General features: G+C 60.1%; 51 protein-coding genes (1 of these 51 running past the window's edge). 26 read left to right on the forward strand and 25 right to left on the reverse strand.

What is annotated here, in order from left to right; all coding sequences use genetic code 11:
- The 3 genes from ACIOUG_RS09130 to ACIOUG_RS09140 all read left to right on the forward strand — a co-directional run.
- Window positions 1-334: the 3' portion of a Gfo/Idh/MocA family protein gene (locus tag ACIOUG_RS09130; protein WP_401064552.1), read on the forward strand. 728 nt of this gene lie to the left of the window's left edge; only the last 334 of its 1,062 coding nucleotides appear in the window; the start codon falls outside the window, past its left edge; it ends in the stop codon at window positions 332-334.
- Window positions 335-336: 2 nt separating this feature from the next.
- On the forward strand, window positions 337-1,152 hold the full coding sequence (locus ACIOUG_RS09135) for a sugar phosphate isomerase/epimerase family protein (RefSeq protein WP_401064555.1): 816 nt from the start codon (window positions 337-339) through the stop codon (window positions 1,150-1,152).
- A gap of 116 nt (window positions 1,153-1,268) precedes the next feature.
- On the forward strand, window positions 1,269-2,147 hold the full coding sequence (locus ACIOUG_RS09140; protein ID WP_401064557.1) for a DMT family transporter: 879 nt from the start codon (window positions 1,269-1,271) through the stop codon (window positions 2,145-2,147).
- A 130-nt stretch (window positions 2,148-2,277) separates the two neighbouring features.
- On the opposite strand, the gene ACIOUG_RS09145 is transcribed toward ACIOUG_RS09140, so the two are convergent.
- Entirely contained in the window at window positions 2,278-3,615 is a 1,338-nt protein-coding gene (locus ACIOUG_RS09145; protein ID WP_401064559.1) for an MFS transporter, read from the reverse strand.
- A gap of 353 nt (window positions 3,616-3,968) precedes the next feature.
- Here ACIOUG_RS09145 and quiC point away from each other — a divergent pair, with 353 nt between their 5' ends.
- Both quiC and ACIOUG_RS09155 read left to right on the forward strand, forming a co-directional pair.
- Window positions 3,969-5,870, forward strand: a complete 1,902-nt coding sequence (gene quiC, locus ACIOUG_RS09150) for a 3-dehydroshikimate dehydratase QuiC (protein ID WP_401064562.1) — start codon at window positions 3,969-3,971, stop codon at window positions 5,868-5,870.
- Between the two features lie 102 nt (window positions 5,871-5,972).
- On the forward strand, window positions 5,973-6,650 hold the full coding sequence (locus tag ACIOUG_RS09155) for a TetR family transcriptional regulator (RefSeq protein WP_401064563.1): 678 nt from the start codon (window positions 5,973-5,975) through the stop codon (window positions 6,648-6,650).
- A gap of 79 nt (window positions 6,651-6,729) precedes the next feature.
- Here the strand turns inward: ACIOUG_RS09155 and ACIOUG_RS09160 are convergent, their stop codons facing one another.
- Window positions 6,730-7,584, reverse strand: a complete 855-nt coding sequence (locus ACIOUG_RS09160) for a shikimate dehydrogenase (protein WP_401064566.1) — start codon at window positions 7,582-7,584, stop codon at window positions 6,730-6,732.
- Complete coding sequence (aroQ, locus tag ACIOUG_RS09165) at window positions 7,581-8,030, reverse strand: type II 3-dehydroquinate dehydratase (protein ID WP_025108744.1); 450 nt, start codon at window positions 8,028-8,030, stop codon at window positions 7,581-7,583. Before aroQ ends, ACIOUG_RS09160 begins: the two co-directional genes overlap by 4 nt.
- A 328-nt stretch (window positions 8,031-8,358) precedes the next feature.
- On the opposite strand from aroQ, the gene ACIOUG_RS09170 reads away from it, so the two are divergent.
- Window positions 8,359-8,787 carry a DUF4160 domain-containing protein gene (locus ACIOUG_RS09170; protein WP_401064568.1) on the forward strand — a complete coding sequence of 143 codons (429 nt, stop codon included), beginning with the start codon at window positions 8,359-8,361 and terminating at the stop codon, window positions 8,785-8,787.
- The gene (locus tag ACIOUG_RS09175) at window positions 8,784-9,230 is read left to right on the forward strand and encodes a DUF2442 domain-containing protein (RefSeq protein WP_401064570.1); all 447 of its coding nucleotides are present in this window, start codon (window positions 8,784-8,786) and stop codon (window positions 9,228-9,230) included. Before ACIOUG_RS09170 ends, ACIOUG_RS09175 begins: the two co-directional genes overlap by 4 nt.
- A 55-nt stretch (window positions 9,231-9,285) precedes the next feature.
- On the opposite strand, the gene trmA is transcribed toward ACIOUG_RS09175, so the two are convergent.
- Together trmA and ACIOUG_RS09185 are read right to left on the reverse strand one after the other, a co-directional pair.
- Window positions 9,286-10,365 (reverse strand): tRNA (uridine(54)-C5)-methyltransferase TrmA, encoded by a 1,080-nt coding sequence (gene trmA, locus ACIOUG_RS09180; RefSeq protein WP_401064573.1) that lies wholly within the window; start codon window positions 10,363-10,365, stop codon window positions 9,286-9,288.
- A complete protein-coding gene (locus tag ACIOUG_RS09185) occupies window positions 10,362-11,657 on the reverse strand; it encodes an NCS2 family permease (RefSeq protein ID WP_401064575.1) in 1,296 nt (431 codons plus the stop codon). Before ACIOUG_RS09185 ends, trmA begins: the two co-directional genes overlap by 4 nt.
- Window positions 11,658-11,880: 223 nt before the next feature.
- Here ACIOUG_RS09185 and ACIOUG_RS09190 point away from each other — a divergent pair, with 223 nt between their 5' ends.
- Both ACIOUG_RS09190 and ACIOUG_RS09195 read left to right on the forward strand, forming a co-directional pair.
- Complete coding sequence (locus ACIOUG_RS09190) at window positions 11,881-12,330, forward strand: DUF4879 domain-containing protein (RefSeq protein ID WP_401064578.1); 450 nt, start codon at window positions 11,881-11,883, stop codon at window positions 12,328-12,330.
- Window positions 12,331-12,397: 67 nt separating this feature from the next.
- Window positions 12,398-12,949 carry a DJ-1 family glyoxalase III gene (locus ACIOUG_RS09195; RefSeq protein WP_401064581.1) on the forward strand — a complete coding sequence of 184 codons (552 nt, stop codon included), beginning with the start codon at window positions 12,398-12,400 and terminating at the stop codon, window positions 12,947-12,949.
- 6 nt (window positions 12,950-12,955) lie between these two features.
- Here the strand turns inward: ACIOUG_RS09195 and ACIOUG_RS09200 are convergent, their stop codons facing one another.
- Window positions 12,956-14,194: an MFS transporter gene (locus ACIOUG_RS09200; protein ID WP_401064583.1), complete on the reverse strand. Its 1,239-nt coding sequence runs from the start codon at window positions 14,192-14,194 to the stop codon at window positions 12,956-12,958.
- A gap of 543 nt (window positions 14,195-14,737) precedes the next feature.
- On the opposite strand from ACIOUG_RS09200, the gene ACIOUG_RS09205 reads away from it, so the two are divergent.
- The 3 genes from ACIOUG_RS09205 (at window position 14,738) to ACIOUG_RS09215 (ending at window position 17,487) form a co-directional block, all read left to right on the forward strand.
- Window positions 14,738-16,180 carry a cytochrome ubiquinol oxidase subunit I gene (locus ACIOUG_RS09205; RefSeq protein WP_401064586.1) on the forward strand — a complete coding sequence of 481 codons (1,443 nt, stop codon included), beginning with the start codon at window positions 14,738-14,740 and terminating at the stop codon, window positions 16,178-16,180.
- 3 nt (window positions 16,181-16,183) lie between these two features.
- Complete coding sequence (gene cydB, locus ACIOUG_RS09210) at window positions 16,184-17,191, forward strand: cytochrome d ubiquinol oxidase subunit II (RefSeq protein WP_401064588.1); 1,008 nt, start codon at window positions 16,184-16,186, stop codon at window positions 17,189-17,191.
- 128 nt (window positions 17,192-17,319) lie between these two features.
- Window positions 17,320-17,487, forward strand: coding sequence for a DUF2474 domain-containing protein (locus tag ACIOUG_RS09215; protein WP_080963309.1), 168 nt, complete (start codon window positions 17,320-17,322; stop codon window positions 17,485-17,487).
- Window positions 17,488-17,558: 71 nt separating this feature from the next.
- Here ACIOUG_RS09215 and ACIOUG_RS09220 read toward each other — a convergent pair whose 3' ends face one another.
- Complete coding sequence (locus ACIOUG_RS09220) at window positions 17,559-18,683, reverse strand: methyltransferase (RefSeq protein ID WP_401064591.1); 1,125 nt, start codon at window positions 18,681-18,683, stop codon at window positions 17,559-17,561.
- A gap of 158 nt (window positions 18,684-18,841) precedes the next feature.
- Window positions 18,842-19,564 carry an autoinducer binding domain-containing protein gene (locus ACIOUG_RS09225; RefSeq protein ID WP_401064593.1) on the reverse strand — a complete coding sequence of 241 codons (723 nt, stop codon included), beginning with the start codon at window positions 19,562-19,564 and terminating at the stop codon, window positions 18,842-18,844.
- Window positions 19,565-19,866: 302 nt separating this feature from the next.
- Here ACIOUG_RS09225 and ACIOUG_RS09230 point away from each other — a divergent pair, with 302 nt between their 5' ends.
- The gene (locus tag ACIOUG_RS09230) at window positions 19,867-20,643 is read left to right on the forward strand and encodes a ferredoxin--NADP reductase (protein WP_401064595.1); all 777 of its coding nucleotides are present in this window, start codon (window positions 19,867-19,869) and stop codon (window positions 20,641-20,643) included.
- A gap of 41 nt (window positions 20,644-20,684) precedes the next feature.
- Here the strand turns inward: ACIOUG_RS09230 and mscL are convergent, their stop codons facing one another.
- Window positions 20,685-21,098, reverse strand: a complete 414-nt coding sequence (gene mscL, locus ACIOUG_RS09235; RefSeq protein ID WP_003228412.1) for a large-conductance mechanosensitive channel protein MscL — start codon at window positions 21,096-21,098, stop codon at window positions 20,685-20,687.
- Between the two features lie 286 nt (window positions 21,099-21,384).
- Between mscL and katB the strand changes: the two genes are divergently transcribed.
- From katB to radA, 3 genes are read left to right on the forward strand one after another with little or no spacing between them, the layout of a single operon-like run.
- Window positions 21,385-22,926, forward strand: a complete 1,542-nt coding sequence (katB, locus tag ACIOUG_RS09240) for a catalase KatB (RefSeq protein WP_401064598.1) — start codon at window positions 21,385-21,387, stop codon at window positions 22,924-22,926.
- A gap of 60 nt (window positions 22,927-22,986) precedes the next feature.
- Entirely contained in the window at window positions 22,987-23,523 is a 537-nt protein-coding gene (locus ACIOUG_RS09245) for an ankyrin repeat domain-containing protein (protein WP_401064601.1), read from the forward strand.
- A gap of 43 nt (window positions 23,524-23,566) precedes the next feature.
- The gene (gene radA, locus ACIOUG_RS09250) at window positions 23,567-24,934 is read left to right on the forward strand and encodes a DNA repair protein RadA (protein ID WP_007963764.1); all 1,368 of its coding nucleotides are present in this window, start codon (window positions 23,567-23,569) and stop codon (window positions 24,932-24,934) included.
- 151 nt (window positions 24,935-25,085) lie between these two features.
- On the opposite strand, the gene ACIOUG_RS09255 is transcribed toward radA, so the two are convergent.
- On the reverse strand, window positions 25,086-25,454 hold the full coding sequence (locus tag ACIOUG_RS09255; protein ID WP_401064604.1) for a PilZ domain-containing protein: 369 nt from the start codon (window positions 25,452-25,454) through the stop codon (window positions 25,086-25,088).
- Between the two features lie 160 nt (window positions 25,455-25,614).
- On the opposite strand from ACIOUG_RS09255, the gene ACIOUG_RS09260 reads away from it, so the two are divergent.
- The 3 genes from ACIOUG_RS09260 to yjiA all read left to right on the forward strand — a co-directional run bounded on the left by ACIOUG_RS09260 (window position 25,615) and on the right by yjiA (window position 29,020).
- Window positions 25,615-27,681 carry a carbon starvation CstA family protein gene (locus ACIOUG_RS09260; RefSeq protein WP_401064606.1) on the forward strand — a complete coding sequence of 689 codons (2,067 nt, stop codon included), beginning with the start codon at window positions 25,615-25,617 and terminating at the stop codon, window positions 27,679-27,681.
- Between the two features lie 15 nt (window positions 27,682-27,696).
- Window positions 27,697-27,894: a YbdD/YjiX family protein gene (locus tag ACIOUG_RS09265; RefSeq protein ID WP_003228401.1), complete on the forward strand. Its 198-nt coding sequence runs from the start codon at window positions 27,697-27,699 to the stop codon at window positions 27,892-27,894.
- Window positions 27,895-28,048: 154 nt separating this feature from the next.
- Window positions 28,049-29,020 carry a GTPase gene (gene yjiA, locus ACIOUG_RS09270; RefSeq protein WP_401064609.1) on the forward strand — a complete coding sequence of 324 codons (972 nt, stop codon included), beginning with the start codon at window positions 28,049-28,051 and terminating at the stop codon, window positions 29,018-29,020.
- A 116-nt stretch (window positions 29,021-29,136) separates the two neighbouring features.
- Here yjiA and ACIOUG_RS09275 read toward each other — a convergent pair whose 3' ends face one another.
- The 7 genes from ACIOUG_RS09275 to morA all read right to left on the reverse strand — a co-directional run bounded on the left by ACIOUG_RS09275 (window position 29,137) and on the right by morA (window position 39,085).
- A complete protein-coding gene (locus tag ACIOUG_RS09275; RefSeq protein ID WP_401064611.1) occupies window positions 29,137-29,847 on the reverse strand; it encodes a GntR family transcriptional regulator in 711 nt (236 codons plus the stop codon).
- Between the two features lie 24 nt (window positions 29,848-29,871).
- The gene (locus ACIOUG_RS09280) at window positions 29,872-30,576 is read right to left on the reverse strand and encodes a FadR/GntR family transcriptional regulator (RefSeq protein ID WP_401064614.1); all 705 of its coding nucleotides are present in this window, start codon (window positions 30,574-30,576) and stop codon (window positions 29,872-29,874) included.
- A gap of 84 nt (window positions 30,577-30,660) precedes the next feature.
- Complete coding sequence (locus ACIOUG_RS09285; protein ID WP_007963773.1) at window positions 30,661-31,974, reverse strand: C4-dicarboxylate transporter DctA; 1,314 nt, start codon at window positions 31,972-31,974, stop codon at window positions 30,661-30,663.
- Window positions 31,975-32,259: 285 nt separating this feature from the next.
- A complete protein-coding gene (locus ACIOUG_RS09290) occupies window positions 32,260-32,814 on the reverse strand; it encodes a hypothetical protein (protein ID WP_401064617.1) in 555 nt (184 codons plus the stop codon).
- A 79-nt stretch (window positions 32,815-32,893) separates the two neighbouring features.
- Window positions 32,894-33,466, reverse strand: a complete 573-nt coding sequence (locus tag ACIOUG_RS09295) for a hypothetical protein (protein WP_401064619.1) — start codon at window positions 33,464-33,466, stop codon at window positions 32,894-32,896.
- A gap of 280 nt (window positions 33,467-33,746) precedes the next feature.
- Window positions 33,747-35,000 carry a serine hydroxymethyltransferase gene (gene glyA, locus ACIOUG_RS09300; RefSeq protein ID WP_007963781.1) on the reverse strand — a complete coding sequence of 418 codons (1,254 nt, stop codon included), beginning with the start codon at window positions 34,998-35,000 and terminating at the stop codon, window positions 33,747-33,749.
- A gap of 236 nt (window positions 35,001-35,236) precedes the next feature.
- Entirely contained in the window at window positions 35,237-39,085 is a 3,849-nt protein-coding gene (gene morA, locus ACIOUG_RS09305; RefSeq protein WP_401064621.1) for a cyclic di-GMP receptor MorA, read from the reverse strand.
- A 294-nt stretch (window positions 39,086-39,379) separates the two neighbouring features.
- Between morA and ettA the strand changes: the two genes are divergently transcribed.
- The gene (gene ettA / locus ACIOUG_RS09310; protein ID WP_003228391.1) at window positions 39,380-41,044 is read left to right on the forward strand and encodes an energy-dependent translational throttle protein EttA; all 1,665 of its coding nucleotides are present in this window, start codon (window positions 39,380-39,382) and stop codon (window positions 41,042-41,044) included.
- A gap of 346 nt (window positions 41,045-41,390) precedes the next feature.
- The gene (gdhA, locus tag ACIOUG_RS09315) at window positions 41,391-42,728 is read left to right on the forward strand and encodes an NADP-specific glutamate dehydrogenase (protein WP_401064625.1); all 1,338 of its coding nucleotides are present in this window, start codon (window positions 41,391-41,393) and stop codon (window positions 42,726-42,728) included.
- On the opposite strand, the gene ACIOUG_RS09320 is transcribed toward gdhA, so the two are convergent.
- From ACIOUG_RS09320 to ACIOUG_RS09335, 4 genes are all read right to left on the reverse strand, one after another.
- Window positions 42,725-43,219: a GreA/GreB family elongation factor gene (locus ACIOUG_RS09320; RefSeq protein WP_401064628.1), complete on the reverse strand. Its 495-nt coding sequence runs from the start codon at window positions 43,217-43,219 to the stop codon at window positions 42,725-42,727. The two genes, gdhA and ACIOUG_RS09320, sit on opposite strands and share 4 nt — an antisense overlap.
- A gap of 70 nt (window positions 43,220-43,289) precedes the next feature.
- Window positions 43,290-43,646 carry a hypothetical protein gene (locus ACIOUG_RS09325; protein WP_401064630.1) on the reverse strand — a complete coding sequence of 119 codons (357 nt, stop codon included), beginning with the start codon at window positions 43,644-43,646 and terminating at the stop codon, window positions 43,290-43,292.
- A gap of 154 nt (window positions 43,647-43,800) precedes the next feature.
- Window positions 43,801-45,654 carry a DUF4105 domain-containing protein gene (locus tag ACIOUG_RS09330; protein WP_401064633.1) on the reverse strand — a complete coding sequence of 618 codons (1,854 nt, stop codon included), beginning with the start codon at window positions 45,652-45,654 and terminating at the stop codon, window positions 43,801-43,803.
- Window positions 45,655-45,918: 264 nt separating this feature from the next.
- Window positions 45,919-46,407, reverse strand: a complete 489-nt coding sequence (locus ACIOUG_RS09335) for a DUF3015 domain-containing protein (protein WP_007909797.1) — start codon at window positions 46,405-46,407, stop codon at window positions 45,919-45,921.
- Window positions 46,408-46,707: 300 nt separating this feature from the next.
- Between ACIOUG_RS09335 and ACIOUG_RS09340 the strand changes: the two genes are divergently transcribed.
- Both ACIOUG_RS09340 and ACIOUG_RS09345 read left to right on the forward strand, forming a co-directional pair.
- The gene (locus tag ACIOUG_RS09340) at window positions 46,708-49,146 is read left to right on the forward strand and encodes a Lon protease family protein (protein WP_401064636.1); all 2,439 of its coding nucleotides are present in this window, start codon (window positions 46,708-46,710) and stop codon (window positions 49,144-49,146) included.
- 324 nt (window positions 49,147-49,470) lie between these two features.
- Complete coding sequence (locus ACIOUG_RS09345) at window positions 49,471-49,800, forward strand: hypothetical protein (RefSeq protein ID WP_007963794.1); 330 nt, start codon at window positions 49,471-49,473, stop codon at window positions 49,798-49,800.
- A 6-nt stretch (window positions 49,801-49,806) separates the two neighbouring features.
- On the opposite strand, the gene ACIOUG_RS09350 is transcribed toward ACIOUG_RS09345, so the two are convergent.
- Window positions 49,807-51,639 carry a hypothetical protein gene (locus ACIOUG_RS09350; RefSeq protein ID WP_401064639.1) on the reverse strand — a complete coding sequence of 611 codons (1,833 nt, stop codon included), beginning with the start codon at window positions 51,637-51,639 and terminating at the stop codon, window positions 49,807-49,809.
- Between the two features lie 174 nt (window positions 51,640-51,813).
- On the opposite strand from ACIOUG_RS09350, the gene ACIOUG_RS09355 reads away from it, so the two are divergent.
- The 3 genes from ACIOUG_RS09355 to ACIOUG_RS09365 all read left to right on the forward strand — a co-directional run bounded on the left by ACIOUG_RS09355 (window position 51,814) and on the right by ACIOUG_RS09365 (window position 53,483).
- On the forward strand, window positions 51,814-52,302 hold the full coding sequence (locus ACIOUG_RS09355) for a TIGR00645 family protein (protein ID WP_007963798.1): 489 nt from the start codon (window positions 51,814-51,816) through the stop codon (window positions 52,300-52,302).
- A 135-nt stretch (window positions 52,303-52,437) separates the two neighbouring features.
- Window positions 52,438-52,743: a DUF6482 family protein gene (locus ACIOUG_RS09360; protein ID WP_401064641.1), complete on the forward strand. Its 306-nt coding sequence runs from the start codon at window positions 52,438-52,440 to the stop codon at window positions 52,741-52,743.
- A gap of 122 nt (window positions 52,744-52,865) precedes the next feature.
- Window positions 52,866-53,483, forward strand: coding sequence for an FKBP-type peptidyl-prolyl cis-trans isomerase (locus ACIOUG_RS09365; RefSeq protein ID WP_003228367.1), 618 nt, complete (start codon window positions 52,866-52,868; stop codon window positions 53,481-53,483).
- 137 nt (window positions 53,484-53,620) lie between these two features.
- Here the strand turns inward: ACIOUG_RS09365 and ACIOUG_RS09370 are convergent, their stop codons facing one another.
- The 3 genes from ACIOUG_RS09370 to ACIOUG_RS09380 all read right to left on the reverse strand — a co-directional run.
- The gene (locus ACIOUG_RS09370; protein ID WP_003228365.1) at window positions 53,621-53,878 is read right to left on the reverse strand and encodes a hypothetical protein; all 258 of its coding nucleotides are present in this window, start codon (window positions 53,876-53,878) and stop codon (window positions 53,621-53,623) included.
- 207 nt (window positions 53,879-54,085) lie between these two features.
- Window positions 54,086-54,427: a zinc ribbon domain-containing protein YjdM gene (locus ACIOUG_RS09375; protein ID WP_003228364.1), complete on the reverse strand. Its 342-nt coding sequence runs from the start codon at window positions 54,425-54,427 to the stop codon at window positions 54,086-54,088.
- A 159-nt stretch (window positions 54,428-54,586) separates the two neighbouring features.
- Window positions 54,587-55,368, reverse strand: a 782-nt coding sequence (locus tag ACIOUG_RS09380; RefSeq protein ID WP_401064645.1) for a polyprenyl synthetase family protein, incomplete at its 5' end; no start/stop codon positions are given.

The raw sequence follows: 55,368 nt of genomic DNA on the forward strand, positions 1-55,368 counted from the left end.
GGAGAACCCGGTCTATCCGCGTCAGGCCGATCAGCCGTGTTATCTGCTGGCGGGCACCGCCGGGGCGCTGAGCATTCCGCAACTCAAACGCTGGCATTACGCTGCCGATCAAGTCGATGCCGGTTGGCACGAACCTTTGCTCGCGGTGCAAGAACATTGCGCGGCCGGGGACGCGTTGCGTTTGCAGCTGCAACACTTTGTGCAGGTCGCGCGGCGTGAAGTGGAACCCTTGGTCAGTGCCGCCGATGCCGCGCGCACATTGGCGCTGGTCGAGGCGATTCGCGAGGCGGCGGCCTGCGGTCGTGCCTGTTCCCCAGCAGCAGTCGAGGCTTGAGCATGAACGAACGAATTCTGTCCCTGGCCAGTCTCACCGTACTCGAGTTGTCGCCACCGCAAATGGTCGAGGTCGCGGCGCGTGCCGGTTACAGCCATGTCGGCCTGCGCCTGGAACCAGCGACGCCTGAGGAATATCACTTTCCGCTGGTGGCCGATGCTGATCTGCGGCGTCAGACGCTGGCGCGATTACGCGACACCGGCATCGCTGTGCTCGATGTGGAAATCCTGCCTCTGAAACCGCAAACCGTGGTCGCCGATTTCGAGAAGCTGCTGGCCGTCGGCGCGGAGTTCGGCGCCAGTGAATTACTGGTCGCCGGCAACGATCCTGACGAGCAAAGGCTCACCGACAATTTTGCCGCGCTGTGTGATCTGGCGGCGCCTTACGGCTTGCACCCGCATCTGGAGTTCATGCCCTGGACCGATGCGCGCAACCTCGAGCAGGCGTTGCGCATCGTTGCCAATGCCGAGCGGGAAAATGCCGCGGTGCTGGTCGATGCGTTTCATTTCGATCGCTCCGGCTCACGGCTGGAGGATCTGGCCCACGTCGCGCCTGCGCGCCTGCGTTATGCGCAATTGTGCGATGTGGCGGGCCCGCGACCGGCGGACATGGCCGAGATCTTGCGTCAGGCGCGCAATGAGCGGCGGTTTCCCGGCGAGGGCGATTGTGACTTGCTGGGGTTGCTGAAAGCGCTGCCGACTAATATTGCGTTGAGCCTGGAAATTCCTGCGGTGAAATTGCTCGAGCAGGGCGTGAGTGGATTGCAGCGGGCGCAGATGGCGATGGATAGCACCCGAGCGTTGTTGGCGCGGCTGTAAGCGCTAGCGCGCAGCTATCGCGGGCAAGCCCGTTGCCACAGGGACAGAGTTGTTCCAGTGGCGACGAGACTTGCCTGCGAAGATTTTTGATCTTTTTTGCAACACAAGGAAATCCAATGACCGTCAGCACCCCGCTCTCTGGTGTCAACCAACCCTTCAAGGGGATCTTGCTGATTGTCGTGGCGACTTTCCTGTTTTCCAGCCACGACGCCCTGTCGAAATACCTTTCGGGTTTCTACCCGATCATCATGGTGGTGTGGGCGCGGTATCTGGTGCACACCTTGTTGATGGCGGGGATTTTCCTGCCGCAGTCGGGGTTGCGCGTGCTGCGCACCAAACGGCCGCTGTGGCAGTTGGCGCGGGCGTTGTGCCTGCTCGGCACCAGTCTGTTTTTCACCACTGCGCTGCTGTACATCCCGCTAGCCGAGGCCACGGCGGTCAACTTTCTTGCGCCGGTGCTGGTGACGGCGCTGTCGGTGCCGCTGCTCAAGGAACGGGTGACGCGCGGGCAGTGGATTGCGGTGATCTGCGGTTTTATCGGGGTGCTGATCATCGTCCATCCGGGCGGTGAATTGTTCACCCCGGCGGTGCTGCTGCCATTCTGTTCGGCGCTGTTTTTCTGCTTCTATCAACTGCTGACGCGCAAGCTCGCAGAAGTCGACAGCCCGACCACCAGCAACTTCTTCGCCGGGTTGTGCAACACCTTGGTGATGAGCGCGCTGGTGCCGTTTTTCTGGCAAGTGCCGACCTTGTCGCACGCGATGTTGATGCTGGCGCTGGGCAGCTGCGGGATGACCGCGCACCTGTTTCTGACCCAGGCGTTTCGCCATGCCGCACCGGCATTGCTGGCGCCGTTCGGCTACTGCCAGATTGTGTTCGCCGGGCTGTTGGGGTGGGTGGTGTTCAACCACACGCCGAGTCTGTTGACGGTGATCGGGATTGCGGTGATCTGCTGCAGCGGCCTGGCGGCGGCGTGGCAGCAGAGCCGTAAGTGAGATAGAGACACAACCCTGTGGGAGCGGGCTTGCTCGCGAAGGCGATGGATCCGTCAACATCAATGTTGAATGTCAGTCCGCTTTCGCGAGCAAGCCCGCTCCCACAGGGAGAGGGTGGTGCAGGCGGGGTTTACTCAGTGACGTCGGGAATCTTGCGCGGGGCCATGAAGTACATCCAGGTCAGGGCAATGAAGTACATCGCCGGGATCAGCGTGAACAGCACCGTGTAGTTGTTGTTGGTGACGGTCAGGATGTGGCCGACGATCTGGGTCATGAACATCCCGCCGATCGCTGCGCACATGCCGCCGAAACCGAACACCGTGCTCATCATGTGCTTGGGCGTGTAGTCCATCACCAGGCTCCAGATGTTCGCGGTCCAGGCCTGATGCGCACCGATGGCCAGGGAGATTGCCGCGACGGCGATCCACAGATTGCTCGAACCGGCGGCCATGATCACGCCGATGATGCAGCAGGCGAAGAGGAACATCGACAGCAGCCGCGCCTTGATCGAGTTCATCCCGCGACCGATCAGGAACGACGACAGAATGCCGCCGCCGACGCTGCCGAAGTCGGCCGTCACGTAGATGATGATCAGCGGAATGCCCATCTGGGTGACGTTGATGCCCAGGTTGTATTGCTGATTGAGAAACGGCGGCAGCCAATACAGGTAGAACCAGAACACCGGCGCCGTCAGCGAATAGGCGAGGGCGAAGGCCCAGGTGCCACGCATGCGCAGGATGCGTGAAAACGGTACGCGGGTCTGTTCCGGTTCGACTTCCTGCTGGATGTAGTCGAGTTCGGATTTCTTCACCCGTGGATGGTCTTCCGGGTTGAAGTATTTCAAGCCCCAGAACAGCAGCCAGATCCCGCCGAGTGCCGACATGCACAGGAACGCCGCCTGCCAACCCCACACGTGGAGAATCAGCGGCAGCAGCATCGGCGTGAACATGGCGCCGACGTTGGTCCCGGCGTTGAAGATGCCCGTGGCCACGGCGCGTTCACCGGCGGGGAACCACAGGCGCGTGGTTTTCACGCAGGCCGGGTAGTTGGCCGCTTCGGTCAGGCCGAGGATGAACCGGCAGACCATGAAGCCGACGGCCGAAGTCGCCAGACCGTGAGCGCCAGTGGCCAGGCTCCAGAGCAGCACCGCACAGAAGAACACACGTTTCACGCCGACGCGGTCGATCAATCGTCCCTGCAGGACGAAGCCGATCGCATAGCCGACCTGAAACCAGAAGTTGATGTTGGCGTAATCCATCGCCGTCCAGCTCATTTCCTTGGCGAGGATGGGCTGCATGACGCCGAGGGCGGCGCGGTCGATGTAGTTCAGGGTCGTGGCGAAAAACACCAGCGCCAGCATGCCCCAACGGGTCTTGCCGACAGCCATGGCGCCGCGGATCTTGTCGCCGATGCCACCCGTGGCAGTGCTCATGGCCGGGGCCATGCGGGAAGTCTGTGAAGGAATCATTGTTCCACCCGTTTTTGAATTTGTTATGTGGTGTTGTTTGCACGCACTGCGACCGAAGGTTCATATCCGGACTCAATGTGGAGTCGATGGTGGGCAGTGGACGAAAAATCGTCAATTCGTCGAAACGCCATAGTGTTCGATAATCGCACGCAAAACTAACCGGCTGGTACACTTTAAATTGCTGCTGAAGACGATGCAGCCAATAATTTCCTCACGATAAAAAACGTGTCTGTGCAGGAGCTGCCGAAGGCTGCGATCTTTTGAATTTGCTTTTCAGGACCAGGATCAAAAGATCGCAGCCTTCGGCAGCTCCTACCTTAAAGATAAGCGCGGCGAAGTCCGGGAGTAGAAACATGCAGCGTTCCATTGCCACCGTTTCCCTGAGCGGCACCCTGCCGGAAAAGCTCGAAGCCATTGCCGCTGCCGGGTTCGACGGCGTCGAAATCTTCGAAAACGATCTGCTGTATTACGACGGCAGTCCGCGGGAAATCAGGCAGATGTGCGCTGACCTGGGGATCGCCATCACCCTGTTCCAGCCGTTCCGCGATTTTGAAGGCTGCCGCCGTGATCGGCTGGCGCGCAATCTGGAGCGGGCCGAGCGCAAATTCGACCTGATGCAGGAACTGGGCACCGATCTGGTGCTGGTCTGCAGCAACGCCTCGGCGGACAGCGTCGGCGACCGGCAGATTCTCGTCGATGACCTACGGCTGCTGGCCGAACGTGCCGGCGCTCGTGGGTTGCGCATCGGCTATGAAGCGCTGGCTTGGGGCCGGCACGTCAATACTTATCAACAGGTCTGGGACATCGTCCGCCAGGCCGATCACCCGGCCCTCGGCGTGCTGCTCGACAGCTTTCACACCTTGTCGCTGAAAGGTGATCCAAGCGCGATTGCCGACATTCCCGGCGACAAGATCTTCTTTGTGCAAATGGCCGACGCGCCGATTCTCGCCATGGATGTTCTGGAATGGAGCCGGCATTTCCGTTGTTTCCCGGGGCAGGGCGAGTTCGATCTGCCGGGGTTCCTCGCGCCGATCATCCAGAGCGGTTACAGCGGGCCGTTGTCGCTGGAAATCTTCAACGATGGCTTCCGCGCCGCACCGCCCCGGGCGAACGCCGCCGATGGTCTGCGTTCGCTGCTGTATCTGGAGGAGAAAACCCGTCAGCGCCTGGAACAGCAAACAACGCCAGTGGCCAACCGCGACATCCTCTTCGCAACGCCGCCGGCCAGCGAGTACAACGGTATCGAGTTTCTTGAGTTCGCCGTCGACGAAGGTCTCGGCGCCAAACTGAGCAACTGGCTGGAGCGCCTGGGTTTCGTCAAGGCCGGGCAGCACCGCTCCAAGAGCGTGAGCCTGCTGCGTCAGGGCGATATCAACCTGATCCTCAATGCCGAACCGTATTCGTTCGGCCACAGCTTCTTTGAGGCCCATGGCCCGTCGTTGTGCGCCACCGCCGTGCGTGTCAAGGACAGCGCCAGCGCCCTCGCTCGTGCCGTCGCCTACAAGGGCCAGCCTTATCGCGGACTGGTCGGCCCCAACGAGCTGGAACTGGCCGCGGTGCGTGCACCGGACGGCAGCCTGATTTATCTGGTGGATGAAGCGGCGGATGTCTATGGCACCGACTTCAATCTGCTGCCGAACGCTCAGGCCCGTGGCGGCCTCAAGCGCATTGATCACATGGCCATGGCGTTGCCGGCCGACAGCCTCGACAGTTGGGTGCTGTTCTACAAGAGCCTGCTGGATTTCGAGGCCGACGATGAAGTGGTGCTGCCCGATCCGTATGGGTTGGTGAAGAGCCGCGCGTTGCGCAGTCGCGACAGTTCGATCCGCCTGCCGCTGAACATCTCGGAGAACCGTAACACCGCGATCTCCCACGCACTGTCGAGTTATCGCGGCTCCGGTGTGCATCACATCGCCTTCGATTGTGATGACATCTTCGCCGAAGTCAGTCGCGCCAAAGAGGCTGGTGTGCCGCTGCTGGATATCCCGCTCAACTATTACGACGACCTCGCTGCGCGCTTCGATTTCGATCACGAATTCCTCAGCGAGCTGGCGTACTACAACGTGCTCTACGACCGTGATGCGCAGGGCGGCGAGCTGTTTCACGTGTACACCGAGCCGTTCGAGGGACGCTTCTTTTTCGAAATCATCCAGCGTAAAAACGGTTACGCCGGTTATGGTGCGGCGAACGTCGCCGTACGTCTGGCGGCGATGGCCAAATCACGCAGCGGCGCGGTGCGCCAGGCGAAGTTGTAGGAATTTCGTAAACGCGGGATTAAACACGGGCCGCGTGGCTTCCTTCACTGTGCAGCGCGGCCCATAATCGCCAACCTGTGCAGTGATGGCCGTGAGCCCGCAATGACAATGACATCAGAACTCCCCGCCGCTCCCGTCGTACCTGGCATCGAGCCGCGCAAGAGTCGCAAGAACAACCCGGAAAAGACCCGCGAGAACATCCTGCAGGAGGCGATCGTCGAGTTCGTCCAGCAGGGCTTGTCCGGCGCCCGCGTCGACGCGATCGCCGAGCGCATCCACACCTCCAAACGCATGATCTATTACTACTTCGGCAGTAAGGAGCAGTTGTACGTCGAGGTGCTGGAGAAGCTATACGGCGACATCCGCAGCACCGAAAACCGCCTGCACCTGGCCGAGTTGCCGCCGGTACTGGCGATCCGCCGACTGGTGGAGTTCACTTTTGATCACCACGACCGCAACGTCGATTTCGTGCGCATCGTCTGTATCGAGAACATCCACAACGCCGAGTTCGTGAAGCGTTCGGACACGATCAAAGCGATGAACAATACGATTCTCGATTCACTGGGCGAGATTTTGCGTCGCGGTGCCGAGGAGGGTGTGTTCCGCGCCGGTCTGGATGCACTGGATGTGCATTTGCTGATCAGTTCGTTCTGTTTCTATCGTGTCTCGAACCGCCACACGTTCGGTGAGATTTTTCAGATCGACCTGCCGGACGAAAGCATCAAGCAGCGTCATCGCGAGATGATCTGCGAGTCGGTGTTGCGCTACTTGCAGCCGTGACAAGCAAAAGATCGCAGCCTTCGGCAGCTCCTACAGGGCTTTATGTAGGAGCTGCCGAAGGCTGCGATCTTTTGATCTTTTAAGCGTTCATGCTTTGAAAATGCGCGAGCATGCGCTGTGCATCCGGCACCACGCCGCTGAACAATTCAAACGCCTTCACCGCTTGAAACACCGCCATGTTGCCGCCATCCAGCGTGCGGCAACCGAGGGCGCGGGCGTTGCGCAGCAGCTCGGTTTCCAGCGGGAAATACACGATCTCCGCCACCCACAATTCCTTGCGCAGCAGCTCCAGCGGCACTGGCATGCCCGGCAATTTGGCCATGCCCATCGGCGTGGTGTTCACCAGACCATCGGCCTGATGCAGCGTGCCCGGCAGATCACGCCCGGCGACGGCGCGGCCGACACCGAAATGCTGATTAAGGTTGTTCGCCAGACTCTCGGCGCGTTCAGGGTCGACGTCGAAAATGCTCAGTTGCTGTACACCTTCGCTCAACAGCGCGTGGGCCACCGCCGCCCCGGCACCGCCGGCGCCCATCTGGACCACACGCTTGCGCGCAGCATCCTTCAGGCCCCGACGAAAACCTTCGGCAAAACCCAGGCAATCGGTGTTGTGGCCGATGCGCTTGCCGTCCTTGAGCACCACGGTGTTGACCGCGCCGATGCCCCGGGCTTCCGGCGACAACTCATCGAGCAGCGGAATGATCGCCTGCTTGCACGGGAAGGTGATGTTCAGGCCGGTGTAGTGCAGGCGCTCGGCGGCCTGCAGCAAGTCGGGCAGAGCGTGGCTGTCGAGTTGCAACTGATCGAGGTCGATCAGCCGATACAGGTAGCGCAGACCTTGCGCGTCGCCTTCGTGTTCATGCAGTGCGGGCGTGCGCGAGGCCTGAATGCCTGCGCCGATCAGCCCGGCGAGTATCACGTTCTTGCGGGTCATGCTGCGCGTCCTTTCAGCCGTTGACTGAAGTGTTCGAGAGCCAGGCGATAGCCATGGCTGCCGAAGCCGCACATCACCGCCGTGGCAATGGCCGAGACGAACGAGTGATGGCGGAACGGCTCACGCGCATGCACGTTGGACAGGTGCACTTCGATCACCGGCAATTCACTGGCCACCAGCGCGTCGCGGATCGCCACCGAGGTGTGCGTCCAGGCCGCCGGGTTGATCACGATCCCGGCGCAACGCCCGCGTGCCGCGTGAATCCAGTCGAGCAATTCGCCTTCGTGATTGGTCTGGCGAAACTCCACGGCCAGGCCGAATTCTTCGGCGGCACGCCCGCACAGCGCAGAGATATCGGCCAGGGTTTCGTGACCGTAGGTCGCCGGTTCACGGGTGCCGAGCAGGTTCAGGTTCGGGCCGTTGAGCACCAGAACGATAGGGGGCATGGGGGCAAACTCCACTTATTGTTTTTGGCTTGGGCCGAGGGTTTCAGCCTGTGGAGGTAAAATGTACCAGATGGTTACCATGGTCAATTGAACTGATTGAGCCCGATGTTTTTGTGTTCGGTGATCGCACACAGGCCATTTTCATTTCAATTTTTTCGAGTTGTATCGACAGCTTTGCTTACGTTTTTTCTTGAAGATTCAGCGCCTCCTCACCCATGCCGACGCTAGCCTCAAAGGGCGAAAGTCATTGGGTGCTGTGCAGCGCCGGCCGTCGGATTCGAAAGGAAAATCGGATCTTGAAATTTATTAACCTAACGGATGGGTTAGCATGAAGGTATGCAGCTACAAAGGACTGTCGATATGCATCATGTTGCGGGATGAACACTGCCCACCGCACGTTCATATCGATGCAGGCACCTGGAATGCCCGATTGCAGTTCAGCTTCTGGCACAACGACGTTGATCTATGGGACGTCGTGCCGGGTTCTCGTCGACCGCCGATGGCAGTGCTGGAAGGATTGACTCGATCACTAGGGCAACCTGCTCATCTGCGTCGTGCACGAGGGATCTGGTGGTCAGGCTTGCAAACAGTTTGTCTCGACAATCAGGTGTGGGACTGCGAGTCAAACGAAGTCCCCGTGATGAAACCGGTCACCGCTACGACCTACAGGATCAGTTCGGCGCGTTATGAGCCAGAAGCAGACAAGACTCTGCTGACATTGCTCGGCAAACTGGAAGGAGTGGAAATCGATTTATGAAAGTCATCAAGGCAAAGCCGTCTGTACATCGTCCACTGACGGGGGAAGTGCTCGATGCCGCGATAAAACGTGGCGAAGCGCGACAAGCAAGCAGCTTGCAGGCTGTTTCGGTGACCTTTGAAAGCCCCTCTCTGGTGATTCGTTTTGAAGACGGCAGTGGTGTGTTGCTTCCGGTAAGCCAGTATCCGGAGTTCAAAGGGTTTGAGGCAGACGATTATGCGAACCTGACAGTCGGTTTTGCAGGCACCGCGCTTCGTCACGAGGGCAAAGACCTCGACGTTTCCATCTCCGGAATGATTTCGGCGAGCCCGTCACTCATGAGGATGGCGGCTTCGGTGGTCGCTTCGCGCAACGGTCGTCAAAGCAGTGCGGCAAAATCCGCAGCGGCACGAGCGAATGGCAAGAAGGGCGGGCGTCCACGTAAAACCGATACCGCACCGTAAGCAGGAACAAAAAAGCCGTCGATCACGACGGCTTTCTCGTATCAAGCGTTCAAACTCAACGCCGGGTCAGCAACACCCCGGATTCCATGTGATGCGTCCACGGGAACTGGTCGAACATCGCGCAACGGGTGATGCGGTGCGTGTCGTGCAGTTGGGCGATGTTGGCCGCCAGGGTTTCCGGGTTGCAGGAGATGTACAGGATGTTGTCGAAGCGCCGGGTCAGCTCGCAGGTGTCCGGGTCCATGCCGGCGCGCGGCGGGTCGACGAACACGCTGCCGAACTCATAGCTCTTCAGGTCGATGCCTTGCAGGCGACGGAACGGACGCACTTCGTTCAGCGCTTCGGTCAGTTCTTCGGCGGACAGACGCACCAGCGTGACGTTATCCACAGCGTTTTCGCTGAGGTTGCTCAGTGCGGCGTTGACCGAGGTCTTGCTGATTTCGGTGGCCAGCACTTTGCGCACGCGGGTGGCGAGCGGCAGGGTGAAGTTGCCGTTGCCGCAGTACAACTCCAGCAGATCGTCGGGACGATCGCCCAGTGCTTCGTAGGCCCAGTTGAGCATCTTCTGGTTCACTGTGCCGTTGGGCTGGGTGAACGCGCCTTCCGGCTGGCGATAGCTGTAGGTGCGACCGCCGACTTCAAGCTTCTCGACCACGTAATCGTGGCCGATCACTTCGCGCTTGCCCTTGGAACGCCCGATGACGCTGACGTTGAGATCAGCCGCCAGCTTCGACGCGGCGGCGTGCCAGTGCTCGTCCAGTGGACGGTGATAGCACAGGGTGATCATCGCATCGCCGGCCAACGTGGTCAGGAACTCCACCTGGAACAGCTTGTGGCTCAGCGCCGAGCTGGCCTGCCACGCCGCTTTGAGCTGCGGCATCAACTGGTTGATGCGCAGGCTGGCAATCGGGAATTCTTCAATCAGGATCGGCGTGCGTTTGTCGTCCTGGGAGAACATCGCGTAGTGCCGCTCGCCGGCCTCGCGCCACAGGCGAAATTCCGCGCGCAGGCGGAAATTCTGCAGCGGCGAGTCGAACACGCTCGGCTCTGGCGCATCGAACGGGGCCAGCAGGTCACGCAAACGCGTGACCTTGTCTTCGAGCTGAGTGGCGTAGGCCTGGGAATCGAATATCATGCGTTGAACCAACCCAACTTGATCACGAACAGAATCGACAGGATCACCAGCGCCGGGTTCAGCTCACGGGCACGGCCCGACAGCAGCTTGATCACAGTCCAGGAGATGAAGCCGAAAGCGATGCCGTTGGCGATCGAGTAAGTGAACGGCATCGCCAGCGCAGTGACCACCACTGGTGCAGCCACGGTGATGTCGTCCCAGTCTATTTCCGCCAGGCCGGAAGTCATCAGCACGGCGACGAACAGCAGCGCCGGCGCAGTGGCGAAGGCTGGAACGCTGGCCGCCAGTGGCGAGAAGAACAGCGCCAACAGGAACAGGATTGCCACGACGATGGCTGTCAGACCGGTACGGCCGCCAGCACTCACGCCGGCAGCGGATTCGATATAGCTGGTGGTGGTCGACGTGCCCAGCAGCGAGCCGGCCATCGCGGCGGTGCTGTCGGCGATCAGTGCACGACCCATTTTCGGCATGTGGCCGTCCTTGCCCATCAGGCCGGCGCGCTTGGCGACGCCGATCAGGGTGCCGGAGTTGTCGAACAGGTCGACGAACAGGAAGGCGAAGATCACGCTGACCAGACCGATGTCCAGGGCGCCCTTGATGTCCAGTTGCATGAAGGTCGGGGCCAGCGAAGGTGGCATCGAGGTCACGCCGCCGAACGGGGTGAAACCCATGGCGATGGAAATGATGGTCACCGCCAGAATGCCGATCAGCACTGCGCCGCGCACTTTCAACGCTTCGAGGGCGACGATCAGGGCGAAGCCGAGGGTGGCGAGGATCGGCGCCGGGGCTTTCAGGTCACCGAGGCCGACCATGGTCGCCGGGTTGCTGACCACGATGCCCGCGTTGTGCAGGGCGATCAGCGCCAGGAACAGGCCGATACCGGCGGCAATCGCCGAGCGCAGCGGCAGCGGGATGCTGTTGATGATCCATTCGCGGATGCGGAAGATCGACAGCAGGAAGAAGCACACCGCCGAGATGAACACCGCGCCCAGCGCCACTTGCCAGGTGTGGCCCATGTGCAGGACCACGGTGTAAGTGAAGAAGGCGTTCAGGCCCATGCCCGGCGCGAGCGCGATCGGGTAGTTGGCGATCAGGCCCATGATGGTCGAGCCGATGGCGGCTGCCAGACACGTGGCAACGAACACCGCGCCCTTGTCCATGCCGGTCTCGCCGAGAATGCTCGGGTTGACGAACAGAATGTAGGCCATGGCCAGGAAGGTCGTGACGCCCGCCAGAATCTCGGTACGCACGTTGGTGTTGTGTGCCTTGAGTTGAAACAGCCTTTCCAGCATGTCTGCTCCCCGTGGCGCGCATGGCGCCGTGAATGTATCGACCTCAACAGCAAAGCACAGACCGTCGCAAGCGCCTGGGAATTTATGGTGGGCCGGAAAAAGCCGCGCATCATACCAGCAGCGTGAGGAATATGGCGGTTGTTGGTGCCGAACGTCGTCGAAGTTTTGCCACAGGGTTATCTGCGCCATACTGCGCGCTGAATTTTTCCGGGAAAGCGATCACATGGGCAAGCGCTGGATGAAGGCTTTCGGGTTAATGGCGGGGCTGATGGCCGGGTCGACGGCGGCGTTGGCCGCTTCGGCGCCGCCGTTGACGCAGGTAAAGGTGATCAAGGTGCAGTCGCCGGCCTGCGGCCTGGAAGACATTGCCGATAACCAGCCGCAAACCCAGTGCAATCACAGCGGTCCGAGTATCAAGGTGTATGTGCTGGAAGTCGGCTATGGCCAGAACCAGCCGCACGCCACGCTGGACGGTTTTGAAGTCAACGGCACCCGGGCCCCGGTATGCGCCTTTGATAACGGCAACCTGACCGAGTGCACCCCCGGCAGCAAAACTGTCGGCTCGCTGTATGCCTTCGATCTGGCGGGCAAGCAGGAGGGCACTTTCAGTTTCAGCAACACCTCGATCAACCCGCCGCGCAACACTCTGTCGACCCAGCTTTACATCAAGTAACGGCTATCATCGGACAGGGCTGGGCAAAGCTGACTACGCTTGTAAGATCACCCAGCGGATGGCGCCCATGACCTTTAGAGCCCTGATTACCCTCGCCGAGGGCATCGATGATCTGCAAAGCGTGACCCTGATCGACGTGCTGCGCCGCGCCGGCGTCGAAGTGGTGGCGGCCAGCATCGAAGGCCGGCGCATGCTGACCTGCGCGCGCGGCACACGCTTGACGGCGGACGGCATGCTGGTCGACGTGCTGGCGCAGGCTTTCGACCTGATCGTCCTGCCCGGCGGGGTGGTCGGCTCACAACATCTGGCGGCACATCAACCGTTGCAGCAACTGCTCAAGGACCAGGCCAGCGCCGGACGCCTGTTCGCCGCCATCGGCGAAGCTCCGGCCATCGCCCTGCAAGCCTCAGGCGTATTACGTCAACGGCGCATGACCTGCCTGCCGACTGCCAGTCATCAACTGTCAGGCTGTACGTTTGTTGATCAACCGGTGGTGGTCGACGGCAATTGCATCACCGCCCAATGCTCCGGCGCCGCACTGGCCTTTGCCCTGACGCTTGTGGAGCAGCTTGGCGGCAAGGCGTCACGGGCGAAAGTGGCGGGGGAGATGTTGGTTTGACGAGAGTCAGACCTTCGCCTCTTCCACCGGCACATGCATCCGGTCGCGTTTGGCCAGGGTCGGGAACAGTTTGATCCAGGTCCCGGTGACCACCAGCGTGCCGATCCCGCCCATCACCACCGCTGGCACGGTGCCGAACCAGTGCGCGGTGAGGCCGGATTCGAATTCGCCCAGCTGGTTCGAGGCGCCAATGAACAAGCCGTTCACCGCGCTGACCCGGCCGCGCATTTCGTCCGGGGTTTCCAGTTGCACGAAGGAGGCGCGGATCACCATGCTGATCATGTCCGCCGCGCCGAGCACCACCAGCACCGCCAGCGAGAACCAGAACGAAGTCGACAGACCGAAGGCGATGGTCGCGACGCCGAATATGCCGACCGCGGTGAACATCACCCGACCAACATTGCGTTCGACGGAGAACCGGGCGAGGAACAGCGACATCCCCAGCGCGCCCACCGCCGGCGCCGAGCGCAGCAGGCCCAGGCCCCACGGCCCGGTAAGCAGAATGTCTTTGGCGAACACCGGCAGCAGCGCGGTGGCACCGCCGAGCAGCACGGCGAACAGGTCCAGCGAGATCGCCCCGAGAATGTCCGGGCGGCTGCGAATGAAGCGAATCCCCGCCAGCAACGAATCCAGCGTGGCTTTGCCTTTGTTCAGCGGCGTCTGTCGCGCGGGCAGGTTGAGCATCAAGGTGCAAGCGATGACGTAGAGCAGCACCGTCGGCCCGTAGACCCAGACACTGCCGAACGCGTAAAGCAGGCCACCCAACGCCGGGGCGACAATGGTCGCGGACTGCTGTGCCGACTGCGCCGCAGCGACGGCCCGAGGAAATAATGCCGTGGGCACGATGCTCGGCAGCAGCGCCTGGGTGGTCGGCATCTCGAAGGAGCGCGCGCCGCCGAGCAGGAAGGCGAGGATGAAGATCATTTCCCGGGTGACGTGATCAGTCGCACTGCCGATGGCCAGCGCGAGGGCGATCAACGCTTGCAACGACTGGCAGATCGCGGCGACCCGGCGCCGGTCATAGCGGTCGGCGACATGCCCGGTATGCAGCATGAACAGCACCCGTGGCGCGAACTCGACCAGACCGACCAGACCCAGATCGAGCACGTTGCCGGTCAGTTGATACAGATTCCAGCCGATCGCCACCGTGAGCATCTGAAAGCCGCTGGCGGTAAAGATCCGGGCGAACCAGAACGCGAGAAACGGACGATGGTGACGTAACAGCAGGGGCTCTTGGCTGGGCATCTGAAGGCAGGTCTGGCTCGGGGGGGAACCGCGAGGTTATCACCAGTCTGTAACAGGAAGTTGCTATGACAAAAAATTTAGTTAGCCAGACATCTATCGTCCAATCCCTTGGTTTCCTGTGGCGAGGGAGCTTGCTCCCGCCGGGCTGCGAAGCGGCCCAACCCGGCGCGATCCTACTTTCAGGCCAGCGCTGGATAACTTTTTACGACTGCTGCGCAGCCGAGCGGGAGCAAGCTCCCTCGCCACAGAGGGTTTCTCGGCTCTGGGAGATGTGTTTCAGAGCAGCGCACAGGCAATGAGGCAACTTGTCACGCGGCAAACGACCACGCCGTTCTTCGTCGGAAATGGGACTACTCTTTTAATGTTGCTTGATCCAGATCAAAACCCTCCCGGGCCATGGTCTGGTGGCCCGATGGCCAGACTCCCTGCGTTGCGATGGTTATTAAAAAGAACGAATCAGAATTCGCCGCACTCGATATCCGTGGGGGCAGTAGGCAGGGGCCACAAGCCCCAATGCCGGTATTACCTGACAGAGGAAGACTTATGTTCGGTTTAGAGGCACTCGATCTCGCCCGAATTCAGTTCGCATTCACCATCTCGTTCCACATCCTGTTCCCGGCCATCACCATTGGTCTGGCGAGCTACCTGGCGGTGCTCGAAGGGCTGTGGTTGAAAACCCATAACGATACCTACCGGGACCTCTACCACTTCTGGTCGAAGATCTTTGCCGTCAACTTCGGCATGGGCGTGGTCTCCGGGCTGGTCATGGCCTACCAGTTCGGTACCAACTGGAGTCGCTTCTCGGACTTTGCCGGTGCCGTCACCGGGCCGCTGCTGACCTATGAAGTGCTCACGGCCTTCTTCCTCGAGGCCGGGTTCCTGGGCGTCATGCTGTTCGGCTGGAACAAGGTCGGGCGCGGCCTGCACTTTTTCTCCACGGTGATGGTGGCGATCGGCACGCTGATCTCGACGTTCTGGATCCTTGCCTCCAACAGCTGGATGCAGACGCCGCAAGGCTTCGAAATCGTCAACGGCCAAGTGATCCCGACCGACTGGCTGGCGATCATCTTCAACCCGTCGTTCCCGTATCGCCTGATGCACATGGCGACCGCTGCATTCGTCGCCACGGCGTTCTTCGTCGGCTCGTCGGCGGCGTGGCACCTGCTGCGCGGCAAGGACAACCCGGCGATCCGCACCATGCTGTCGATGGCGATGTGGATGGCGCTGATCGTTGCGCCGATCCAGGCGGTCATCGGTGACTTCCACGGCCTCAACACCCTTGAGCATCAGCCGGCGAAAATCGCCGCGATCGAAGGCCACTGGGAAAACAAAGGCAACGAAGCGACGCCATTGATCCTGTTCGGCTGGCCGGACATGAAGGAAGAGAAAACCAAGTTCGCTGTGGAAATCCCCTACCTCGGCAGCCTGATCCTGACCCACTCGCTGGACAAGCAGGTGCCGGCGCTCAAGGAGTTCCCGCCTGAAGACCGGCCGAATTCGACCATCGTGTTCTGGTCGTTCCGGGTCATGGTCGGTCTCGGCTTCCTGATGATCTTCACCGGTCTGTGGAGCCTGTGGCTGCGCAAGCGCGACTCGCTCTACACCTCGCGCCCGTTCCTGTATCTGGCGTTGTGGATGGGGCCGTCCGGGCTGATTGCGATCCTTGCCGGCTGGTTTACCACTGAAATCGGTCGTCAGCCGTGGGTGGTCTACGGGCTGATGCGCACGGCGGATGCGTCCTCCAACCACAGCTTCATGCAGATGAGCATCACCCTGATCATGTTCGTCGTGGTGTATTTCGCGCTGTTCGGTGCAGGGCTCGGCTACATGATGCGCCTGGTGCGCAAAGGGCCGAAAACCGATGAAGGCAAGGAAACCAACGACGGTGGTCCTGGCCAGAAACGCACACCGGCACGGCCGCTGTCCGCCGCCGATGACGAAGGTGCCGACGCTGACCCGCAGCGCAGCCTGGAAAAGGAGATTTGACTCATGGGTATTGATCTTCCGCTGATCTGGGCCGTGATCATCATCTTCGGCATCATGATGTACGTGGTCATGGACGGCTTCGACCTGGGGATCGGGATTCTCTTCCCGTTCATCCCGGGCAAGGTCGACCGTGACGTAATGATGAACACCGTCGCCCCGGTATGGGACGGCAATGAAACCTGGCTGGTACTGGGCGGCGCAGCGTTGTTCGGCGCCTTCCCGCTGGCCTATTCGGTAGTGTTGTCGGCGCTGTACCTGCCGCTGATTTTCATGCTCATCGGCCTGATTTTCCGTGGCGTGGCGTTCGAGTTCCGCTTCAAGGCCAAGGACGACAAGCGCCACCTGTGGGACAAGGCGTTCATCGGTGGTTCGGTGGCCGCGACCTTCTTTCAGGGGGTAGCGCTCGGTGCGTTCATTGACGGGTTGCCGGTGGTCAATCGGCAATACGCCGGCGGTTCACTGGACTGGCTGACGCCCTTCACCCTGTTCTGCGGCGCCGCATTGGTGGTGGCCTATGCCTTGCTCGGCTGCACCTGGCTGATCATGAAGACCGAAGGCAAGCTGCAGGAACAGATGCACAACCTCGCGCGGCCGCTGGCGTTCGTGCTGTTGGCGGTGATCGGCATCGTCAGCCTGTGGACGCCGCTGGCTCACCCCGAGATCGCGACACGCTGGTTCAGCATGCCGAACCTGTTCTGGTTCATGCCCGTGCCGATTCTGGTGCTGATCACCCTGTACGGCTTGATCCGTGCGGTGGCGCGCAACGCCAACTACACGCCGTTCCTGCTGACCCTGGTGCTGATTTTCCTCGGCTACAGCGGTCTGGGCATCAGCCTGTGGCCGAACATCGTGCCGCCGTCGATCTCGATCTGGGACGCCGCTGCGCCGCCGCAGAGTCAGGGTTTCATGCTGGTCGGTACGCTGTTCATCATCCCGTTCATCCTGGGTTACACCTTCTGGAGCTACTACGTGTTCCGCGGCAAGGTCACCCATGAAGACGGTTACCACTAGAACTGTGTGAAATCTGTGTAGGAGTTGCGGCACGCTGCGATCTTTTGATTTGAAAATCAGGATCAAAGGATCGCAGCCTCGTTTCACTCGACAGCTCCTATAGCGCGCTTTAACGGAGGAACGATGCAATGAACGGCAAACATTCCCTGCACGAGATTGAAGAGGCCGAAAAAAAGCCGCTGTGGCAACGGCTTGGCTGGTTGGCCCTGATCTGGATCGGTAGCGTCGGCGCGCTGTTCATCGCCGCCAGCCTGATGCGCCTGTTCATGAGCGCGGCCGGCCTGACCACGCACTGAATCATCCCGTCCCGGCGCCTTCGGGTACGGATTTGAACCCTCCTCACGGAGGGTTTTTTTTGCTTCGCGGTTTACTTGCGCGCTTTGAGAATCACGAATTTCGGCGTGGCCGCCACTTGCTCGACGCCACGGAACAGCCGCGCCAGTTTGCTGTGATAACCCAGGTGACGGTTGCCGACGATGTATAACGCGCCGCCCACCACCAGCGCCTCACGGGCCTGCTGGAACATGCGCCAGGCGAGGAAGTCGCCAACCACCTGCTGCTGATGGAACGGCGGATTGCACAGCACCACGTCCAGCGATTGTGGTTCTTGGCCGGCCAGACCATCGCCGGCGCGCACGATCACTTCGCGCTCGCCCAGTGCGGCGCGCCAGTTCTCCGCGGCCGATTGCACCGCCATGAACGATTCGTCGACCAGCGTGTACTGTGCGTCAGGGTTGTGCAGGGCGCTGGCGATAGCCAATACGCCGTTGCCGCAGCCGAGGTCGGCGACCCGTGCTGAACCGAGGTTTTTCGGCAGGTGCGGGAGGAAGGCGCGGGTGCCGATGTCCAGCCCTTCGCGGCAGAACACGTTGGCGTGGTTGAGCAATTCGATGGCCGGTTCGTCGAGCAGGTAACGCGTCGGGTAGGGCGAGACCGCCGGGGCTTTCGCTTCGGGCGTGGCGATCAGCAAGCGCGCCTTCTTCACCGCCAGCGACGCCTGCACCGGTCCAATGTAGCGCTCCAGCAGATCGCCGGCCGCGCGGGGCAAATGCTTGACCATCGCTGCCGCCACCACTTGCGCCCCCGGTGCCAGTTGACCTTGCAGGCGAATCAGTTGCTCTTCCAGCAGCGCCAGGGTTTTCGGCACACGGATCAGCACCCGGTCGAACGGGCCGACCAACGGTTCGCTGGCCGGTGTGCCGCGCACCGCATCGAAGGCCAGGCCATTGCGCTGCAGATTTTTCTCCAGGCCCTGAAACGCCAGGAACGAGTCACCACTGCTGCTGACCTGCGCCTTGCCCGCCAGGCTGGCCGCGATAGCGCCGAAGCTGTCGTTGAGCACCAGTACCCGGCTATCCGCTGCCGGTTGCTCGGCGGCCAGATGATTGAGCAGGTATTCGTCGGCCGCATCGAAGGCTTGCAGCGGTTCATTCTGCTGTTCGGGCTGGCGGATCAGATCGAGTTGGGCGAAGGGCGTATCGAGCAAGGGCATGGGATGGGGACTCTGGGTAATCAACGGGTGGCCCGCGGCCCAGGTGAGCGTGCTGCGGAACCGTCCGAGTGGACCACGACGCCAAAGTTGCCGTCATCACTCAGGAAGGTCGCAAATGGTACTTTTTTTTCCGCTCGAATACTCGCAGGTTTTAGCGCTTACGGCGTGTCCAGCAGACCGATGCGGGTGGCAGCAATGACTGCGGAAATCTTGTTGCACACATTCAACTTCGCAATCACGTTTTGCACGTGATAATTCACGGTCCGTTCGCTGAGGCAAAGAATCCGCGAAATTTCATAAGCGGTCTTGCCGACGGCGGAAAGCTTCAGTACTTCCAGTTCCCGGGGTGAGAGTTTCGGGCGGGCGACAGGGGCGCTCTGTTTGGGCAAGGTTCTGGCGAACAACTCGCTCAGATGGCCGGTTACGTAGAACATATAACCGAAATGCTCGTACAGTTCGAGCGGGCTCAAAGGACCATTTTTTCTGGCGAGACTCAGCGTGGTGCAGAGCCCGGTTGCTTCATGATGGAACGACTGTGACCAGCCGTGGCGCAAGCCATGTTCTTGCAAGGCCTGCCAGAGTTCTGGCGTTTGCGAGTACAGGTCTTCGTTCCATATCACTGGCAACATACAGTGATTGCAGTGTGCTATTGCCGGATCAATCTTGCTGTAGTTTTCAAGTTCATACAGTTCGTTCCATTCTTGGGGGTAGTTATTGATTTGCAAGGCTTTTAAGTTGTCGTTCCGGGTATTCGACGTCAATGAGATTGCGCAGAAATTGAAACCGATATTTTCCGCAAATCTCAACAGGATCGGATAGGCAGACTCTATTTCCCTTGCGAAAGTCAGTTGCTTTAATTGCGACTCCTTCCACATTTCCATTAGAACTCCGTGGCGCTTTTTACTGGGGAGGTGCGAGTTGGATCCAAAGGAACCAGCACGAAGCCGAGTGTAGGATATTTCCTACTGTGCGTTCCGATCTTTTCGCTCTTGACTGCTTTGAATATTAAATAAAGGGTTATTAATACTTTGGATGTATAAGATTTAAATCGTCATTTAAAATAATCTGTACCATTTTATTAACGGTGCGAACTCACCACAGTTCTGAATGACATCACAATTTGACGGTGTTTAAGCGTCTGATTTTGCGCGACACTGCTGGCAATCGTTGAATGGAGTGCCCCATGACCGCCAGCGCAGAGAAGTTCACCGCCCAGACTTTGCTCGACGTGCAGCGCTTGACACCCAGCCTGTTCACTTTGCGTACCACGCGTGACCCCGGGTTTCGGTTCCGCGCCGGACAGTTCGCCCGCCTCGGTGTGACCAAGGCCGACGGCAGTACCGTGTGGCGCGCTTACTCGATGGTGTCGTCGCCATTCGACGAATTTCTCGAATTTTTTTCCATCGTGGTGCCCGGGGGTGAGTTCACCAGTGAGCTGAGCCGACTGCAGGTCGGCGATACCTTGCTGGTGGAGCGCCAGGCCTTTGGTTACCTGACCCTGGATCGGTTCGTCGATGGTCGGGACCTGTGGCTGTTATCCACCGGGACCGGGGTTGCGCCGTTTCTGTCGATCCTGCAGGACTTCGAGGTATGGCAGCGGTTCGAACGGATCATCCTGGTGTACAGCGTGCGTGAAGCGCGAGAGCTGGCCTATCAGCCGTTGATTGCGGGGTTGGCCGAGCGTGATTACCTGGCAGAACAGGCCCATAAACTGCAATTCATTCCCACGATTACCCGCGAACAAATGCCTGGCGCCTTGCACGGTCGTATTACCAGCCTGATCGAGAACGGCGCGCTGGAACGTGAAGCCGGCGTCGAACTGACCCCCGAGCACTCGCGCGTCATGCTCTGCGGCAATCCGCAGATGATCGACGACACCCGGGCGCTGCTGAAGAAACGCCACATGAGCCTGAGCCTGACGCGACGGCCGGGGCAGGTGGCAGTTGAAAACTACTGGTAGAAAAACGGCGCCCGCAGGCGCCGTCGTCATACATCAAGTGGTCAAGGCCGGTTGTTCTGGGCCTTGAGCAAGTCGCGGATCTCGCCAAGCAACTCTTCTTCCTTGGTCGGAACCGGAGGCAGGGAAGGGGCCACGGCTTCTTCGCGCTTCAGGCGGTTGATGGCTTTGACACCCATGAAGATCGCGAAGGCGACGATCACGAAGTCCAGAATGCTCTGGATGAATTTACCGTAGGCCAATACCACGGCTGGGGCGCTGCCCTCTGCGGCTTTTAGCGTAACGGCCAGATCACTGAAGTCCACCCCACCGATCAGCAGGCCGATTGGCGGCATGATCACGTCGCCGACAAACGACGAAACGATTTTGCCGAAGGCGGCACCGATGATGATACCGACGGCCATGTCGACCACATTGCCTTTGACCGCGAAGGCCTTGAACTCACTTAGCACGCCCATAGGTTATTTCCTTGTTACAGATGAGGTTGGTGTACGCAGTGTAAATCAGCAAAACGCGTCCTGCGCGAAACACCTTCTTACAATGCCCGTTTTTATCGACACATGAATCGACGATTAGTTTGCAAAGTGCCACTAATCGCGCGCGGCTTACGCCGTAAGCCGCTGATCAGGAAGCCATTTTTTTCAATCGTCGAGTTACGAACTTTCTATTTATGTTCACCGGCAGAGCCCTCTAGCCTCTGGTTGGCGCACCTGGATGCGCCCAAAAAAACCAGAGGAACCTGATATGAATTCCACTCTTGGACTGGGGGCTTTTCCCCATCGCCGTACGCTTGGCGTACTGACCGCCAGCCTGCTGACCTTCTCCGTCAACGCCGCGCCGCTGACCCGCGATAACGGCGCCGCGGTCGGTGACAATCAGAACTCGCAGACCGCCGGTGCCACCGGCCCGGTGCTGCTGCAGGATGTGCAACTGATCCAGAAGCTCCAGCGTTTTGACCGTGAGCGCATTCCCGAGCGTGTGGTGCACGCCCGCGGCACCGGTGCGCATGGCACTTTCACGGTGACCAACGACCTCAGCGACCTGAGCAAGGCCAAGGTATTCGCCGCCGGCCAGGTCACGCCGGTGTTCGTGCGTTTCTCTGCGGTGGTGCACGGCAACCACTCCCCGGAAACCCTGCGCGATCCACGGGGTTTTGCCACCAAGTTCTATACCGCCGATGGCAACTGGGACCTGGTCGGCAACAATTTCCCGACCTTCTTCATCCGTGATGCGATCAAGTTTCCGGACATGGTTCACGCGTTCAAACCCGATCCGCGTACCAACCTTGACGATGACTCGCGTCGTTTCGACTTCTTCTCCCACGTACCCGAATCCACTCGCACGCTGACCGAGCTGTACTCCAATTCCGGCACTCCAGCCAGTTATCGGGAGATGGACGGCAATGGTGTGCATGCCTACAAGTTGGTGAACGCCAAAGGCGAAGTCCACTATGTGAAGTTTCACTGGAAAAGTTTGCAGGGCATCAAAAACCTGACGCCCGAACAGGTCACAAAAGTTCAGGGGCAAGATTACAGTCATATGACCAATGACTTGGTAACCAATATTAACAAGGGCAACTTTCCGAAGTGGGACTTGTACATTCAGGTGCTGAAACCACAAGATTTGTCCAAGTTTGATTTTGATCCTTTGGATGCCACCAAGATCTGGCCGAATGTTCCTGAGCGAAAAGTTGGACAAATGGTGTTGAACCGTAATCCAGCCAATGTGTTCCAGGAAACCGAACAAGTTGCCATGGCCCCGGCCAATGTTGTTCCGGGTATCGAACCTTCCGAAGATCGTCTGTTGCAAGGCCGGGTGTTCTCTTATGCCGATACGCAGATGTATCGCTTGGGTGCCAATGCGCTGCAACTGCCAATCAACGCACCCAAAGTTGCCGTCAACAATGGCAATCAGGACGGTGCGATGAACTTCGGTGCCACCCAGTCTGGCGTGAACTACCAGCCAAGCCGCCTGCAACCGCGTGAAGAGCCGCAAAGCGCGCGTTACAGCCAACTGGCACTGTCGGGCAGCACCCAGCAGGCGAAGATTCAGCGTGAGCAGAACTTCAAGCAGGCCGGTGATCTGTATCGCTCGTACAGCCAGCAGGAGCGTCAGGACCTGATCGCCAGCTTCGGCGGCTCGCTGGCCACCACCAATGACGAGAGCAAGCACATCATCCTGTCCTTCCTTTATAAGGCCGATCCGGAATACGGCACCGGTGTGACCAACGTGGCCAAGGGTGACCTGAGCCGGGTCAAGGCGCTGGCGGCGAAACTGCTCGACTGACCTCGACGCCATACCATGCGGGGCCTGACTCAGGCCCCGTTCTGCTCAAGGAGACGGCTGATGCGATTTTGTCTGTTATTGCTGCTCGGTTGCCTGTCGTGTACTGCGCTGGCCGAACAGAACCCTGAGGCGATCAAGGCCCAGTTGCAGGATTACTATTTCGATGCCGCCCGGCGCGGTGATGTGCCGATGCTCGAAACCTTTATCGAGTCCGGTTATTCCCTCGATACCCGCGACAGCAAGGGTTACACCGCTTTGATTCTGGCGGCGTATCACGGCCAGGGCGCGGCAGTTGATCAGTTACTGGCGGCGGGCGCAGATGCCTGCGCGCAGGATCAACGTGGCAACACGGCGCTGATGGGCGCGATTTTCAAGGGCGAGGTGCAGATTGCCCGACGGTTGATGGCCACCGATTGCAGCCCCGATCAGCGTAACGGCGCAGGCCAGACTGCGGCGATGTACGCCGGGTTGTTCAAGCGTGTCGAACTGCTCGACGCACTCAAGGCCAGGGGCGCCGACCTGAATGCCGAGGATCCGCTGGGCAACAGTGCCGCGCGTCTGGCCAACGGCGAAATCCGTACCGCCGCGCCGCGCTGAGCGTTGGCTGCGTTATCATCGCGGTTTTTCCCGGGGGATCCAGATGGCCAAGGCCAAGCGCATGTACGGCTGCACCGAGTGCGGCGCAACCTTTCCCAAGTGGGCGGGCCAGTGCGGCGAGTGCGGCGCCTGGAACACCCTGACCGAGACCATGATCGAAAGCGGCGGGGCCACGGCGCCCACCGGGCGTACCGGCTGGGCCGGGCAGCAGGCGCAGATCAAGACCCTGGCCGAAGTCAGTATCGAGGAGATTCCGCGTTTCTCCACCGCGTCCGGTGAATTGGACCGGGTTTTGGGCGGTGGTCTGGTCGACGGCTCGGTGGTGCTGATCGGCGGTGATCCGGGCATCGGCAAGTCGACGATTCTGTTGCAGACCCTGTGCAACCTCGCCAAGAGCATGCCGGCGCTGTACGTCACTGGCGAAGAATCCCAACAGCAAGTGGCGATGCGTGCCCGGCGTCTGGGTTTGCCCCAGGATCAATTGCGGGTGATGACCGAAACCTGCATCGAAACCATCATCGCCACCGCTCGCCAGGAAAAGCCCAAGGTGATGGTGATCGACTCGATCCAGACCATTTTCACCGAACAATTGCAGTCGGCCCCCGGCGGCGTCTCGCAGGTGCGCGAGAGTGCGGCGTTGCTGGTGCGTTATGCCAAGCAGAGCGGCACAGCGATTTTCCTCGTCGGTCACGTCACCAAGGAAGGCGCGCTCGCCGGTCCGCGAGTGCTGGAGCACATGGTCGATACCGTGCTGTATTTCGAAGGCGAGTCCGATGGGCGTTTGCGTTTGTTGCGGGCGGTGAAAAACCGTTTCGGTGCGGTCAACGAACTCGGCGTGTTCGGCATGACCGACAAGGGCCTGAAGGAAGTCTCCAACCCATCGGCGATTTTTCTCACCCGTGCCCAGGAAGAAGTCCCGGGCAGTGTGGTGATGGCGACGTGGGAAGGCACCCGGCCGATGTTGGTGGAAGTGCAGGCGCTGGTCGATGACAGCCATCTGGCCAATCCACGTCGGGTGACGCTGGGTCTGGATCAGAACCGATTGGCGATGTTGCTGGCAGTTTTGCATCGCCATGGCGGCATTCCGACCCATGATCAGGACGTGTTCCTCAACGTGGTCGGCGGGGTGAAGGTGCTGGAGACCGCGTCCGACCTGGCGTTGATGGCGGCGGTGATGTCGAGCCTGCGCAACCGGCCGTTGCCGCATGATCTGCTGGTGTTTGGCGAAGTCGGTTTGTCCGGCGAGGTGCGTCCGGTGCCGAGCGGTCAGGAGCGCTTGAAGGAAGCGGCCAAGCATGGCTTCAAGCGTGCGATCGTGCCCAAGGGCAACGCGCCGAAGGAAGCGCCGCCAGGGTTGCAGATCATCGCGGTGACCCGCCTGGAGCAGGCGCTCGACGCACTGTTCGAATAGCTGCCATTCCCTTGATTGAATGAAAACCTGTGGTGAGGGGATTTATCCCCGATGGGCTGCGCAGCAGACTCGGATTTCTCGGGGCCGCTCCGCGCCCCATCGGGGATAAATCCCCTCACCACAAGAGTGTTTCCACAGGTCGATTTGGGCGCTAGATTTCGATCAGTGCGCCGAGTTCGCGCTCAAGCTCGGCTTCATCCGCCAGATTCAACTCGATCAAGCGCCGCAAGCGCTGGATCGATTCCAGGCTGATATGCCGGCATTCAAAGCCCAATTGCCCGTGATCCTCATGGGCCAGATGCACATCCATTTGGATATTCACGTCATCGCTCAGATGGATATCGACGAAGAAATCCTGCTCCTTATCCCCCAGCCACGGCTCCGGCCGCTCGATCAACAGCCCCTTGAGCGACAGATCGATCAGTTTCACCGGCCAGATGTATTGGCCCTGACTCAGCTCGGTTCTGGCATCGAACGCAATACGTTTGAAGCGACGACGGTTGGCTGGGTGCTCGCTCATGGCGCAATCCTCCGAAGGTTCGCTGACTATAGACCGGCATTGTTCAGGCATGCCAGCGCGAACGGGCCAGATAGACCTATGTCGGGGTATGGTCTTTGGCGCCAGTAGCGCTAAACTCGAGGTGGCTGTCTTTCTTGTCCACCCTGGCTGGAATAATAAAATGAAAAATAATAATAGCCTGCTACGCCACTTACCCTGGCTAGTGCTGGCAATCGTAGGAGCGTGCGCCCTGGGCGTAGTGGCATTGCGCCGAGGAGAGGCGATCAACGCCTTGTGGATCGTGGTCGCGGCAGTGGCCATCTATCTGGTTGCGTACCGTTACTACAGTCTGTTCATCGCCAACAATGTGATGCAACTGGATCCGCGTCGGGCCACCCCCGCCGTGCTCAACAACGACGGTCTGGACTACGTTCCGACCAACAAACACATTCTTTTCGGTCACCACTTCGCGGCCATTGCCGGCGCAGGGCCTCTGGTCGGTCCGGTTCTGGCGGCGCAGATGGGCTACCTGCCCGGCACGCTGTGGCTGATTGCCGGGGTGGTGCTGGCGGGCGCGGTGCAGGACTTCATGGTTCTGTTCATGTCGACCCGGCGCAACGGCCGTTCCCTGGGCGACATGGTCCGTGAAGAAATGGGCCGCGTTCCGGGCACCATCGCCCTGTTCGGCTGCTTCCTGATCATGATCATCATCCTCGCGGTGCTGGCGCTGATCGTGGTGAAAGCACTGGCGGAGAGCCCATGGGGCATCTTCACCGTGATGGCGACCATCCCGATCGCGATGTTCATGGGCATTTACATGCGCTACATCCGGCCGGGCCGCATTGGCGAGATCTCGGTCATCGGCGTGTTGCTGCTGCTCGGTTCGATCTGGCTCGGTGGGCAGATTGCCGCTGATCCGGTGTGGGCCAAGGCCTTCAGCTTCACCGGTATTCAAATCACCTGGATGCTGATCGGTTACGGTTTTGTCGCGGCAGTGCTGCCGGTGTGGCTGATTCTGGCGCCGCGCGACTACCTCTCCACCTTCCTCAAGATCGGCACCATCATCGCTCTGGCGATCGGCATTCTGGTGACCATGCCCGAGCTGAAAATGCCGGCGCTGACCCAATTCGTCGACGGTACCGGTCCGGTGTGGAAGGGCGGCCTGTTCCCGTTCCTGTTCATCACCATCGCTTGCGGTGCGGTATCGGGCTTCCATGCGCTGATTTCTTCGGGCACTACGCCGAAGTTGCTGGATAACGAAACCAACGCCCGCTATATCGGTTACGGCGGCATGCTGATGGAGTCGTTCGTCGCGATCATGGCGATGGTTGCCGCTTCGGTGATCGAGCCGGGCGTGTACTTCGCCATGAACAGCCCGGCCGCTGTGGTCGGTGGTGACGTGGCTTCGGTGGCGCAGATGGTCAGCAGCTGGGGCTTCGCGATCACGCCGGAGGCACTGCAAGCCGTGGCGCATGACATTGGCGAAACCACCATCCTCGCTCGTGCCGGCGGTGCGCCGACCCTGGCGGTCGGTATCGCGCAGATCCTGCACAGTGTCCTGCCGGGTGAAAACACCATGGCGTTCTGGTACCACTTCGCGATCCTGTTCGAAGCGCTGTTCATCCTGACCGCTGTGGACGCCGGCACCCGTGCCGGACGCTTCATGCTGCAGGACCTGCTCGGCTCTTTCGTGCCGGCGCTGAAACGTACCGAATCGTGGACCGCCAACCTGATCGCCACCGCCGGTTGTGTGGCGATGTGGGGCTGGTTGCTGTATCAGGGCGTGATCGATCCACTGGGCGGCATCAACACCCTGTGGCCGCTGTTCGGTATCTCCAACCAGATGCTGGCCGGTATCGCGCTGATGCTCGGCACCGTGGTCCTGATCAAGATGAAGCGTCAGCGCTACATCTGGGTCACTCTGCTGCCCGCCGCCTGGCTGCTGATCTGCACCACCACTGCCGGCTTCATCAAGCTGTTCGACGCCAACCCGGCGATCGGTTTCCTGTCGCTGGCCAAGAAATACAGCGATGCCCTGGCCGCCGGTCAAGTGATTGCCCCGGCCAAGAGCATCGAGCAGATGCAGCACGTGATCTTCAACGCCTACACCAACGCAACGCTCACCGCGCTGTTCCTGTTCGTGGTCTTCAGCATCCTGTTCTATGCGCTCAAGGTCGGCATCGCCGCCTGGGGCAAAAAAGAGCGTACGGATAAAGAATCGCCATTCCAGGCCCTGCCGGACGCGTAACCAGAGGATTGCACCATGTTCAATGACCTGAGTCGCCTCGGTAAATACCTCGGTCAGGCCGCGCGCCTGATGGTCGGCATGCCCGACTACGACACCTACGTCGAGCATATGCAAACCAAACACCCGGACAAACCGGTGATGAGCTATGAGATGTTCTTCCGCGAACGTCAGGAAGCGCGTTACGGTGGCAAGGGTGGACCGAAGTGCTGTTGAGCTGACAGCCTGCGGTTGAGGTAATCCCCAACTGTGGGAGCGGGCTTGCTCGCGAATGCGTTGTGTCATCGAGCAATGATGTCGACTGACACGACCCCTTCGCGAGCAAGCCCGCTCCCACATTTGTTTTGTGTTTCTTTCAGGAAATCGTGTTTTGTCTTCTCCCATACCCGTAACGGTACTCAGCGGTTTCCTCGGTGCCGGCAAGACCACTTTGCTGCGCCACCTGTTGAAAGCCGAGCACGGCCTGAAAATCGCCGTGATCGAAAACGAATTCAGCGACGCCGGCATCGACACCCAGTTGCTCGGTGACGAACCGGTGCAAGTCATGACCCTGGCCAACGGCTGCGTCTGCTGCACCATTCACACCGATTTGACCAAGGCCCTGTACCTGCTGCTCGAACGCCTGGACAGCGGTGAAATCGCCTTCGACCGGCTGGTGATCGAGTGCACCGGTCTGGCCGATCCAGCCCCTGTGGCGCAGACCTTTTTCATCGACGAAGAACTTCGCGAGCGCTATCTGCTCGACGGCATCATCACCCTGGTGGATGCCGCTCACGCCGACCAGCACCTGACCCAGACCATCGCTCAGGCGCAGATCGGTTTCGCCGACCGCTTGCTGGTGAGCAAGACCGATCTGGTGGATGCGGCGACGTTCAACGCACTGAGCGAGCGCCTGACGTGCATCAACCGCCGCGCGCCGATCCGTGTGGTCGAGCATGGCAACATCGACCTTGCGCAACTGCTCGACGTGCGTGGCTTCAATCTCAACGCCGATCTGGGCGGCGGAGTGAGCCTGCGTCCGGTGAGCAAGGCGCCGTCCATCGACCGTATCTCCAGCCTGGTGTTGCGCACCGATCAGCCGCTGGATATCGATCGGCTCAGCGAGTTCATGAATGAGCTGCTGGAAGAACACGGCAAGCAATTGTTGCGCTACAAGGGCGTGCTGAACATCGCTGGCGAGGATCGTCGACTGGTGTTTCAGGGCGTGCTGAAACTCTACGGCTTTGATTGGGACACCGAGTGGGCCGAGGGTGAGGCGCGGGAAAGTGTGATTGTGTTTATTGCCGATGATTTGCCGGAAGAGAAGATTCGGGCGGGGTTTTCCAGGGTGACTTCTGCCTGATGGTTCTTCGGTGCCAGGGCTGACGCCTTCGCGAGCAAGCCCGCTCCCACAGTGAACCGCATTCTTCCTGACAGAACGCGGTCTCCTGTGGGAGCGGGCTTGCTCGCGAAGGCAATCTAACCGGCGACACGATGTTCAAGGGCCTCACCCAGCAAAGTCTGCTCAAGATGATCCAGGTGTTGATTCATCAGTCGCTCAGCCATGGACACATCCCCAGACGCGACCGCCTCGACAATCGCCAGATGCTCCTGCCACGCGCAGCAACCCGGCGTCGATCCATCACACCGCGCAATCGCCAGCGACGTCAACGGCACCAGGCTGCCAAGGAAATGCGCCAACGGTGCATTGCCCGCCATTTGCGCCAACTGCAGATGAAACTCCCCGGACAGCCGAATCGCCGCCCCGCGCCGCTCCTGCCCTGCGGCTAAGCGCTCGCGCTCGACCAATGCCCGCAAACGCTTCACACCTTCAGTTGATGCATTCTGGCAAGCCAGGCGCACCAGCGTGGATTCAGTCAGACGCCGGGCGTGCAGAGTTTGCCGGGTCTGCTCGGCATCCGGCGCCGCGACCCGTGGCCGATGATTGGCGCGCAGCACAATCACCTGCTCATGGGACAACTGCGTCAGCACCCGGCGCACATCGGCGCGGCTGACACCGAACATCTGCTTGAGACTGTCTTCGGTAAAGCGGCTGTTCGGGTCGATTCGTTGTTCCAGAATCGCATCGAACAATTGCGGATACAGCTCATCTGCCGACGCCCGCTGATGGAAGAAGGGCAGGGCAGCCGACACCTGGCGAGTGTGCGGCGAAGTGGCAAGACTGTTCATGGCCGGTCTCCAGAGTGAAGAGATTCAGTGGCTGAGGTGGTCATCCGGGATATTCAGTTCAATGCCCATGCGCTGGCCTTCGCACAGGATGTGCCGACGCATTTCGGCGCTGGCCTGAGCACTGTTCTTGCTGCGGATGGCGCGCACCACGGCTTCGTTTTCTTCCAGGCGTTCGGCCAGGTGCTCAGGCGAATTGCGCAGCACTTCGGCGCTTTGCTTGAGGGCATTGCTGGTCTGCTGCACCACGCTCTGGAAAATCGGATTCGAGGTCAGGGTGAACAGCTCCTCGTGAAAGGCGATGTAGGCGTTGACCCCGGCTTCGCTGTCGCCCGCTTCAAGGGCTTCGCGCATGTCCATCAGGGTCAGGCGCAATTGCCCGACCTCCTTGCTGCTGATCGACTGCGCCACCAAACCCACGATAAACGGCTCAAGGGTGTAGCGCAGTTGCAGCACATCTTCGAGGCTGGCGCCGGCCACCGCATTGTCGTGGCTCTGGCTGTCGCTGAGCTGGGCGTCGAGCACCACCACGCCCTTGCCCGGCATTGAACGCACCAGACCGAGGGTTTCGAGGACGATCACCGCTTCGCGCAGGCTCGGACGGCTGATGCCCAGTTGTTCGGCCAGTTCACGCTGGCCCGGCAGCATGTCGCCGGAGCGCCACTGACCACGGGCCAATGCGGCGCGCAGTTTTTCTACGACTGAGTTGACGACGGTTGATGTGGTTATCACTTGTCTCGCTCCGTAAGCCCATTGGGGATGCCGCAAACAAGATCAAAAGATCGCAGCCTGCGGCAGCTCCTACAGGGTTGAAAATCAGAACTCCTGCTGGTGCGCCGGAGTTCCGGTTTTACGCGGCTGAAAGGTGTAGCCCTGCTGGCCGCTGAGTACTTTGTTGGCGCGTTGTACGTCGATGTCCTTTTCCCAACGGGCGATCGCTACCGTGGCGACGCAATTGCCGATCAGGTTGGTCAACGCCCGACCGATGCCCATGAACCAGTCCACCGCCAGCACCAGCACCAGACCGACTACCGGGATCGCCGGAATTGCGGTGAGCGTCGCGGCGAGAATCACCAGCGCCGAACCGGGAATGCCATGGGCGCCTTTCGAAGTGATCAGCGACACCAGCAGAATCGTCAGCAGATCGGTCATTGCCAGCGGCGTGCCGGTGGCGTTGGCGATGAACACGATGGCCAGGGTCAGGTAAATCGAAAAGCCGTCGAGGTTGAACGAGTAACCGGTGGGAATCACCAGCCCGACCGTCGAACTGCCGATGCCCAGGTGTTCGAGTTTGCGCATGATCTGTGGCAGCACGGCGTCGGAGGACGCGGTGCCCATGACGATCAGCAATTCTTCACGCAGGTACTTGAGCAGCGGCCACAGGCGCAGGCCCGAAGCCCGCATCACCACGCCGAGGATCACGCTGACGAACGCCATGCAGGTCAGGTAGAACAGGCCGACCAGACTGCCCAGGTGTTGCAGCGAGTCGAGGCCGTACTTGCTGGTGGTGAAGGCGATGGCGCCAAACACGCCGATCGGCGCCAGACGCACGATCATGCCCATGATCCGGAAAATCACATGGCTCAGTTCGTTGATCAGCCGCGAAATCCCGGAAGCCGCTTCGCCCACCAGATTCAGCGCGCTGCCGAACAGCACCGAGAACAGCAGCACCTGCAGAATGTTGTTGTCGGCGAAAGCGCCGAGCACCGAGGTCGGAATCAGGTCCATCAGGAACTGCGTGGTGGTGTGCATGTGCTGGCCGCGTTCGGCGATGTCGCCCATGTCGGCGGCGGACAGCTGCTCCAAATGGATATTCGCGCCGCTGCCGATCCCGGTGCTGAAGGCAAACACCAGACCGATCACCAGCGCGATGGTGGTCAGCACTTCGAAGTAGATCACCGACTTGAGGCCGATGCGCCCGACCTTCTTCAGATCGCCCGCGCCACTGATGCCACTGACCACCACGCAGAACACGATCAGGCCGATGAGCATCTTGATCAGTTTGATGAAACCGTCGCCGAGCGGTTTGAGCTGAGCGGAATATTCGGGAAGGGTCAGCCCGCAGACGATGCCGAGCACCAGTCCGAGAACCACTTGGAGGAAGATTGAACGCGAGCACCATCTGAGCATGGGAGGAATCCTGGTCGGTGTCCTGGCTGCCGTGTGCGGAGCACATCAGATTCAGGACTTAATTATTGTGGTCTTACCGGTATGTCCAGTGCAGGCGCAGTCTACGCTCGGTTTTTTCGCGATGACAAGTGAAAATCGCTGAATTGGCATGACCGGTCTGACCAGTGGTGATCCGTCCGGCGTTGAGGCTGTTTGCAAGCGATGACGCCCGGCTATCTTGCCGGGCGTCTGAGGTTGTAGCGGGTGACTAGCGCTAGAGCGCCGCGTGCCCCGGTGACAATGCGGTCAGTACGGAACATTGCGCTGCAGGATGTTCATTTTGAAATCCAGAACGGCGGCGCTGCGGGACGCAAGGGTCCGCACAAAGGTGCCAACCTTCGGGTCGTACTGGTTGCGGCTCAGACCTGCCTGCAGCAAACGGCCGCTTCGGGTCTGGATTCTGACGGTGGGGGTGTTGCTGTCGATATCATCCAGGGTGATGATTTTGCCTTTGGCATCCAGAAGATTGAAAGTCGTCTGGTCACCGTCGTCAGGGCTATAGGCATTAAGGAAATCATCCTCCTCTTTGCTGACCGTCATGTAGTGATAAGTGCCAGGGGTAAATATATACATCGTGTAATAGTCATCGATACACCGGAAGTAAAATGTCAGTGCATCCGGTGCAACGTCCGGCTTCAAGAACAGGTAGTCGGAAACATCAATGTGGTGGGAGAAACTGAAGAACTCGTAGTCGGGGCGAGGAGTGGTGACTTTTCTACCATAGGTCAGTCTCGGAAAGTGTGGATAACCAAATCGAGTGCTTAATGTCGCCGTAAATGATTTTTCCTGATTGGTACTCATGCTGTTGCCTTGTCAAGTATTGGGAGTTAACGCTGAATGGCCAATAAGCCATAACGTGATGGAGTGTTTGCGTGAACGATCAGATCTCGTCCGGATTACTCAGGAACGATGCGTTGCGTTCGATGATGCGCAACTTGAAAACCACACCCTCTTCGTCGATTTCAGACAAATAGAGATAAGGCGCGCCCTTGCGGCGGATAATGCCGATGGCTTTCGAATTACGAGCCTTGAGTCGAACACGTTGAATGCCACCCTTCATCTCCTGCAGGGTGACAAGCCGGTTTTCAAGGCTCATCAGGTTGAAGGATGTCGTGTCACCGTCGTCCGGCAGATAGGCGCCCAGCACCTTTTGGGCACTCTTGCTGATGCAGTGCCCGGTGTAAGTCGGGTGCGAGCGGATATAGAGATGGTAGTAATCGTCCGTGCAGCGAAAATAAACCGTCAACGGTGCATGCCGCGGAATCTCTTGAGCGGAACGGCATCCCAGCAGATGCGAATCGTCCCGGACTGTTGGCGCGCCGGTAAAGAAACCGCCTGAGAATGTTCTGTCGTTGCGCAGGGCCGGAGTGCCGTGCAGTTGGCCAAGAAAATCGACGTGTTGCCCGTCAAGTTCCAGTGTCGCAATAAAAGAATTCTGCCTGTTGGTAATCATGAACTCATCCTTGAATTCCTTGTGGTCAACTTTTTAGAGTGTGGTCTGATCCAGATTGAATATGGAGTTGCCATTCTGATAGTTGATTTGAGTGGGTTTTTTTGTTGTCTTGTGTCGCAGAAACAGTACCAGCTAAGTTGCCTGATGAGTCTGTTTTTGTCGGTGCTTATTGTTTCAGGCTTTTTAATTGTGTTGTCCAGGCAAGGGTTGCGATATTTATTCAGGCGAAAAAAAACCGGCCATTTCTGGCCGGTTTTCATGCTGCGGATTTAGCGTCGCATCAAGCGCCGTACACCGGCAGTTTCTTGCAGATGGCTTTGACTTTCTCACGAACGGCGTCGATCACCGCTTCGTTGTTCAGGTCAGCCAGGATGTCGCAGATCCAGCCGGCCAGCTCTTTGCACTCGGCTTGCTTGAAGCCGCGAGTGGTCACAGCCGGGGTACCGAAGCGCAGGCCGGAGGTGACGAACGGCGAGCGTGGGTCGTTTGGCACCGAGTTCTTGTTCACGGTGATGAACGCTTTGCCCAGCGCGGCGTCGGCGTCTTTACCGGAGATGTCCTGCTTGATCAGCGACAGCAGGAACAGGTGGTTCTTGGTCCCGCCGGATACCACGTCGAAACCGCGCTCGATGAACACTTCGGCCATGGCCTGGGCGTTCTTCACCACTTGTTCCTGGTAAGCCTTGAACTCAGGCTGCAGCGCTTCCTTGAAGCAGATCGCTTTAGCGGCGATCACGTGCTCCAGCGGGCCACCCTGGGCGCCCGGGAATACCGCGGAGTTCAGCTTCTTCTCGATCTCGGCGTTGGCGCGCGCCAGGATCAGACCGCCACGTGGACCGCGCAGGGTCTTGTGCGTGGTGGTGGTGACGACGTCAGCGAACGGCACCGGGTTCGGGTAGACGCCAGCGGCGACCAGACCGGCCACGTGAGCCATGTCGACGAACAGGTAGGCACCGACTTTGTCAGCGATGGCGCGGAAGCGCGGGAAGTCCAGAATCTGCGAGTAGGCAGAGAAACCGGCGACGATCATTTTCGGCTTGTGCTCAACCGCCAGACGCTCGACTTCGTCGTAGTCGATCAGGCCGTTGGCGTCGATGCCGTACTGCACGGCGTTGTACAGCTTGCCGGAGGAGGAAACGCTGGCGCCGTGGGTCAGGTGACCGCCGTGGGCCAGGCTCATGCCCAGGATAGTGTCGCCACCTTGCAGCAGGGCCAGATAGACAGCGGCGTTGGCCTGGGAACCGGCGTGCGGCTGGACGTTGGCGTAATCGGCGCCGAACAGCTCTTTGGCGCGGTCGATGGCCAGTTGTTCAACAACGTCGACGTACTCGCAACCACCGTAGTAGCGCTTGCCCGGGTAGCCTTCGGCGTACTTGTTGGTCAGTACCGAGCCTTGAGCTTCCATCACCGCAGGGCTGGTGTAGTTTTCCGAAGCGATCAGCTCAATGTGCTCTTCCTGGCGCTGAGCTTCTTGCTCCATGGCGGCAAAGAGATCGGCGTCGTACTTGGCAATAGTCAAATCACGGCTGAACATGGCGGTCCTCAAGGATCGGGGGCAGAAAAGGGGGGCATTCTAACCCAATGGGTTTTGGATGGCATATGAAACGACATCATGTCGCAGACAAGTGGCGTTCATGACAGATGTGCGGTGCTTTTGCCGGCCTGAAAAGATCGCAGCCTTCGGCAGCTCCTACAGTAATCGGGGCTGATTCCGAATACTGTGACCGACATCAATCCCTGTAGGAGCTGCCGAAGGCTGCGATCTTTTCTTCAGTCGAACATGAAGAGGGCGTCATTGCTGAACTGCGCCTCGAACCGGCTCGCCGGCATCGGCCGTCCGAACAGATAGCCCTGCACTTCATCGCAACCGTGCTCGCGCAGGAAGTCCAGTTGCTCATGGGTTTCCACGCCTTCGGCGATCACCGCCAGATTGAGGCTGTGGGCCATGGCGATGATCGCGCGGGCGATCTGTGCATCCTGCTCGCCGGACGGCAGGCCGTCGACGAAGGTGCGGTCGATCTTCAGTACGTCGATCGGGAATTGCTTGAGGTAGTTCAGCGACGAATAACCGGTACCGAAGTCGTCGACCGCGATGCTCAGGCCGAGGTTTTTCAGCCCGGCGAGGATCTGCATCGCCTCGCTGACTTCGCGCATCAGGATACTTTCGGTCAGTTCCAGCTCCAGACACGCCGGCGGCAGCCCGGTTTCGCGCAGGATGGTGGCGATGCGCGTACCGAGTTGGCCATCGGAGAACTGCCGCGCCGAAATGTTCACCGAGACCTTCGGTACGCGCACGCGGTTCTGGTGCCAGGTCTTGAGCTGACGGCAGGCTTCGCTGATCACCCAATCGCCAACGTCCACCACCAGACCCAGCTCTTCCAGCACCGGAATGAAATCCCCCGGCGGCACCAGTCCACGACGCGGATGACGCCAGCGCAGCAGCGCCTCGGCGCCGGTCAAACGCTTGCCGTCGCCGCTGAATTGCGGTTGGTAATACAGGACGAATTCGTTCTGTTCAAGCGCATGGCGCAGGTCGCTTTCCAGCTCCAGACGTTCCAGCGCACTGGCGTTCATGTCGGCCTGATAGAACTGGAAATTGTTCTTGCCGCGTTCCTTGGCGTGGTACATCGCGGTGTCGGCGTTTTTCATCAACTGGCTGAGTTCGTTGCCGTCCTGCGGGCTCAAGGCAATACCGATACTGGCGGTGACGAAGAACTCGCGACCTTCCAGCACGAACGGTCGCACCAGGCTGGCAAGGATCTGCTCGGCCACATGAATCGCCCGGTTCAGCGCCAGCTCGCGGCTGGAGCGGTGTTGCAGGAGCAAGGTGAATTCGTCGCCACCCATGCGCGCCACGGTGTCGTCATCGTCGACGCACGCCAGCAAGCGCGTGGCCATGTCTTTCAGCATGCGGTCGCCGGCGGCGTGGCCGAGGGAGTCGTTGATCGGTTTGAAGCGGTCGAGGTCGAGGAACATCAGCACCACCCACGACTTCTGCCGTTCGGCCGATTGCAGTGCGGTGTGCAGACGATCCTGGAACAGCGTGCGGTTCGGCAGGTGGGTCAGGGCGTCGTAGTAGGCGAGGCGATGGATGCGTTGTTCGCTGGCCTTGCGCTCGCTGATGTCGCTGAAGAAGCACACGTAACTGGCGAGGTCGCCTTCATCGTCGAGCACCGCGGTGATGCCGACCCACGCCGGGTAATGCTCGCCGTTACGGCGCTTGAGCCAGACCTCGCCTTCCCAGGTGCTGTGCTGATGCAATTGCTTGAGCACGTAGCGCAGGTGCGCGTCCTGTTGCTCGTCGACGGTGAGCATGTTCGGCAACTGATCGAGCACTTCCGACACCGCGTAACCGCTGACCCGGCTGAAGGCTTCGTTGGCCTGCACGATGTAGCCGGCGGGGTCGGTGATCAGGATCGCCGAGGTCGAGTGCTCGAAAACCGTGGCGGCCATGCGCAGGTCTTTCTCGGCGCGGCGTTGCTGGCTGATGTCGCGGCCGACGCCGAGCACGCCTTCGAACGCACCGTGTTCGTCCCACACCAGCACCAGCCGCAGTTCGATCGGGATCTTGCGGCCGTCGGCGCGCAGGCAGTCGAACAGGAACATCTGGGTCTGCACCTGGTTGCGCAACACGGCCAGTTGTTCAGGCTTGTCGAGGGCCTTGCTGACCCGATCCATCAGCGAGTAGATGCCGCTCAGCTGTTGCGGGTTGGCGATGGTCGATTGCCAGCCGTTCTGGAAAATCCACTCGGCGTCGTAGCCGAGCACCGCTTGCACCGACGGGCTGACGTAGTTCAGCGACAGCTTGCTGTCGGTGGAGAAAATCACGTCGCTGATGCTTTCGGCGAGCATGCGGTAACGCTGCTCACTGTCGCGCAACGATTCGCTGGCCTCGATCTGCTCGGTGATGTCTTTGGCCACGCCAATGATCCGCGTGACTTGATCATGCTTGTCGCGGGCCAGCGCCTGTTCGCGAATGTCGAAGCGTCGCCACTTGCCGTCGCGATGACGGAAGCGCAACTGGCATTGCAACAACTGGCTGTACCCGGCGTGCCGCTGCATCTGCCGCGAGCGATGGTAGTAGTCGGCGTCTTCCGGGTGCAGGAGGATTTCCCAGAAATACTCGCCCATCTGATGCAACTCGGTGCGGTTGTAACCGAGGGTCTGACCGAGGTGGTGGTTGCTGAAAATCATCCGCTGGCTGATTACGTCCTGCACGTACAGATGATCCGGCACGGTGCGCACCACATCCGACCAGAAGCCTTCGCGTTCCAGCAGCGACAGTTCGATCAGCTTGCGGCTGGTGATGTCGTTGATGCTGAGGATCACCGCTTTATAGTCGTGCTGTTCCTCGGGCAGGCGCAGAACCATCCACAGGTGCTGGTCGCGGCCGTTGATGTCCGGCCGCCTGATTTCCAGTTCCAGCTGATTCTGCTGCTGCAGGACCGCGTCGAGCACCTGGTTGCCGATGGCGCACTGGCTGTGCGGGTGGCCGTCGATCAGCAACTGCCAGGCGTGCTCGCAGGAATTGACATTGAGCAGTTGCAGCGCCACCTGATTGACCTCGGTGACGCGCAGTTCTTGCAGCAGTTGCTGGCGCTGGGCCGGTTGGTCGAGCCAGGCCTTGAGCTGGTCGCTGGTCTGGATCTGCGCCTTGTCGAATACCTGCTTGAGGCCGGACAGGTCGAGCACGCACAGGGCGACGCCGGTGCCTTCAAAGATGTCCTGATAACGTCGGCGCCCTTCATGCAACTGGCGTTGGCGGCGGCGCATGTTCAGCAGTGCGATCACCGGCAACATCGAGAACGCCAGGCCCAGCAGGCATTTGCCGATGAACGCCGGCAGCAGTTCTTCGAGCACGCGCTGACGGTCGAACAGCCCGCGCAACTGCCAGTCGCTGCTGCTCAGCGGCACGGTGAGCACGGTGTTGGCCAGGTCGTCCGGGCTCAGCACCCCGGGCCGGGCAGAAGACAGTGCTTCGTCGCGGCTGATGATCTGATGGTTGAGGCGGTTTTCCACCAGCCACAACGGGCGGATGCCGGTTTCGCCCTGCTTGCTCAGCGAGTCGAAGAAGGTCGGGGTCAGGCGCAATACCCAGTAGCCACGCGTGCTGCCGCTGGCCTGATGCAATAGCAGGTGCACCACCGAGCCATCGTCGGCGTTGCTGAAGTAATGCGCCTGGGCGCGGCTGCGGCGCACCAGTTCACTGAGGTAATCGGCGTCGTGGCTGTCGCTGGCGCTGTCGTTGAGGATTTTCCCGGACGGGCTGAGCAGGGCCAGGCTGCGCAGGTCCGGCAGCGATTGCTGGAGCTTGCGCAGCAGCGCCTGCTGTTCGTCGGCCGACTGCGGCTGTTCGACGATCGGTAGCAGGTTGAGGGCGATTTGCGCATTCAGCGACATGTTCAGGCTGACCTGCGAGGCGAGGTCGGCGGTGTAGTCGATGGTGTACTGGCGCTGGTTTTTCTGGGTCTCGCGCAATTGATCGAGCAATTGCCAGAACAGCAATGCCAGCAGCAAAAGCACCAGCGTCGCCAATGCCCCCTTCAATGTTCCGCGCAGGGGCGAGCCGGTCCCCGGATTGGACGCGCTCACAGAAGCTGGCGGGGTAACGTTGGACAAGCTGTAATCCTGCGGTTTGGCTGGACTGGCGCGACGTGCACTATAAGCCGGACGCCCGAAGGGCGGCTAGCATGCCTTGAGTTGTGGCGAAGTGCCAGCCCCACTCGGCTGGACTGCCTTCCGTCATTCAGGTAGCTTTGCCGGTTACGCGGGAGCGTTCCAGCTCCTAGACTCAGGTTTTTTTAGCGCGCACGCCTTGATGGCCATCAAGTGGTCAAGTGAACGACGCGCATCGGCCTGGCCGGGCATCGCCTGCGCTCCAATCATTCATCTGTCACTGACCCAAGGTTCTCCATGGCTCAATACGTCTTCACCATGCATCGGCTGGGCAAAGTTGTTCCGCCGAAGCGGGAAATCCTGAAAAACATTTCGCTGTCATTCTTCCCCGGCGCCAAGATCGGCGTACTCGGCCTCAACGGTTCGGGTAAATCCACGCTGCTGAAAATCATGGCCGGCGTCGACACCGAGTTCGAGGGCGAAGCCCGTCCGATGCCGGACCTGAACATCGGTTATCTGCCGCAAGAGCCACAACTTGATCCGACCAAGACTGTGCGTGAAGTGGTCGAGGAAGCGGTCAGCGTGATCAAGGATGCGCAAGCGCGTCTGGACGAGGTCTACGCCGCTTACGCCGATCCGGATGCCGACTTCGACAAACTGGCTGCCGAGCAGGCCAAGCTCGAAGCGATCCTGCAGGCCAGCGATGGTCACAACCTCGAGCGCCAACTGGAAGTCGCTGCCGACGCCCTGCGTCTGCCGGCCTGGGACGCCAAGGTCGAACACCTGTCCGGTGGTGAAAAACGTCGTGTGGCCCTGTGCCGTCTGTTGCTGTCCGCCCCGGACATGCTGCTGCTCGACGAACCGACCAACCACTTGGACGCTGATTCGGTAGCGTGGCTGGAGCACTTCCTGCACGACTTCCCGGGCACCGTGGTTGCGATCACGCACGACCGTTACTTCCTCGACAACGTCGCTGGCTGGATTCTGGAACTCGACCGCGGCGCGGGCATTCCTTACGAAGGCAACTACTCGGGTTGGCTCGAAGCCAAGTCCGATCGTCTGGCGGCCGAATCCAAGCAGCAGTCGGCTCACGAAAAAGCCATGAAGGAAGAACTGGAGTGGGTGCGCAAAGGCGCGAAAGCCCGCCAGTCGAAATCCAAGGCACGTCTGCAACGCTTCGAAGAAATGCAGTCGCAGGAATTCCAGAAGCGTTCGGAAACCAACGAGATCTACATCCCGGCCGGTCCGCGTCTGGGCGACAAGGTCATCGAATTCAAGAACGTGACCAAGGGCTACGGCGATCGCGTGCTGATCGACAACCTGTCGTTCTCCATGCCGAAAGGCGCCATCGTCGGCGTGATCGGTGGTAACGGTGCCGGTAAATCGACTCTGTTCCGCATGCTCATGGGCAAGGAAACGCCGGATTCCGGCACCATCGAAGTCGGCGAAACCGTGCAACTGGCCTGCGTAGACCAGAGCCGCGAAGACCTCGACGGCAGCAAGACCGTGTTCCAGCAGATCTCCGATGGTTCCGATCAGATCCGCATCGGCAACTACGAGATCCCGTCGCGCACTTACGTCGGTCGCTTCAACTTCAAGGGCGGCGACCAGCAGAAGTTCGTCAAGGACCTGTCCGGTGGTGAGCGCGGTCGTCTGCACCTGGCACTGACCCTGAAAGAGGGCGGCAACGTCCTGCTGCTCGACGAACCGTCCAACGACCTCGACGTTGAAACCCTGCGTTCGCTGGAAGAAGCCCTGCTGGACTTCCCGGGCGCCGCCATTGTGATCTCTCACGATCGCTGGTTCCTGGACCGCGTCGCGACGCACATCCTGGCGTACGAAGACGACTCGCAAGCGGTGTTCTTCGAAGGCAACTACACCGAGTACGAAGCCGACCGCAAAAAGCGCCTCGGCGAAGCGGCAGCCCAGCCACACCGGGTACGCCACAAGAAACTGGCCTGATATCAGGTTGGTTGCATGAAAAGCGGAGCCTTCGGGCTCCGTTTTTTTTGAGTTTTTTTCAGTGATACCGAGTCGTGGCCATCGCGAGCAGGCTCACTCCTACAATTGGAATGCGGTCTCCTGTAGGAGTGAGCCTGCTCGCGATATCGGTGTAACTGTTGGTGCATTGCTTGAATTCAGACTCCCCATTCAGGTGCAAAACCAGCTCAAAAAACCACCTGATTTATATCCTGTGCACCATTTAATTTCATAACTGCGACATTTTGCGCTGTTCCTGTGCGCAAATCGTTTGCTACAGTCCGGCTCAATCGCTTCCAACGACAATAAATTTGCCGAGACTTTTCCCATGATCGAATCCGTCGAATCCTTCCTTGCCCGACTGAAAAAACGCGACCCGGATCAACCCGAATTCCACCAGGCTGTCGAAGAAGTCCTGCGCAGTCTGTGGCCGTTTCTCGAAGCCAATCCGCGTTACCTGACCTCGGGCATTCTGGAGCGCATCTGCGAGCCGGAGCGGGCGGTGGTGTTCCGCGTGTCGTGGGTCGACGATCAGGGCAAGGTTCAGGTCAATCGCGGTTTCCGCATTCAGATGAACAGCGCGATCGGTCCGTACAAGGGCGGCTTGCGCTTCCATCCTTCGGTGAACCTGGGCGTGCTGAAGTTTCTCGCCTTCGAACAGACGTTCAAGAACTCCCTGACCTCGTTGCCCATGGGCGGCGGCAAGGGCGGCTCGGACTTCGATCCGAAGGGCAAGAGCGACGCCGAAGTCATGCGTTTCTGCCAGGCGTTCATGAGCGAGCTGTACCGCCACATCGGCGCCGACGTGGACGTGCCGGCCGGTGACATCGGTGTCGGGGCGCGGGAGATCGGCTTTCTGTTCGGTCAATACAAGCGTCTGAGCAACCAGTTCACCAGCGTGCTGACCGGCAAAGGCATGACCTACGGCGGCAGCCTGATTCGCCCGGAAGCCACCGGTTTCGGTTGCGTGTACTTCGCCGAAGAAATGCTCAAGCGCCGCGGGCAGACCGTCGAAGGCAAACGCGTGGCGATCTCCGGTTCCGGCAACGTCGCCCAATACGCAGCGCGCAAAGTCATGGACCTCGGCGGCAAAGTGATTTCGCTGTCCGACTCCGAAGGCACGCTGTATTGCGAATCGGGCCTGAGTGAAGAGCAGTGGCAGGCGCTGCTGGAACTGAAAAACGTCAAACGCGGACGCATCAGCGAATTGGCCACCGCGTTCGCTCTGGAGTTCCGCGCCGGTCAGTTGCCGTGGTCGCTGCCGTGCGACATCGCGCTGCCCTGCGCCACGCAGAACGAACTCGACGCCGACGCCGCGCGTACGCTGCTGCGCAACGGCTGCGTGTGCGTGGCAGAGGGCGCGAACATGCCGACCACGCTGGAGGCTGTGGATATCTTCATCGAGGCCGGCATTCTGTTCGCCCCGGGCAAGGCGTCGAACGCTGGCGGCGTGGCGGTCAGCGGTCTGGAGATGTCGCAGAACGCCATGCGGCTGCTGTGGACGGCGGGTGAGGTGGACAGCAAACTGCACGCGATCATGCAGTCGATCCACCATGCCTGCGTGCATTACGGCGAAGAGAACGGAAGGATCAACTACGTCAAAGGCGCGAACATCGCCGGCTTCGTCAAAGTCGCCGATGCGATGCTCGCTCAGGGTGTGGTTTAAGCCGGTTCGATGCGAATCACTTCAATCACCTGATCGCCAGCGGGGCGCTGCCACAGCACTTCGTCACTGAGCCGGGCACCGAGCAGCGCCCGGCCCAGCGGCGAAGCCCAGTTGATCAGGCCCTGACTGGCGTCGGCCTGATCTTCGCCGACCAGTTGCACCCGACTTTCGGTGTTGTGTTCGTCGGCAAAGGTCACCCAGCTGCCAATCTGCACCTTGTCAGTGGAGGTTGCGGGGGCAGCGACCTGGGCGCTACTCAGACGTTGATTGAAATAACGCAGATCCCGTTGCAGATCGGCCAGTCGTTGCTTGTCGGCCTGTTCGCCCTTGGCCGATTGCTCGGCGTGCAGGGCTTGCAGCTCGGCGACTTTGGCCTGCAACTGCGCCAATCCTTGGGGGGTGACGTAATTGGGCTGCGCGCTGACCTGCCGTTCGACGGGCTGATCGGCTTGCGCGGCGGCGTTGTCTTCGTTGACGAAAGCGCGGCTCATGGTGTCCTCCTCGTATGAGGTTTGGGCCATGCTCGCAGGCATTTGGTTTCACTGGATGTCTGGAAGCGACCTATTGCGAGCGATAAGCCCGCCCGGCGTCCTGGTCTTTCTGCTGCTGCCAGGCGCGCTCGCGTTCGTCCCAGTGCTCGTTGCGATAGTCTTCGCGGTCCTTGTTCTCCAGCATCGCCTGACACTGGCGAAAGCCATCGGTCCAGCCTTCTGCGTATTGCTTGTCCTTGAGATAGCGCGGCACGTTCTTGCGAAACTCGCCGCTGATCGAACCGGCGGCTTGCCGGCCACTGACGCAGCCATCATCGAAACCGTCGGCGAAGGCCGGTGGATAACCTTTGGCGATCAAGTCTTCGTGGGTGGTCTGGCACCCCCCGAGAAACAGCAAAACACCCAACAGCCCCGCACACCGCCACATCGCACTCTCCCGCGCCGATTTTCGGCTTATGGGGAAAGTCTAGAAGGTGATTCGTTGATGGGGTGTGAAAGGAAGATCAAAAGATCGCAGCCTGCGGCAGCTCCTACAGGAAAAATGCATTTCCAATGTAGGAGCTGCCGCAGGCTGCGATCTTTTAATAGTGATACCACTTCACTTCGAGCATCACTTCGGTTTCCGGCGTCGCCACATGACTGAATTCACGCTGTGCCGTCAGGCGCAAACCGAGGTTGCGCGACAATTCCCACTGCTGGTTCAGGCTCAGGCTGCGGCGTATTTCACCGTTGGTGAAATAGTCGCCCTTGGCCTCTACGCTCAGATTGCCCAGCGGGTTTTTCCACAGCACGCCGCTGTTGAAACCAGCGGCCGGCGTGACGAACCCGGCGAAGTCATTGTTGTGCTCGATGCGCACGGTGCCGAGGGCAAACCCGAGTGTGTCTTCGCCCAATTGCCAGGTGCCGCCCGCGCCGCCGTTGACGTGGCTGACCAGGTTCTCGTCATCATGCTTGCCGGGTACGCGCTCGAGGCCGCCGGTGACTTGCCACGACAGCGGCTGCAGCAACTCATTGCGCGGGGTCAGCGAGCGGATGGTCGCCAGGTCCAGTTGCTGGAATTGCCACTGGTTGCCTTCGTACTGGCGCAGCTTCATTTGCAGGATTTCGATCTGCGCGCCGAGGGGGAAGCTTTCGGCGTTGTCGTTGAGATCGTGATAGGCCATGCGCAAGCCGTACTCACCGAAGGCACGATCACCCCGGGTGCCGACGCCGGCCTGCCAGGTGCGTGATTCATGGCCGTCTTCGGGCAGGCCCGGTTGTGGGATCTGCAACTCCGGCGCCGGGTTCTTGTTGATCGCCCGCAGCAGTTCGAAGCTGCGCTGTGCGCGTTGCGGATCACGTTCCTGACCGTTGGCGCGGTAGCGTTCCAGACGATACGCGGCGTCGATGATCAGCGCCTGACGATCCCGGGGCAGGGCCTTGAAGGTCGGCTCCTGTAACACCTGTTGATCGGCGCTGACTTTCAGCACCCATTGCTGTTCTTCCTTGTTCAACGGCTCGGCGCGGCTGAGCAGCTCACGCTCGCGGGACGGGCGATATTCGATACTTTCCACCAATCCGGCCTCTTTCACCGCTTTGACCGTGTCGGTAGGGATCGCGGTCAGCGGGAATTGCTCGGTCAGGCGCAGACTCGGACGCGCCACTTGCAGCAGTTCAAGCAGTCGATACGAGCAGTTTTCGTCGAAGAAGAAATAGTCGAACTGGATCTGCTTCAGCTCCCACACATGCTCGACCATGCGTGCGGTTTCTGCTTGGGTCAGGTTCAGCCGGTATTCCCACAGGTCGCGGTTTTCGAGGCTGCGGTACTCGGAAAGTTTTTCCTGATACGGCACCAGCGCGAACAGCCCCGGATAGCCGCCCATCAAGCCTTTCCAGGCGTAGAGAATGCTGTTGTCCGAGCCTTCGATATAGGCGCCGAAGTTGATCGCGTAACTCAGCAGCGAAGTCTTGTCGGCCTGTACGTCAGCCTGATCGATGCGCAGCAGGGTGTGGCCAAACATCGACGATGGGCTGTTGAGATACGCCGCCGGGAAGATCATCACCGCACTGTGCGGCGAGACGTCCTTGAACCATTGTTTGAATTCGGCGCAATCGGGGGCGGGCAGGTCGGTGAGGTTGAGCTGCGCTTTCAGCCAGCGGGTGCGCGCCGGGTAAACGCACTGCGCGTGTTGCTCGCCAAGACTGGCCGGGGCGTACAGCGCTTGCACGGTGGCGGCCAGTTCACGGTCGGGGTGTTCGTTGCCATCGGGCGCCAGAAAGAACTTCTTGTCGCTGACATAGCTGCGCCAGCCGCCAAGCTTGGCGGTTTCGTAGTGACCGAGGGAAATCCAGAAACGGTCGTTGGCCAGTTGCTGCAAACGTTGAGGGTCGACGTGAGGCGCGGCGGACAGCGGGGCGCAGACACAGAGCGCCAGCCAGGCAAGGCGTTTGAGCATAGGTGGCAACTTAAGTCGAAAGAAAATAAAACCCGGATCGGGCTGCGATCACTCCCCTGTGGCGAGGGGATTCATCCCCGATGGGCTGCGAAGCGGCCCTCATACCTGCAAAACTCGGTGTATCAGATACACCGAATTGAATGGTTTCACGACTGCTCCGCAGCCGATCGGGGATAAATCCCCTCACCACAGGTTCAGCGTCACATTCGAGTGATTGCACTCAAAACAAAACCCGCTTCCCGAAAGAAGCGGGTGGGGTCGAGCTTAAGCCTGAGTTGCGTACTTGGCCAGACGTGGGTCCGACTTCAGCACGGCCAGGGTGTTGGTATGCACGTCTTCGGCGGTCACGTCAGCTTTGCTGAAGATCTGCTGGAAGTGCTCGTGAGTGACAGCCGCGAAGTGCGCGCGATCTTCCGGCGCCACGCCCAGTACCACGGCGTAGGTCGTCAGCGCTTCGCCGTTGCCCTTGGCCATGTCTTCGGACAGCTCGTTCATCATGCCATTCATGGCGAACCAGGATTTACCGCCGTAGGTCAGCGACGCGTTGGTCGAGCAACCGTTGGTGCCGGAAGTCATACCGAACGTAGCGTTACCGGAGGTGCCGTTAGTGGTGGAGGCCAGGAAGTGTGCCGGGGTGCCACGCTGACCTTCGAACAGCATGTTGCCCCAACCGCAATCCGGGCCACCCGGGGCTTGCGCCATGGCGTTGATGGAAACAGCGGTGAAGAGAGTACCGAGAAGAATCCGTTTCATAGCTTTGTTCTCTTTGTGTGCATACCAATGGACAGGGTTCTGGCCCCCCAAGCTCTGTGTTCACAGACCCTTAAAGCGCCAGTGGGCCGGTATTAGTTCCAGCCGCGCAGTTTGGAGTTTAGGCAGGTTCCGGGGGTTCCGTGATTTTTTACAAAAGATTTGGCGATAACCCCGGATTCACGGGCCCCGCTTCGGGGTTGGCCGGTTGTCTATGCTTTGTCGTGTGGCGCGCCTTGCCAGTGGGGTACGGGCAGCGCCAGAATGCCGCTATCTGCCCCGCCTGATTGTTAAGGAAGCCCGATGCCTGATCCTGTTGCTGCCAGCTTGCGTCTAGCGCCCGAAGCGCTGACCCGTCCGTTTTCCGCTGAACAGTTCAGCTTCACTACCACCAATGATCTGGAGCCCTTTCGCGGTGTGCTTGGCCAGGAACGTGCGGTCGAAGCCTTGCAGTTCGGTGTGGCCATGCCACGCCCCGGTTACAACGTCTTTGTCATGGGCGAACCCGGCACCGGCCGTTTCTCGTTCGTCAAACGCTACCTGAAAGCCGAAGGCAAGCGCCTGCAGACCCCGGCGGACTGGGTCTACGTCAACAATTTCGATGAGCCACGCGAACCTCGCGCACTGGAATTGCCTTCTGGCACGGCGGCCTCTTTCATCGGCGACATCAACGGGCTGATCGACAACCTGCTGGCGACGTTTCCGGCGGTGTTCGAACACCCGTCCTACCAGCAAAAGAAAAGCGCCATCGACCGCGCTTTCAACCAGCGCTACGACAAGGCGCTGGACGTCATCGAGCGTCTGGCCCTGGAAAAAGACGTCGCTCTGTATCGCGACAGCAGCAACATCGCCTTCACCCCGATGCTCGAGGGCAAGGCGCTGGACGAGGCCGAGTTTTCGCAACTGCCGGAAGCCGAGCGTGAGCGTTTCCACGAGGACATTTCCGGCCTCGAAGAACGTCTGAACGAAGAACTCGCGAGCCTGCCGCAGTGGAAGCGCGAGTCGAACAATCAGCTGCGCCAACTCAACGAAGAAACCATCACCCTGGCCTTGCAGCCATTGCTCTCGCCGTTATCCGAGAAGTACGCGGAAAACGCTGCGGTCTGCGGTTACCTGCAAGCGATGCAGGTGTATCTGCTGAAAACCGTGGTCGAGCAACTGGTCGACGACAGCAAGACCGACGCCGTGGCGCGCAAGCTGCTCGAAGAGCAATACGCGCCGAGCCTGGTGGTCGGGCATCCGGCCAGCGGCGGTGCGCCGGTAGTGTTCGAACCGCACCCGACCTACGAAAATCTGTTCGGCCGTATCGAATACACCACCGATCAGGGTGCGCTCTACACCACCTACCGCCAGTTGCGCCCGGGTGCGCTGCACCGTGCCAACGGCGGTTTCCTGATCCTTGAAGCGGAAAAAATGCTCAGCGAGCCGTTCGTGTGGGATGCGCTGAAACGTGCCCTGCAATCGCGCAAGCTGAAGATGGAATCGCCGCTGGGCGAGATGGGCCGTTTCGCCACCGTGACCCTCAACCCGCAGCACATTCCGCTGCAGGTCAAAGTGGTGATCATCGGTGCGCGGCAGTTGTACTACACGCTGCAGGACCTCGATCCGGACTTCCAGGAGATGTTCCGGGTGCTGGTCGACTTTGACGAAGACATCCCGATGGTCGACGAAAGTCTGGAGCAATTCGCCCAGTTGCTGAAGACCCGTACTTCGGAAGAAGGCATGGCGCCGCTGACCGCCGATGCGGTAGCGCGTCTGGCGACCTACAGCGCACGGCTGGCCGAACATCAGGGGCGTTTGTCGGCGCGGATCGGTGATCTGTTTCAACTGGTCAGCGAGGCGGATTTCATCCGCCATCTGGCCGGCGATGAAATGACCGATGCCGGGCACATCGAGCGGGCGCTGAAAGCCAAGGCCACCCGTACCGGTCGGGTCTCGGCGCGAATTCTCGACGACATGCTCGCCGGCATTATTCTGATCGACACCGACGGCGCCGCGGTCGGCAAGTGCAACGGGCTGACCGTGCTCGAAGTCGGTGACTCGGCGTTCGGTGTGCCGGCGCGGATTTCCGCCACGGTGTATCCGGGCGGCAGCGGCATCGTCGACATCGAGCGTGAGGTCAACCTCGGCCAGCCGATCCACTCCAAAGGCGTGATGATTCTCACCGGGTATCTGGGCAGCCGTTACGCTCAGGAATTCCCGCTGGCGATTTCCGCGAGCATCGCCCTGGAGCAATCCTACGGTTACGTCGATGGCGACAGCGCGTCGCTGGGCGAGGCCTGCACGCTGATTTCGGCGCTGTCGAAAACCCCGCTCAAGCAGTGTTTTGCGATCACCGGTTCGATCAACCAGTTCGGCGAAGTGCAGGCGGTCGGCGGGGTCAACGAGAAGATCGAAGGCTTCTTCCGCCTCTGCGAAGCACGCGGGCTGACCGGCGAGCAGGGCGCGATCATTCCGCAGGCCAACGTCGCCACGCTGATGCTCGACGAGAAGGTGCTGGCGGCGGTACGTGCCGGGCAGTTCCACGTGTACGCGGTGCGTCAGGCTGATGAGGCGCTGAGCCTGTTGGTCGGCGAGCCGGCCGGTGAGCCGGATGCTGACGGTCAGTTCCCTGAAGGCAGCGTCAACGCACGCGTGGTGGAGCGTCTGCGGGTGATTGCCGAGATGATCAGCGAAGAGGATCTGAAAGAGGCGGAAAAGGAACTGGCGCAGGAGGCGTTGGCAGAGGCCAAACCAGCCTGACCGCAAACGCGGTAAAAATTGTGGGAGGGGGCTTGCTCCCGAAGGCGGTGTGCCAATCGACACATTAGTCGATTGAGACCCCGCCTTCGGGAGCAAGCCCCCTCCCACAGTTGTTTTCAAATTGGGGTTTGCGGTGATCTTCAGGAAAAGTGCCACTACTCTGACGTCAGAATTCACACAATGACCATTCGGCGCCTTCTGGTTCTATCCGGCTTGCGTGGCGGACTTTTCTTCTATTCTCTGCTCAAGGACATCGACAGTATCACTGGATCGAAACAGCCTTCGCGTGAAGGCTGAATACAGGCTTTACCGAGGGTCGCCGCCATGTCGCGCAACCTCTGCCTCACCCGTCAATGCCTGGGTCTTGTGACCCGCATCGAATGTGCCATCAAACCGCTGGCCGGCGATAACGGCATGTGGACCTTGCTCTTCGCGGCCGGCATGGCCGGCGAACAACCTTCCGCCATCAAGGCCCAAGGCCCGTTTCATGGGCCGGTCGCCGCCGAGTCGATTCTCGACACCATTGTTGAAAGCCTGACGATGCACGGCTACGAACTGGCCGACGATCCGCAGATCTGGAGCCTGCACCTGCAGGCACAGCTGCGCCAGATCAACGGTGGGCGCGGGCGCACGGTCGGCGTGTTCGACCACTAGGCGCAATCACGGCGCAGTGTCGGGCTGTTGCGCCTTGTCGAGCTTAACCTCAAAGCCGTATTGCACGGTATTGAGCTCGGTTCGCTGATAGGTCTCCACGTGCGTTGGACGGCCATAGAAGTAATGCACGCCGAACAGCGCCGGGCTTTCTGCGCCCGCATCATGACTGACCGAGAGAATCTGTTTCAGGTAGTTGCCGCTGTCGTCCTTGACGAAGAATCGCCAGGCGTTGGCCGGGAACAGTTTGAGGTCCACCACCAGCATGTTGTTCTTGATCTCCAGGCCTTTGGGCAGGGCCTTGGCGTCGTAGGCTTTTTTCTCCACGCTGGCGAGGAACAACGGCATCGAGCCCACGGCAATCGCCGGGGTTTCCGGGAACAGGTTCAAATCGTAAGTGATGGTCGCCTGTAGCGGATCGACCTGATAGGCCTCGGGCGGCAGCTCGATCGGCTCATCGAGTTTGCCGCTGCGTTTCTCGGTGAAGAACGTCACCGGGCTTTCTCCCGGGCTGAAATCATCACCGAGCAATTCATCGTTGAAGGTCCGCCGATGAGAGAACTCGATACGTGCTGCGCTCGGATCCTCCACGGACTGATGGATGCGGATGCCGGCCTTCAACGCTTCCTCGGTGAGGCTCGCGCCCTTGAGCCAGTTCGGCGCCAGATCGTCATACACCACCACCGCGGGGTCCAGTGGCTGGATGGCTTTTTCCGTGGTGTGCTGACTGAACGTGCGCACCGGCAGATCCAGTGCCTTGCGGGTCACGGTCGCCGATGAGAAGTCGAGCACGCTGACTTCCAGGGTGTCGATCGGGCCGTTGAAGTAGACCTTGTTGTAGCGGCGCGGGTGTTGCTGCTCGAAGGCGTGTTGATCGTCCTCCAGCTGTTTTTCCAGGGCCTCGGTCCAGGTTTTCTGTTGTTGCAGATGCGCCAGTTGTTTTTCGTAGAAGGCGACTTGTGCCGGGCTTTCGTTGATCGAACCGGCGCGCACCAGATATTGCCCGGTGGTGTCGCGGGCCTGAACGATCACTGGATTGAGCTGAGCACCTTCGACCTCGGGGGCCACTGGCAGGCTGTTGCTGAATTCGACTTCGGCGTAGTTCTTTGCAAGCTTCAGCAGAGTGACGCTGAGATTGTCGTCGGTGCGGGTCTGGCCGACATCCTTCTGGTTCAGGTTGAAGCTGAACAAGCGGCGCGGCGCGATGACTTCGACTTTGCCTTGCAGGCTCACCGGTTGTGGCTGGCTCTTCTTGTCCACGTCCAGCCCTTCAATGAACGGGTAGGTCACGGTCAGGTCATCGGGGTTGGTGACGTTGGAACTGGACGGGCTCAACTGAATGCCGGGATCGGTTTCCGACCACTCCGGTTGATAGGCGATCACCCGTTTGTTGCTCAGGGTTACCGACTGCCATTCCACGCCATGCGGGAACAGGAAACCGCCGGGAATGTTCAGGTTGAACGGGAATACCGGCTGCAGGTCGGTGAGGTAGTCGGAGCTGGCGTCCTTGTGCAGCACGAACAGGCCGTTGATGAAGGTATCGACCAGTGCCTGCGGGGAAGGGTAGTGCTTGAGGATGCCGAGGGTGTCGTCGCCGTAGACGGTTTTCAGCGGGGTGCTGTCGAGCTTGCGTTGCGCGCGTTCAAGCAGCAACAGCGAACCGCCGAGTTCGGTCACGGCGTCCTTGAGTTTCGGGTCGGTGATGGCGTCCAGTGAGTGTTCGAACGTAGCCGTCTTCGCATCGAGGCTGACCGCGGGTTTTTTGTCTTCGCCGGGAGAGCAGCCACCCAGCAGCAGAGCGAGGCAAACTCCGGCAGTTTTCAACGGTAATCGCACATCCATTTCCAGTCGTCCTGTCCACTTTCGCTAGGCGGTCAATGGTTTGGACAGTAGCAGAAAAAAATTCTCACACACACGCGGGTCGCGGTGATTGGAGGCGCGAGCCGGGCGGTTTCTGGCGGTCATGGACGGCTGGTATACTCGCCGCCGATTTCAATCCTTATTGTGTGAGAGTCAATGGAACGCTTTATCGAAAATGCAATGTACGCCACGCGCTGGCTGCTGGCGCCGATCTATATCGGGCTGTCCCTCGGGCTGCTGGCGCTGGCATTGAAATTCTTCCAGGAAGTGTTTCATGTCATTCCCAACGTGTTTTCCATGGCCGAATCGGATCTGATCCTGGTGTTGCTGTCGCTGATCGACATGGCGCTGGTGGGCGGCTTGCTGGTGATGGTGATGATTTCCGGCTACGAGAACTTCGTGTCCGAGCTGAACATCGACGAAGGCAAAGAAAAGCTCAGTTGGCTCGGCACCATGGACTCCTCGTCGCTGAAGATGAAAGTGGCGGCGTCGATCGTGGCGATTTCCTCGATCCACCTGCTGCGGATCTTCATGGATGCCAAAAACGTCGATCCCGAGCACCTGATGTGGTACGTGATCATCCACATGACCTTCGTGATTTCGGCGTTTGCCATGGGCTATCTGGACAAGCTGACCAAGCACTGATCATTGATTGATCGCTGCCAAAACACCGCCCGTCTGTTGCGAAACAGACGGGCGGTGTCGTTTGTGGCTTGTGCTTTGGTGCGCGCGGGCATATCCCTGTAAGGGTCTTCGCTCGCCATCGCATGAGGTGTGTTCATGAACCTGCAAGAGTTGAATGCGTTTGCCATTGCCAGAAAGGTCGATGAGCTGAACCTGATCTCCATGGAGGGCGGGCTTTATCTGCTTGAGGCGCGGATGCATGGGGCGGCGTATCCGCTGAGTGATCCCAAGGGCAAGATGCTGATGCTGCGTTCGGTGGAGCATGCGCGGGATGTGTTGCATAACTTCCCGGTGCTGCCGTTCAACCTTGTGCACACCTCGGTGCATGACGAAATGTGCGGCCTGGGCACCAGTGACGAGGAAAGCCTGAAACTGCCGCTCGCGTGGCGTTCGGCCCTGTAGGCGTTGCGCGCCATCGCTGGGCATCTGTGCTAGTCTGCTCGCCCTTTTAGGTTCCGGGCGCGCCGGGACGCGCTGTGCACGCACGGCAAGTCTGATGGCCGTCCGCACAGCGGAGCAGTGTCATGTCCGAAGTAAATCTGTCCACCGACGAAACCCGCGTCAGCTACGGTATCGGCCGTCAGCTGGGTGACCAGCTGCGCGACAACCCGCCACCGGGTGTCAGCCTGGACGCGATCCTGGCCGGTCTGACCGACGCATTCGCCGGCAAACCAAGCCGTGTCGATCAGGAAGCCATGTCCGCCAGCTTCAAAGTGATCCGCGAGATCATGCAAGCCGAAGCCGCCGCCAAAGCTGAAGCCGCTGCCGGCGAAGGCCGTGCTTTCCTGGCTGAAAACGCCAAGAAAGAAGGCATCACTACTCTGGCTTCCGGTCTGCAATTCGAAGTGCTGACCCAGGGCGAAGGCGCCAAGCCATCCCGTGAAGACACCGTGCGCACTCACTACCACGGCATGCTGATCGACGGCACTGTGTTCGACAGCTCCTACGATCGTGGCCAGCCAGCAGAATTCCCGGTTGGCGGCGTGATTGCCGGCTGGACCGAAGCGCTGCAACTGATGAATGCCGGCAGCAAATGGCGTCTGTACGTGCCGAGCGAGCTGGCTTACGGCGCTCAAGGCGTTGGCAGCATCCCGCCGCACAGCGTTCTGGTATTCGACGTCGAGTTGCTGGACGTTCTGTAATTCCAGGCCTGTCCCTGTGACAGGTCAATAATGTGGGAGCGGGCTTGCTCGCGAAGGCGTCCTTTCAGGCAACCCATTCGTTGCCTGACACAGCGCTTTCGCCAGCAGGCGGGCTCCCACAGTTTCCATGGCGCTGATCATATTTCGATCTTGTGATGCAGCTCATTGGTCGGGCGCAACGCCCGGGCATAGCAGAACAGGAACAGATTGCGCACCAGCTCCTTGAGCACCAGCGGTTCGCTGGAATTCAGGCTGCTGACGTCCAGATCACCCTGATCCTGCAATTCGTGCAGAGCCTCTTCTTCCAGAACCGCACAGACTTCTCCGGTTTCCCGATGCAGGATCCTGAGGTATGGGTGCGGGCGATCCAGCCAGGCGTCGATCAAATAAGTCATGGTTCTCATCTCCTTGAAAGGTTTCAATGAGAATAATTCTTATTCGTCAAATAGCAAGTGCCTATTGGCGGAATGCGATTTTTTCCGGGTAAAGATTGCGTAAGGTCAAAACGGCTGGCGTCTGGCTATTACGCGAGAATGCGGGAGGGGAAAGCGGCGAGGGTGAGGCACCATCCCACGCCAGGCGCGGGATGGAGGACAGCGGGATCAGACCTTTCTGACGAACTCGGACTTGAGCTTCATCGGACCGATGCCGTCGATCTTGCAGTCGATGTCGTGGTCGCCGTCGCACAGGCGGATGTTCTTGACCTTGGTGCCGACCTTGACCACCAGCGAGGTGCCCTTGACCTTCAGATCCTTGATCACGGTGATGGTGTCGCCGTCCTGCAGCACATTGCCAACCGAATCTTTCTTCACGGCATCATCGGACGCCACTTCGGCTTCGCCATTGGCCGACCACTCGTGGGCGCACTCTGGGCAGATCAGTTGGGCACCGTCTTCGTAGGTGTATTCGGAATTGCATTTCGGGCAGGGTGGCAACGTGCTCACTAAGGCTCCTTGGGATGTGGATCGCTAAAAGTCGCACATTGTATAAGGTTTTAGACTTTGATGGAGCCAAAAGCAAAAGATCGCAGCCTTCGGCAGCTCCTACAGGTGATAGGTAGGAGCTGCCGAAGGCTGCGATCTTTTGATCTTGCTTCAGCGATATCAGTGCGTGCGGGCGACCGCAAACTCGCTCAGTTCCACCAGTGCATCGCGGTATTCGCTGGCCGGCAGCGCGTCGAGGCACTTGATCGCACGGGCCACGTAGTCGCGGGCCAGTTGCGCGGTGTACTCCAGCGAACCCGACGCTTCCACGGCGATGCGGATGCTTTCGAGGTCTTCGATCCCGCCTTTCTGGATCGCCTGGCGGACCAGAGCCGCCTGTTCCGGCGTGCCTTCGCGCATGGTGTAGATCAGCGGCAGGGTTGGCTTGCCTTCGGCCAGATCGTCGCCGACGTTCTTGCCCAGGGTCTCGGCGTCGCCCTTGTAGTCCAGCAGATCGTCGACCAGTTGGAACGCCACGCCCAGGTGATCACCGAAAGTGCGCAGGGCTTCGCTCTGCTCGGCGGTGGCACCGGCCAGTGCGGCAGCGCTGTGGGTCGAGGCTTCGAAGAGCATCGCGGTCTTGCCGCGGATGACTTCCATGTAGGTTTCTTCGGTGGTGCTGGCGTCGCGTACCTTGGACAGCTGCAACACTTCGCCTTCGGCGATGATTCGCGTGGCCTGGGACAGGATCTTCATCACCGGCATCGAACCCAGTTCGACCATCATTTCGAACGAGCGTGAGTACAGGAAGTCGCCGACCAGCACGCTCGGAGCGTTGCCCCACATGGCGTTGGCGGTCGAGCGGCCACGGCGCATGCCGGACATGTCGACCACGTCGTCATGCAGCAGGGTCGCGGTGTGCAGGAATTCGATGGTGGCGGCCAGCAGACGCATGTCGTCGC

It is taken from the genome of Pseudomonas sp. NPDC087803 (assembly GCF_044742995.1).
Lineage (GTDB): Bacteria > Pseudomonadota > Gammaproteobacteria > Pseudomonadales > Pseudomonadaceae > Aquipseudomonas.

Bases quoted from the DNA above. Each gene is read 5' to 3' on its own strand.
- ACIOUG_RS09200 (WP_401064583.1), bottom strand. From the start codon at position 14,194: ATGCCCAGCCAAGAGCCCCTGCTGTTACGTCACCATCGTCCGTTTCTC.
- ACIOUG_RS09350 (WP_401064639.1), bottom strand. From the start codon at position 51,639: ATGGATGTGCGATTACCGTTGAAAACTGCCGGAGTTTGCCTCGCTCTG.
- ACIOUG_RS09135 (WP_401064555.1), top strand. From the start codon at position 337: ATGAACGAACGAATTCTGTCCCTGGCCAGTCTCACCGTACTCGAGTTG.
- ACIOUG_RS09370 (WP_003228365.1), bottom strand. From the start codon at position 53,878: ATGACTTATTTGATCGACGCCTGGCTGGATCGCCCGCACCCATACCTC.
- ACIOUG_RS09360 (WP_401064641.1), top strand. From the start codon at position 52,438: ATGAACCTGCAAGAGTTGAATGCGTTTGCCATTGCCAGAAAGGTCGAT.
- ACIOUG_RS09320 (WP_401064628.1), bottom strand. From the start codon at position 43,219: ATGAGCCGCGCTTTCGTCAACGAAGACAACGCCGCCGCGCAAGCCGAT.
- ACIOUG_RS09330 (WP_401064633.1), bottom strand. From the start codon at position 45,654: ATGCTCAAACGCCTTGCCTGGCTGGCGCTCTGTGTCTGCGCCCCGCTG.
- ACIOUG_RS09185 (WP_401064575.1), bottom strand. From the start codon at position 11,657: ATGCTGGAAAGGCTGTTTCAACTCAAGGCACACAACACCAACGTGCGT.
- ACIOUG_RS09340 (WP_401064636.1), top strand. From the start codon at position 46,708: ATGCCTGATCCTGTTGCTGCCAGCTTGCGTCTAGCGCCCGAAGCGCTG.
- radA (WP_007963764.1), top strand. From the start codon at position 23,567: ATGGCCAAGGCCAAGCGCATGTACGGCTGCACCGAGTGCGGCGCAACC.
- ACIOUG_RS09285 (WP_007963773.1), bottom strand. From the start codon at position 31,974: ATGCTCAGATGGTGCTCGCGTTCAATCTTCCTCCAAGTGGTTCTCGGA.
- ACIOUG_RS09265 (WP_003228401.1), top strand. From the start codon at position 27,697: ATGTTCAATGACCTGAGTCGCCTCGGTAAATACCTCGGTCAGGCCGCG.
- ACIOUG_RS09335 (WP_007909797.1), bottom strand. From the start codon at position 46,407: ATGAAACGGATTCTTCTCGGTACTCTCTTCACCGCTGTTTCCATCAAC.
- ACIOUG_RS09145 (WP_401064559.1), bottom strand. From the start codon at position 3,615: ATGATTCCTTCACAGACTTCCCGCATGGCCCCGGCCATGAGCACTGCC.
- ACIOUG_RS09195 (WP_401064581.1), top strand. From the start codon at position 12,398: ATGACCTTTAGAGCCCTGATTACCCTCGCCGAGGGCATCGATGATCTG.
- ACIOUG_RS09190 (WP_401064578.1), top strand. From the start codon at position 11,881: ATGGGCAAGCGCTGGATGAAGGCTTTCGGGTTAATGGCGGGGCTGATG.
- gdhA (WP_401064625.1), top strand. From the start codon at position 41,391: ATGATCGAATCCGTCGAATCCTTCCTTGCCCGACTGAAAAAACGCGAC.
- ACIOUG_RS09155 (WP_401064563.1), top strand. From the start codon at position 5,973: ATGACAATGACATCAGAACTCCCCGCCGCTCCCGTCGTACCTGGCATC.
- ACIOUG_RS09175 (WP_401064570.1), top strand. From the start codon at position 8,784: ATGAAAGTCATCAAGGCAAAGCCGTCTGTACATCGTCCACTGACGGGG.
- ACIOUG_RS09220 (WP_401064591.1), bottom strand. From the start codon at position 18,683: ATGCCCTTGCTCGATACGCCCTTCGCCCAACTCGATCTGATCCGCCAG.
- mscL (WP_003228412.1), bottom strand. From the start codon at position 21,098: ATGGGCGTGCTAAGTGAGTTCAAGGCCTTCGCGGTCAAAGGCAATGTG.
- ACIOUG_RS09245 (WP_401064601.1), top strand. From the start codon at position 22,987: ATGCGATTTTGTCTGTTATTGCTGCTCGGTTGCCTGTCGTGTACTGCG.
- quiC (WP_401064562.1), top strand. From the start codon at position 3,969: ATGCAGCGTTCCATTGCCACCGTTTCCCTGAGCGGCACCCTGCCGGAA.
- ACIOUG_RS09325 (WP_401064630.1), bottom strand. From the start codon at position 43,646: ATGTGGCGGTGTGCGGGGCTGTTGGGTGTTTTGCTGTTTCTCGGGGGG.
- katB (WP_401064598.1), top strand. From the start codon at position 21,385: ATGAATTCCACTCTTGGACTGGGGGCTTTTCCCCATCGCCGTACGCTT.
- ACIOUG_RS09290 (WP_401064617.1), bottom strand. From the start codon at position 32,814: ATGAGTACCAATCAGGAAAAATCATTTACGGCGACATTAAGCACTCGA.
- ACIOUG_RS09160 (WP_401064566.1), bottom strand. From the start codon at position 7,584: ATGACCCGCAAGAACGTGATACTCGCCGGGCTGATCGGCGCAGGCATT.
- ACIOUG_RS09140 (WP_401064557.1), top strand. From the start codon at position 1,269: ATGACCGTCAGCACCCCGCTCTCTGGTGTCAACCAACCCTTCAAGGGG.
- ACIOUG_RS09345 (WP_007963794.1), top strand. From the start codon at position 49,471: ATGTCGCGCAACCTCTGCCTCACCCGTCAATGCCTGGGTCTTGTGACC.
- ACIOUG_RS09170 (WP_401064568.1), top strand. From the start codon at position 8,359: ATGAAGGTATGCAGCTACAAAGGACTGTCGATATGCATCATGTTGCGG.
- ACIOUG_RS09365 (WP_003228367.1), top strand. From the start codon at position 52,866: ATGTCCGAAGTAAATCTGTCCACCGACGAAACCCGCGTCAGCTACGGT.
- ACIOUG_RS09275 (WP_401064611.1), bottom strand. From the start codon at position 29,847: ATGAACAGTCTTGCCACTTCGCCGCACACTCGCCAGGTGTCGGCTGCC.
- ACIOUG_RS09260 (WP_401064606.1), top strand. From the start codon at position 25,615: ATGAAAAATAATAATAGCCTGCTACGCCACTTACCCTGGCTAGTGCTG.
- ACIOUG_RS09205 (WP_401064586.1), top strand. From the start codon at position 14,738: ATGTTCGGTTTAGAGGCACTCGATCTCGCCCGAATTCAGTTCGCATTC.
- ACIOUG_RS09255 (WP_401064604.1), bottom strand. From the start codon at position 25,454: ATGAGCGAGCACCCAGCCAACCGTCGTCGCTTCAAACGTATTGCGTTC.
- ACIOUG_RS09230 (WP_401064595.1), top strand. From the start codon at position 19,867: ATGACCGCCAGCGCAGAGAAGTTCACCGCCCAGACTTTGCTCGACGTG.
- ACIOUG_RS09225 (WP_401064593.1), bottom strand. From the start codon at position 19,564: ATGGAAATGTGGAAGGAGTCGCAATTAAAGCAACTGACTTTCGCAAGG.
- ACIOUG_RS09295 (WP_401064619.1), bottom strand. From the start codon at position 33,466: ATGATTACCAACAGGCAGAATTCTTTTATTGCGACACTGGAACTTGAC.
- trmA (WP_401064573.1), bottom strand. From the start codon at position 10,365: ATGATATTCGATTCCCAGGCCTACGCCACTCAGCTCGAAGACAAGGTC.
- ettA (WP_003228391.1), top strand. From the start codon at position 39,380: ATGGCTCAATACGTCTTCACCATGCATCGGCTGGGCAAAGTTGTTCCG.
- glyA (WP_007963781.1), bottom strand. From the start codon at position 35,000: ATGTTCAGCCGTGATTTGACTATTGCCAAGTACGACGCCGATCTCTTT.
- aroQ (WP_025108744.1), bottom strand. From the start codon at position 8,030: ATGCCCCCTATCGTTCTGGTGCTCAACGGCCCGAACCTGAACCTGCTC.
- cydB (WP_401064588.1), top strand. From the start codon at position 16,184: ATGGGTATTGATCTTCCGCTGATCTGGGCCGTGATCATCATCTTCGGC.
- ACIOUG_RS09215 (WP_080963309.1), top strand. From the start codon at position 17,320: ATGAACGGCAAACATTCCCTGCACGAGATTGAAGAGGCCGAAAAAAAG.
- ACIOUG_RS09355 (WP_007963798.1), top strand. From the start codon at position 51,814: ATGGAACGCTTTATCGAAAATGCAATGTACGCCACGCGCTGGCTGCTG.